The 57,671-nt window shown below is 38.5% G+C and carries 58 protein-coding genes (2 of these 58 cut by a window edge); 11 read left to right on the forward strand and 47 right to left on the reverse strand.

Features of this window, described 5'->3' with window-relative positions; all coding sequences use genetic code 11:
- From BABA_RS13440 to BABA_RS13595, 30 genes are all read right to left on the reverse strand, one after another.
- Window positions 1-692 carry the 5' portion of a hypothetical protein gene (locus tag BABA_RS13440; protein WP_007085740.1) on the reverse strand. It extends 364 nt beyond the left edge of the window, so 692 of the gene's 1,056 nt are visible here — the first part of the coding sequence; it begins with the start codon at window positions 690-692; the stop codon falls past the left edge of the window.
- Complete coding sequence (locus tag BABA_RS28365) at window positions 689-1,276, reverse strand: UGSC family (seleno)protein (protein WP_273701420.1); 588 nt, start codon at window positions 1,274-1,276, stop codon at window positions 689-691. The genes BABA_RS13440 and BABA_RS28365 overlap by 4 nt, the downstream gene beginning before the upstream one ends.
- Before the next feature lie 37 nt (window positions 1,277-1,313).
- On the reverse strand, window positions 1,314-2,228 hold the full coding sequence (gene trxB / locus BABA_RS13455) for a thioredoxin-disulfide reductase (protein ID WP_007085743.1): 915 nt from the start codon (window positions 2,226-2,228) through the stop codon (window positions 1,314-1,316).
- A 19-nt stretch (window positions 2,229-2,247) separates the two neighbouring features.
- A complete protein-coding gene (locus tag BABA_RS13460) occupies window positions 2,248-3,027 on the reverse strand; it encodes an enoyl-CoA hydratase/isomerase family protein (protein WP_007085744.1) in 780 nt (259 codons plus the stop codon).
- Window positions 3,028-3,059: 32 nt separating this feature from the next.
- Window positions 3,060-4,166: a 3-isopropylmalate dehydrogenase gene (gene leuB / locus BABA_RS13465; protein WP_007085745.1), complete on the reverse strand. Its 1,107-nt coding sequence runs from the start codon at window positions 4,164-4,166 to the stop codon at window positions 3,060-3,062.
- 31 nt (window positions 4,167-4,197) lie between these two features.
- A complete protein-coding gene (locus BABA_RS13470; RefSeq protein WP_007085746.1) occupies window positions 4,198-5,595 on the reverse strand; it encodes a hypothetical protein in 1,398 nt (465 codons plus the stop codon).
- Entirely contained in the window at window positions 5,595-6,443 is an 849-nt protein-coding gene (locus BABA_RS13475) for an SDR family oxidoreductase (RefSeq protein ID WP_007085747.1), read from the reverse strand. Before BABA_RS13475 ends, BABA_RS13470 begins: the two co-directional genes overlap by 1 nt.
- Window positions 6,444-6,485: 42 nt before the next feature.
- Window positions 6,486-7,712 carry a CaiB/BaiF CoA transferase family protein gene (locus BABA_RS13480; RefSeq protein ID WP_007085748.1) on the reverse strand — a complete coding sequence of 409 codons (1,227 nt, stop codon included), beginning with the start codon at window positions 7,710-7,712 and terminating at the stop codon, window positions 6,486-6,488.
- A gap of 43 nt (window positions 7,713-7,755) precedes the next feature.
- Window positions 7,756-9,411, reverse strand: coding sequence for a UGSC family (seleno)protein (locus BABA_RS13485; protein ID WP_273701423.1), 1,656 nt, complete (start codon window positions 9,409-9,411; stop codon window positions 7,756-7,758).
- Window positions 9,412-9,454: 43 nt separating this feature from the next.
- Window positions 9,455-10,270: a cyclase family protein gene (locus tag BABA_RS13495; RefSeq protein WP_007085751.1), complete on the reverse strand. Its 816-nt coding sequence runs from the start codon at window positions 10,268-10,270 to the stop codon at window positions 9,455-9,457.
- Between the two features lie 30 nt (window positions 10,271-10,300).
- Window positions 10,301-10,636: an AtuA-related protein gene (locus tag BABA_RS13500; RefSeq protein ID WP_007085752.1), complete on the reverse strand. Its 336-nt coding sequence runs from the start codon at window positions 10,634-10,636 to the stop codon at window positions 10,301-10,303.
- Window positions 10,637-12,013: an acyclic terpene utilization AtuA family protein gene (locus BABA_RS13505; protein ID WP_235749687.1), complete on the reverse strand. Its 1,377-nt coding sequence runs from the start codon at window positions 12,011-12,013 to the stop codon at window positions 10,637-10,639.
- Between the two features lie 111 nt (window positions 12,014-12,124).
- Window positions 12,125-13,366, reverse strand: a complete 1,242-nt coding sequence (locus BABA_RS13510; RefSeq protein ID WP_007085754.1) for an MFS transporter — start codon at window positions 13,364-13,366, stop codon at window positions 12,125-12,127.
- A gap of 57 nt (window positions 13,367-13,423) precedes the next feature.
- Window positions 13,424-14,104: an NUDIX hydrolase gene (locus BABA_RS26065; protein ID WP_007085755.1), complete on the reverse strand. Its 681-nt coding sequence runs from the start codon at window positions 14,102-14,104 to the stop codon at window positions 13,424-13,426.
- A gap of 101 nt (window positions 14,105-14,205) precedes the next feature.
- Window positions 14,206-15,498: a TRAP transporter large permease gene (locus tag BABA_RS13520; RefSeq protein WP_007085756.1), complete on the reverse strand. Its 1,293-nt coding sequence runs from the start codon at window positions 15,496-15,498 to the stop codon at window positions 14,206-14,208.
- A 45-nt stretch (window positions 15,499-15,543) separates the two neighbouring features.
- Complete coding sequence (locus BABA_RS13525) at window positions 15,544-16,068, reverse strand: TRAP transporter small permease (RefSeq protein ID WP_007085757.1); 525 nt, start codon at window positions 16,066-16,068, stop codon at window positions 15,544-15,546.
- Between the two features lie 220 nt (window positions 16,069-16,288).
- Complete coding sequence (locus BABA_RS13530; protein ID WP_007085758.1) at window positions 16,289-17,380, reverse strand: TRAP transporter substrate-binding protein; 1,092 nt, start codon at window positions 17,378-17,380, stop codon at window positions 16,289-16,291.
- Window positions 17,381-17,431: 51 nt separating this feature from the next.
- Window positions 17,432-18,214, reverse strand: a complete 783-nt coding sequence (locus tag BABA_RS13535; protein WP_007085759.1) for an enoyl-CoA hydratase/isomerase family protein — start codon at window positions 18,212-18,214, stop codon at window positions 17,432-17,434.
- Window positions 18,215-18,269: 55 nt separating this feature from the next.
- On the reverse strand, window positions 18,270-19,058 hold the full coding sequence (locus BABA_RS13540) for an enoyl-CoA hydratase/isomerase family protein (protein WP_007085760.1): 789 nt from the start codon (window positions 19,056-19,058) through the stop codon (window positions 18,270-18,272).
- A 38-nt stretch (window positions 19,059-19,096) separates the two neighbouring features.
- Window positions 19,097-19,552 (reverse strand): VOC family protein, encoded by a 456-nt coding sequence (locus BABA_RS13545; RefSeq protein ID WP_007085761.1) that lies wholly within the window; start codon window positions 19,550-19,552, stop codon window positions 19,097-19,099.
- A 3-nt stretch (window positions 19,553-19,555) separates the two neighbouring features.
- Window positions 19,556-20,836, reverse strand: a complete 1,281-nt coding sequence (locus BABA_RS13550) for an acetyl-CoA hydrolase/transferase family protein (RefSeq protein ID WP_007085762.1) — start codon at window positions 20,834-20,836, stop codon at window positions 19,556-19,558.
- 13 nt (window positions 20,837-20,849) lie between these two features.
- Window positions 20,850-22,082 (reverse strand): CaiB/BaiF CoA transferase family protein, encoded by a 1,233-nt coding sequence (locus tag BABA_RS13555; protein ID WP_007085763.1) that lies wholly within the window; start codon window positions 22,080-22,082, stop codon window positions 20,850-20,852.
- 40 nt (window positions 22,083-22,122) lie between these two features.
- The gene (locus tag BABA_RS13560) at window positions 22,123-23,310 is read right to left on the reverse strand and encodes a CaiB/BaiF CoA transferase family protein (protein WP_007085764.1); all 1,188 of its coding nucleotides are present in this window, start codon (window positions 23,308-23,310) and stop codon (window positions 22,123-22,125) included.
- An 11-nt stretch (window positions 23,311-23,321) separates the two neighbouring features.
- A complete protein-coding gene (locus BABA_RS13565; protein ID WP_007085765.1) occupies window positions 23,322-23,720 on the reverse strand; it encodes an acyl-CoA thioesterase in 399 nt (132 codons plus the stop codon).
- Between the two features lie 3 nt (window positions 23,721-23,723).
- On the reverse strand, window positions 23,724-24,395 hold the full coding sequence (locus tag BABA_RS13570) for a nitroreductase (protein ID WP_007085766.1): 672 nt from the start codon (window positions 24,393-24,395) through the stop codon (window positions 23,724-23,726).
- 39 nt (window positions 24,396-24,434) lie between these two features.
- Complete coding sequence (locus tag BABA_RS13575; protein WP_007085767.1) at window positions 24,435-25,235, reverse strand: IclR family transcriptional regulator; 801 nt, start codon at window positions 25,233-25,235, stop codon at window positions 24,435-24,437.
- Window positions 25,236-25,292: 57 nt separating this feature from the next.
- Entirely contained in the window at window positions 25,293-26,732 is a 1,440-nt protein-coding gene (locus tag BABA_RS13580; RefSeq protein ID WP_007085768.1) for an acetate--CoA ligase family protein, read from the reverse strand.
- Entirely contained in the window at window positions 26,719-27,483 is a 765-nt protein-coding gene (locus tag BABA_RS13585; RefSeq protein WP_007085769.1) for an acetate--CoA ligase family protein, read from the reverse strand. The genes BABA_RS13580 and BABA_RS13585 overlap by 14 nt, the downstream gene beginning before the upstream one ends.
- Window positions 27,484-27,488: 5 nt before the next feature.
- The gene (locus BABA_RS13590) at window positions 27,489-28,556 is read right to left on the reverse strand and encodes an acyl-CoA dehydrogenase family protein (protein WP_007085770.1); all 1,068 of its coding nucleotides are present in this window, start codon (window positions 28,554-28,556) and stop codon (window positions 27,489-27,491) included.
- The gene (locus tag BABA_RS13595) at window positions 28,553-29,707 is read right to left on the reverse strand and encodes an acyl-CoA dehydrogenase family protein (RefSeq protein ID WP_007085771.1); all 1,155 of its coding nucleotides are present in this window, start codon (window positions 29,705-29,707) and stop codon (window positions 28,553-28,555) included. The genes BABA_RS13590 and BABA_RS13595 overlap by 4 nt, the downstream gene beginning before the upstream one ends.
- A 317-nt stretch (window positions 29,708-30,024) precedes the next feature.
- Here BABA_RS13595 and BABA_RS13600 point away from each other — a divergent pair, with 317 nt between their 5' ends.
- Window positions 30,025-30,786 (forward strand): enoyl-CoA hydratase/isomerase family protein, encoded by a 762-nt coding sequence (locus tag BABA_RS13600; protein ID WP_007085772.1) that lies wholly within the window; start codon window positions 30,025-30,027, stop codon window positions 30,784-30,786.
- Between the two features lie 77 nt (window positions 30,787-30,863).
- On the forward strand, window positions 30,864-32,132 hold the full coding sequence (locus BABA_RS13605) for an MFS transporter (RefSeq protein ID WP_007085773.1): 1,269 nt from the start codon (window positions 30,864-30,866) through the stop codon (window positions 32,130-32,132).
- Between the two features lie 161 nt (window positions 32,133-32,293).
- On the opposite strand, the gene BABA_RS13610 is transcribed toward BABA_RS13605, so the two are convergent.
- The 4 genes from BABA_RS13610 to BABA_RS13625 form a co-directional block, all read right to left on the reverse strand.
- Window positions 32,294-32,965 (reverse strand): RraA family protein, encoded by a 672-nt coding sequence (locus BABA_RS13610; protein ID WP_007085774.1) that lies wholly within the window; start codon window positions 32,963-32,965, stop codon window positions 32,294-32,296.
- Window positions 32,966-33,132: 167 nt separating this feature from the next.
- A complete protein-coding gene (locus tag BABA_RS28115) occupies window positions 33,133-33,300 on the reverse strand; it encodes a MazG-like family protein (protein WP_268870158.1) in 168 nt (55 codons plus the stop codon).
- 1,040 nt (window positions 33,301-34,340) lie between these two features.
- Window positions 34,341-35,078, reverse strand: a complete 738-nt coding sequence (locus tag BABA_RS13620; RefSeq protein WP_007085776.1) for a PmeII family type II restriction endonuclease — start codon at window positions 35,076-35,078, stop codon at window positions 34,341-34,343.
- A 165-nt stretch (window positions 35,079-35,243) separates the two neighbouring features.
- Entirely contained in the window at window positions 35,244-35,687 is a 444-nt protein-coding gene (locus BABA_RS13625; RefSeq protein WP_040346373.1) for a cell wall hydrolase, read from the reverse strand.
- Between the two features lie 201 nt (window positions 35,688-35,888).
- Here BABA_RS13625 and BABA_RS13630 point away from each other — a divergent pair, with 201 nt between their 5' ends.
- Window positions 35,889-36,572 (forward strand): Dph6-related ATP pyrophosphatase, encoded by a 684-nt coding sequence (locus tag BABA_RS13630; RefSeq protein WP_007085778.1) that lies wholly within the window; start codon window positions 35,889-35,891, stop codon window positions 36,570-36,572.
- A 396-nt stretch (window positions 36,573-36,968) separates the two neighbouring features.
- Here BABA_RS13630 and BABA_RS13635 read toward each other — a convergent pair whose 3' ends face one another.
- Window positions 36,969-37,199, reverse strand: a complete 231-nt coding sequence (locus tag BABA_RS13635) for a hypothetical protein (RefSeq protein ID WP_007085779.1) — start codon at window positions 37,197-37,199, stop codon at window positions 36,969-36,971.
- 839 nt (window positions 37,200-38,038) lie between these two features.
- Here BABA_RS13635 and BABA_RS13640 point away from each other — a divergent pair.
- Window positions 38,039-38,815: an SDR family NAD(P)-dependent oxidoreductase gene (locus BABA_RS13640; RefSeq protein ID WP_007085780.1), complete on the forward strand. Its 777-nt coding sequence runs from the start codon at window positions 38,039-38,041 to the stop codon at window positions 38,813-38,815.
- A gap of 350 nt (window positions 38,816-39,165) precedes the next feature.
- Here the strand turns inward: BABA_RS13640 and BABA_RS13645 are convergent, their stop codons facing one another.
- The 6 genes from BABA_RS13645 to BABA_RS13675 all read right to left on the reverse strand — a co-directional run bounded on the left by BABA_RS13645 (window position 39,166) and on the right by BABA_RS13675 (window position 46,959).
- On the reverse strand, window positions 39,166-40,008 hold the full coding sequence (locus tag BABA_RS13645) for an MFS transporter (protein WP_007085781.1): 843 nt from the start codon (window positions 40,006-40,008) through the stop codon (window positions 39,166-39,168).
- Between the two features lie 203 nt (window positions 40,009-40,211).
- Window positions 40,212-41,993: a beta-N-acetylhexosaminidase gene (nagZ, locus tag BABA_RS13650; RefSeq protein ID WP_007085782.1), complete on the reverse strand. Its 1,782-nt coding sequence runs from the start codon at window positions 41,991-41,993 to the stop codon at window positions 40,212-40,214.
- A gap of 1,582 nt (window positions 41,994-43,575) precedes the next feature.
- Window positions 43,576-44,052, reverse strand: coding sequence for a CarD family transcriptional regulator (locus BABA_RS13660; RefSeq protein ID WP_007085784.1), 477 nt, complete (start codon window positions 44,050-44,052; stop codon window positions 43,576-43,578).
- 301 nt (window positions 44,053-44,353) lie between these two features.
- Window positions 44,354-44,551, reverse strand: coding sequence for a sporulation protein Cse60 (locus BABA_RS13665; RefSeq protein WP_007085785.1), 198 nt, complete (start codon window positions 44,549-44,551; stop codon window positions 44,354-44,356).
- A 332-nt stretch (window positions 44,552-44,883) separates the two neighbouring features.
- Window positions 44,884-46,203, reverse strand: coding sequence for a cation:proton antiporter (locus tag BABA_RS13670; RefSeq protein WP_007085786.1), 1,320 nt, complete (start codon window positions 46,201-46,203; stop codon window positions 44,884-44,886).
- Between the two features lie 306 nt (window positions 46,204-46,509).
- Window positions 46,510-46,959, reverse strand: coding sequence for a hypothetical protein (locus BABA_RS13675; RefSeq protein ID WP_007085787.1), 450 nt, complete (start codon window positions 46,957-46,959; stop codon window positions 46,510-46,512).
- A 642-nt stretch (window positions 46,960-47,601) separates the two neighbouring features.
- On the opposite strand from BABA_RS13675, the gene BABA_RS13680 reads away from it, so the two are divergent.
- Together BABA_RS13680 and BABA_RS13690 are read left to right on the forward strand one after the other, a co-directional pair.
- Window positions 47,602-47,904: a CotD family spore coat protein gene (locus BABA_RS13680; protein ID WP_051186050.1), complete on the forward strand. Its 303-nt coding sequence runs from the start codon at window positions 47,602-47,604 to the stop codon at window positions 47,902-47,904.
- Window positions 47,905-48,714: 810 nt separating this feature from the next.
- Window positions 48,715-49,323, forward strand: coding sequence for a DUF3995 domain-containing protein (locus BABA_RS13690; protein ID WP_007085790.1), 609 nt, complete (start codon window positions 48,715-48,717; stop codon window positions 49,321-49,323).
- A gap of 632 nt (window positions 49,324-49,955) precedes the next feature.
- Here BABA_RS13690 and BABA_RS28510 read toward each other — a convergent pair.
- Window positions 49,956-50,270, reverse strand: a complete 315-nt coding sequence (locus BABA_RS28510) for a VOC family protein (RefSeq protein WP_420805993.1) — start codon at window positions 50,268-50,270, stop codon at window positions 49,956-49,958.
- A 393-nt stretch (window positions 50,271-50,663) separates the two neighbouring features.
- Window positions 50,664-51,266 carry a LysE/ArgO family amino acid transporter gene (locus BABA_RS13700; protein ID WP_007085792.1) on the reverse strand — a complete coding sequence of 201 codons (603 nt, stop codon included), beginning with the start codon at window positions 51,264-51,266 and terminating at the stop codon, window positions 50,664-50,666.
- Window positions 51,267-51,364: 98 nt separating this feature from the next.
- Here BABA_RS13700 and BABA_RS13705 point away from each other — a divergent pair, with 98 nt between their 5' ends.
- A complete protein-coding gene (locus tag BABA_RS13705; protein WP_007085793.1) occupies window positions 51,365-52,786 on the forward strand; it encodes an aminotransferase-like domain-containing protein in 1,422 nt (473 codons plus the stop codon).
- 132 nt (window positions 52,787-52,918) lie between these two features.
- Here BABA_RS13705 and BABA_RS13710 read toward each other — a convergent pair whose 3' ends face one another.
- A complete protein-coding gene (locus tag BABA_RS13710; protein WP_007085794.1) occupies window positions 52,919-53,167 on the reverse strand; it encodes a hypothetical protein in 249 nt (82 codons plus the stop codon).
- 217 nt (window positions 53,168-53,384) lie between these two features.
- On the opposite strand from BABA_RS13710, the gene BABA_RS13715 reads away from it, so the two are divergent.
- Window positions 53,385-53,591 (forward strand): hypothetical protein, encoded by a 207-nt coding sequence (locus BABA_RS13715; protein WP_007085795.1) that lies wholly within the window; start codon window positions 53,385-53,387, stop codon window positions 53,589-53,591.
- Between the two features lie 284 nt (window positions 53,592-53,875).
- On the opposite strand, the gene BABA_RS13720 is transcribed toward BABA_RS13715, so the two are convergent.
- Together BABA_RS13720 and BABA_RS13725 are read right to left on the reverse strand one after the other, a co-directional pair.
- Window positions 53,876-54,427: an NADPH-dependent FMN reductase gene (locus tag BABA_RS13720; protein ID WP_007085796.1), complete on the reverse strand. Its 552-nt coding sequence runs from the start codon at window positions 54,425-54,427 to the stop codon at window positions 53,876-53,878.
- Between the two features lie 176 nt (window positions 54,428-54,603).
- Window positions 54,604-54,933, reverse strand: coding sequence for a putative quinol monooxygenase (locus tag BABA_RS13725; RefSeq protein WP_007085797.1), 330 nt, complete (start codon window positions 54,931-54,933; stop codon window positions 54,604-54,606).
- Window positions 54,934-55,176: 243 nt separating this feature from the next.
- Here BABA_RS13725 and BABA_RS13730 point away from each other — a divergent pair, with 243 nt between their 5' ends.
- Window positions 55,177-55,533 carry a winged helix-turn-helix transcriptional regulator gene (locus BABA_RS13730; RefSeq protein WP_007085798.1) on the forward strand — a complete coding sequence of 119 codons (357 nt, stop codon included), beginning with the start codon at window positions 55,177-55,179 and terminating at the stop codon, window positions 55,531-55,533.
- A gap of 386 nt (window positions 55,534-55,919) precedes the next feature.
- Here the strand turns inward: BABA_RS13730 and BABA_RS13735 are convergent, their stop codons facing one another.
- Window positions 55,920-56,408 carry a hypothetical protein gene (locus tag BABA_RS13735; RefSeq protein ID WP_007085799.1) on the reverse strand — a complete coding sequence of 163 codons (489 nt, stop codon included), beginning with the start codon at window positions 56,406-56,408 and terminating at the stop codon, window positions 55,920-55,922.
- Window positions 56,409-56,954: 546 nt separating this feature from the next.
- Here BABA_RS13735 and BABA_RS13740 point away from each other — a divergent pair.
- Together BABA_RS13740 and BABA_RS13745 are read left to right on the forward strand one after the other, a co-directional pair.
- A complete protein-coding gene (locus BABA_RS13740; protein ID WP_007085800.1) occupies window positions 56,955-57,416 on the forward strand; it encodes an Rrf2 family transcriptional regulator in 462 nt (153 codons plus the stop codon).
- 40 nt (window positions 57,417-57,456) lie between these two features.
- Window positions 57,457-57,671 carry the start of an NAD(P)H-dependent oxidoreductase gene (locus BABA_RS13745; RefSeq protein ID WP_007085801.1) on the forward strand. It continues 454 nt past the right edge of the window, so the window shows 215 of its 669 coding nt (coding positions 1-215); it begins with the start codon at window positions 57,457-57,459; the stop codon falls past the right edge of the window.

The following is a 57,671-nucleotide window of genomic DNA, read 5'->3' on the forward strand; positions in this document are numbered from 1 at the left end:
GTTGCCATGGTATCGGCGATTGTTGCCAAAATCCCTTTTGCATGATGATTAATGTGATCATTTACACTGTGTGGCGCCTCACAGGCAAAGATTGTTGCAGCGCTGGCATCGCGTGCGAGCCCATAATCTTCATGCAAGCTTGCCCACGGATTTGATTCTTCGTCCTCTGCTATACAAAAGGAAAATTTCCCTGGATGGCCAAATGTAGAGTTGTCCAATTCCCCGGGAATCGCCCCTCCCAAGTTCAATAAAATGAGGCGAATTGCCCGGCCAATCGTGGCATTTGCTCTAAATCCCGATCCAAAAACATTACTGCCGAAATTGATTCCAAGCTTTTTTACAATTGATCCGCTGACAACGAGCAAAGGAGCACAATTATGCGTAGTTGCCTGCACGCCATTTAAATTAAAGGTGGGCTTTAACATGGTCTCTAATGCTGTAAAAACAACAGGTGCATATTCTGGCTTGCAGCCAGCCATCACCATATGAATAGCCACTTTTTCAACAGTCGCTACACCCATCATGGGCGGGATAATTCCTACAATTTCTAGAGGGTCGCGGTCAACTTCCTTTAAGACCTCATCCACTCTTTCCCGTGTTGGGGGCACAACAGGAAGTCCATCGTACCACGCCTCTTCGAAAAGCCCATCTTCAATCGTTAAAATTTTTGAAGAAACACCCAAATTGCTCATGCGGTAACCTCCTGTTTAAAACCATTTCTTATAAGGGCCTCTTTTATTTGTGGATAATATTGATGGGCAATTTCCACCACTTCCTCCACTTTTAACCCAGCAATTGGGTGAGGGACGAACACAATTTCCAAATCTTCCCTTTTTAACGCCTTGATTTGCGCTAAAGCTTCTCGCCGGAATGCTTCTGTAATTAATACAACTGATTTAATGCCTAATCCTTCCAAAATAATTCCGTCGCGCACACTGCACGATGTACATGACCCTCAGTCACCAATGCCGGTAATTGCAAAATGGGTTCGTTCCACAATTGGCGATACTAAGTCTCTACTGACGGTTTGTGAAGCATTTAGCTTTTTCTGATGAACAAATTCCAAACCCTTAAAATCTTTCTGAAGGGATTTCTCAATTTCACCCAAAAAAGGGTCAACGTTCCATTTATTATTGCTGATTATTCCTAAAACAAGGCTGCTCTGTTCATCCTCCTTAATCCTTTTCACTATGTTACGATCTCCTGTTTCATTTGCAGCTGTAATAACTAGGCTAGCTCTAATTTCTTCTGGTTTCGGATTCAATACACGAATCATATCCATCCTCCTCTAACATTCATAATATAAGGGATCATCAATTGTTTTCTTCCAAAAACTTTTGAACCTCAATTGCAGCAGTAATTCCATCTCCAACAGCTGATCCAGCCTGCCTGACCGAACCAACACGCAAATCGCCGGCTGCGAACAAGCCCTTTATCGAAGTTTCCATGCGAATATCTGTTTTAACATAGCCTTGCTCATCTAAAATTTCCGGGAGATCTTTTACCATTTGTGAATTTGGTTTCGAGCCGACATAAATAAACACGCCATTTGTCTTCCATTCTTCTTCTTTTCCATTTTTATTTAACAGGACTGACTCTACGTAGTTCGTGCCGCGGATTTCTTTAAGCGTGGCATTCCAAATAAAGTCTATTTTTTCATTTTTTAAAGCCCGGTCCTGTAAAATCTTGCTTGCCCGGAGTTGGTCCCTTCGGTGTGCGATTGTAACCTTTGCATACCGTGTTAAGAAAATCCCTTCATCTAATGCAGCATCTCCTCCCCCTACTACAACCAGCTCCTTGTCCATAAAATAAGCACCGTCACAAGTTGCACAATAGGATACACCCCTTCCTGAGAATTCTTCTTCACCTGGAACGCCCAGCTTATTATGGGTAGACCCGGTTGCTAAAATAACTGTTTTGGATTCTATTACACTTCCATCATCTTTATGTAATTGGAAGATGCCATTTGTTTTGGAAATCCCTTGAACATAACCCAAATCAATCTCAGTTCCAAATTTAGTGGCTTGCTCCAGCATCCGTGCCATTAGTTCCGGTCCGTCAATACCTTCGGGAAAGCCCGGATAGTTCTCAACCAATTCCGTTTCTCCTAATTGTCCCCCTGCCAAATTTGCATCAATTAAAATAGCGGTTAATTGTGCCCGGCCAGTATAAATGGCTGCAGATAATCCTGCCGAGCCTGCACCTATAATTGCGCAATCATAAATCATGAATAATCCTCCTTTCCATCTATTTTCCTAGAAAATTAGGTTCTCTTTTTTCAAAAAACGCATTAACGCCTTCTTTGAAATCTTCTGTTTGACTGCATAAATCCTGTCCTTGGGCTTCCAACTCCAATAAAACTTTTAAATCACGGTTGATATGCTGATTCATGATTTTTTTTGTCATTCCGACTGAAATTGGTGGTTTTTTTGCCAACTTTTCTGCAAATTCGATTGCTTCTGCTAATAGTGTTTCAACTGGCACCACCCGATTAACAATCCCAATTCGGTGGGCTTCTTCTGCGGATATCCGCTCACCCATAAACATGAGTTCTTTTGCTTTGTGCGGGCCGACTAACATCGGAAGAAAATGCATCGCAGCAAAGTCTGGAATTAATCCAATATTCACAAAACTCTGGACAAAAAACGCTTGTTCAGACGCAAAAATAACATCACATAACAATGCAAGGCTAAAACCCGCTCCAGCAGCTGCCCCGTTTACCGCTGCAATTATTGGCTTTTCCATTTCCACCATTTTCATAATCAGCGGGTGTGAGGATTGCAATCTTTTTATGGTTTCAAGAGGTTTTGATTTTCGGATTGTAGAGAGATCTCCGCCCGCTGAAAATGCTTTTCCTTCTCCTGTCAATATAATCGTTTTAATGTCTTCATCTTGTTCTGCTTGTGAAAAAGCCCGAAACAGTTCCTTTCGCATCTCGATTACCAGGGCATTACGTTTATTTGGTTCATTTAGCCGGATAATTTGAATATTACCTATCTTTTCTATTAATAAATAATCAAAATCCATCTGCAAAACCTCCTCGTAAAATGGCACATATATCAAACATTCATAATCGTATTCTGCAATATTTTCTTCGTAATCAAATCTCCCATTTGGGACGTACTTACTAATTTTTTCTTATCAGTAACAATGTCATAAGTTCCCCAGCCTTCTTGAAGAGTCTCTTCTATTGCTCTTTCAATGAAGCTAGCTTCTTTTGTGAGGCCAATGGAATATTCCAGCATAAATGCCACAGCACGAATCGTTGCAATAGGATTAGCCTTGTCCTGTCCGGCTATACGAGGGGCAGAACCATGAATCGGCTCAAATAACCCCTTTTTACTGCTCCCAACACTTGCGGATGCTAACATTCCAATAGATCCGACCGAACCTCCGACGACATCGCTTAATATTCCGCCAAGCATTCCTTCTGTTATAATGACATCGAATAACCAAGGTTTTTTAACTAATGCAAATGCACAATTATCTACATAGAGGTGCTCGACTTCCACATCAGGATATTCTTTCGAGATTTCGGAAACGACTTCACGCCAGAGCCTGGAATTCTCCAATACATTTGCCTGGTCAACAGAGGTAAGCTTTTTTTTTCTCGTTCTGGCTAATTGGAATCCCAGTCGTGCAATTCGTTCTACCTCACTTTGAAAAAAACTCATCGTATCATAGGCAATCGCCTCACCATTTCTCGATTCCCTGCCGCTTGGCTTGCCATAAAAAATGCCTGCAGACATATCGCGAATGAGTACCAGGTCGATGCCCTGGCCAAGATTTTCCCTTTTAAGGCATGATAAATGCGATAAAGAATTGCTTAGGGAAGCTGGACGGACATTTGCAAATGCACCCACTACCTGTGACCTTAAGGTTAACAAACTCTGTTCTGGTCGTTGTTTATTGGGGAGATTATCCCATTTGGGTCCTCCCACCGCGCCTAATAATACAGCGTCTGCCTCTTGACAGCCTTTTAGCGTCTCGGGAGGGACAGGCATTCCACATAAGTCAATCCCTTGGCCGCCAACTGGTAAACTCTGAATCTCAAAATGAAGATGCTTGAATTTAGTTTCCAATGCTTTAATCACTTTAATCCCTTGATTTATAACTTCCGGACCAATCCCATCACCCGGAAGTGCTGCGATGCGATACGACTTCAAATGGATTCCCACTCTCTAATGAAAATAGTTTTTAAGGAAATAGATACTGTAGGATCAATACCCAAATGTTAACCATGCATAACATCATAATGGAAAAACCATAGTTCTTTTTAGAAATATCTGTTTGAATCCTTTGTAAAACAGGTGAGACACTATTGACAGTTACTGAAAAGGGACTAGCTGCCGCTAAAGACAATGCCCCTGCTGCCACTGCAAAAGCAAACCATTCCGGCCGAATGTGCAAAGCATCAAATGGAATAGTTTCAACCATCAGCACCGCTATTAAGGCTGGCGATAGGCCCAATTGAATGCCTGAGGCAGCAATCAGAACAATAAAAATGATAATAAAAGGGCCCAGTTTATGCTGTAGATTCTCGATTATCAATGCCAGTTGATCTAGATGCCCGACATTGATGAATACTTGTGTGAAAAATCCGACAGAAATGAACAGCAATAATTGTGAAGATAGGACAGAAATCCCTTGTGTCATTTTCAGTTTAAGCTGAACAATGAGCCTTCTTGTTTTTTTTAAGATTAATGACCAGATAACCGAAAAAAGAATAATTAATAATATGACGATATCAATAATATTTAATCTCCATAAGTGATGTAATACCAAGGTCGCAGTGACAAAAAGGATAATGACCAATGCAATCGTCATAATCGATATCCAATGTTTTAATGAAATAGGTTCAGGATGAACACTGGGACCGGAGAAGACTGCTAATTGTTCTTTACTCTTCTTCATAAATGTAGAAACCATCATATAATCGATCAAAATGATGAAAACTGCAAAGGTAAGACTTACCCCAATAACCAAACCCGGATTGGAATGGGTACCTGAAATAGCAGCACCCACGGTCACGCCAACCGGGCTCCAAACAAGGGCAAGGGCATTTCCTCTCGCATACGAAGAAAATTCAATTCTTTCTGAAATGGTTTTCGGAAATTTCCTCGTCAAGTTGTGGAAAATAGAATGGGAAACTGCAATCGCAGCCATACTCATCAGTGAACTAAGCAAAAAAGTAAAAAATGATAAGAGGCCATGAACATGATTTGGCCGGTAAACCCTATTTCGAAAGATGACCTCTACTGTTCGATTGTAGGCGCCCAACTTAATAGGTATTGAAAATAAGGGAGCAACGATCAGCAATGTTAAGATATTGGTGGATGTACCAAAATAACGCCAATATTCAGCAAATGAAATATGATTTGATATTAATATCCAAAAACCCAAACTTAAAAAAACTCCGGCTATTATGGAAAAGGTTCTGCCAGATTTAAAAAATGTGATGAGAAGGAGCAAGATTGAGATCGCCGCAAAAACAAGATCGACTCGGTGATGAAGATTGAAAATAAGTTTTAGGACATAACCAATAGCTAAGAGGTTTCCTAGAATGACTAATAATAAATTAGTTATTTTTCTCATCAGTCTCCCATACCAATTTTCCTACTCTCCCCCAGCTGGTATTTTCCTTTATTCAACCATCCTGCTCCATCAACGACATAACATGCACCAGATACATAACTTGCATAATCACTGACAAGGTAGGCAGCTAAGTTCGCAATTTCTTGTAAATGCCCAAATCGTTGAGCAGGAATGTTATTTAAAATCAACGATGCGTCTTCCGGTGTGGGCCATAACTGGGTTACCGCACCGGTATCTGCAATCGGTCCGGGAGCAATCATGTTGGTCCGAATTTGATAGGGTGCCCATTCAACTGCCAAAGTCTTGGTTAAGGCCAATACACCCGCTTTCGCTGCGGCAGAATGCGCAGTTAATGGGCTCCCCGTCCAGGCATGGACGGAACCAATATTTAATATCGCCCCGCCGCTTCCTTGCTTTGCCATTTGCCTGCCTACTGCCTGGCTGCAATAAAACGTACCATTTAATACGATATTGATGACAGCATTCCAGGCGTTCACAGACATGTCCATTGTTTTCACCCGAAAGTTGCCGGCTGCATTATTAACTAGAATATGAACCTCACCAAATTGTTCAACCGTGCTTTGGACCAGGTTATTTACTTGATCGGGAACACGTACGTCAGTTTGAACCGATAAAACCTTTGTTCCGAGCTTTGAGATTTCTTCCTCAGCCTTTGTTAAGTTTTCTTTGTTTCTGCTTGCAATCACGATATTGGCACCCAGTCTTGCAAATTCCAATGCCATTGCTTTACCCAGCCCAGTCGCGCCCCCGGTAATTATGGCAACTTTCCCTTCTAATGAACCTTCCTTAAGCATGGAGTGTTTATATAACGTGCTACCTTCCTGCATGTTTATCCCCTTTACAACGTTTTATAGGAATGAAATACGGCCTTATTTATTATTTTTGACTTTTTGTTCTTCAGGTGATGGCTTGATAATTGCTCCAGCTTCCAACAAGTGTTGAATCTCTTGTTCAGAATAGCCGGCTTCTTCTAATACTTCTACACTGTGCTCGCCTAAACGGGGAGCACATCGATTCAGCTCGATGGGAGTTTTTGAAAACAGAATTGGATTCTTAATATTCCAATAGGAACCTTCAGAAGGATGGCTTACCTTTTCAAAGAAATGAACAGCCTTCAAATGTGGATCCTTAAACATATCTTCTGGCCTGTAGACAGGCATGACTGGAATATCTGCCTTTTCCAGTATATCGAGCCACTCATTGGTCGTTTTTGTCATGATAATTTCTTCAACCATTTGGTATAACTGATCAATATGCTTCGTTCTTTCGCCTATATCCCGGAAGCGGCGATCGTCTTTCAGCTCCGGATGACCGGAAAGCTCGAAGAATTTGAACCATTGCTTATCATTGTAAACAATAACGCTAATGTAACCGTCCTTTGTCCTGTAGGGTTTCCGATATTTCGATGTCACGCGTGGATAGAATGATGATTCCATAGGCGGGTCAAAAGTTAACCCGTAGAAATGCTCTACCAATGTATAGGAAATCATCGTTTCAAACATTGGAACCTCAATTTCTTGCCCCTCGCCCGTCCTTTCACGGGAATAAAGGGCTGCCAAAATGGCATTCATCATTACTAATCCCGTTGTTTTATCAGCCAAGACTGTAGCCATGTATTGTGGTGTCCCAGCCACTTCTCCTTGCAGTGCCGCCAACCCTGATGCCCCCTGAATCATATCATCATAGGCAGGTTTAGTGCCGTATGGCCCTTGCTTGCTAAAACCATAGGCACCACAGTATATAATAGAAGAATTTACCCTTTTAACATCCTCATAGGTTAATCCTAATTTTTCAATGGCTTGGGGGCGGGATGAATGGACAAAAACATCAGCATCCTCCACCAATCTAAAAAACGCCCGCTTACCTTCTTCTTTTTTTAAGTCTAGTACTATACTTCTTTTATTACGTCCAGCATATAAAAAGGTACTGGCCATCCCTTTGTTTCTTGAGGGACCGATGTATCGCGTGCTGTCCCCTTTTTCTGTTTCTATTTTTATAATATCTGCTCCCATATCACCTAATAATTGCGTGCAATATGGACCCATGAGCACCGACGTCAAATCAATCACTCGTATTCCTGTTAACGGACCTTTCATTTTATTCCTCCAATTGCTAGTTGAATCAAATTTTCTATTTTCCTTACACTGTCTCTATTTTTTCAATCACTGAATAGCTAATCCCAAAACTCGGAAGCCAAGATGAATGTTTCCCTTCTCCGCCCGTTACCAGGACGCGGATGTGCTCTGGTGAGGGGGCAATGGGGATACCATCATTATTTTCATAGCTAAATTTGTAATCTACTTTATGAAATCCAGTTTGGTGCACAAATTGATCAAAAGACATCTTTTGGGCAGGAACTCTTGCTTTTTCAAATATCTCCTGCTTAATTCTTTTCTTATTCCATCCATCCTTCGCTAATAAATAAGCATGCTCGGGTCCCAAGGTTAGGAAAATGTCTCCGCTTAAATATAAATTATTTACTCCTGACCGTGTGATTGCACCGATGATGCTAATCATCAAATCATCCCCACTTCGGCTGCCATGGTCATTAATATTGGCTGGCCCTTCAGATGCATAGACTGTTACAGTCGATTCGTTAGACTGAAACCCCCTTTCGGTATGATATGACTGCCAAGGGTTTGCTTCTTCATTCTCTGCAAAGCAAAACGTGAATTTGGCAGGGGTTCCCTGGGTTGCTTTATCCATTGTGCCTGGCAGGACTTCACCGACATTCTGATAAACAAATCGTAGTGCCCTTCCAATGGTCGAGGATGCCAGGCTGCTGGGACCAAATGCATTTCCCTTACATGAGACGCCCAATTCTTTCGCAATTGGCCCGCTTACAATGACAGCCGTTGCACAAGGGTGTGTGGTGGCAAGCACCCCAAGCAGGTTAAATTCCGGTTTTAATGATGCCTTAATTGCTGCAACGAGAACGGGAAAATATTCGGGGCGGCAGCCTGCCATTGTTGCATTAACTGCAGCCTTCAAATAGGTAATAGGATGATTATTCGTTGGCATATAGCCAATGACTTCATCCTTTTGAGATAAATAGTTTCCTAACATTTCATCTACGAGTTTTGGTACAGGTGGAATAATCGGGAGCCCATCGGTCCATCCTTTTTCATAAAAAAACGTATTTAATTTAACCGGATCGTCATCTAATTCCAGGTCATCCAGAATATTTTCCTGTTGATTGTTAAGTGAGTCATTGGCAAGAACACTTGTTTCCGATTGGTCGGAGGGAGTCGGAAGAATCATTTGTTTTAATTGTTCCAAAGCCTCTTTGGCCCTTTCAAGGACCTCATTTTCCCTAATCCCGCCAATAGGATGCTTGACAATCACCATAGGAATCTCTGTTTTCCTGGTTTTCATTAATGCATTGGCCAAGTTGACAAACGGATTGGTGGCTAAAACAATACACTCTAATCCGCCTTTTCTTAACTCAATCGAATCGTGGACACTCCACGATGTGCAAGAGCCTCAGTCAGCTGAACCGGTTATTAAAATATCTGCATAATCTTTGATTTCTTCGAGCATTTCCGATGGAGCGGGTTTTGCTGCATTCTTTTTATCAAAAAAACGAATTTCAAATGGATCTTGGCTAATTTCCTCTGGATAAAGCTCCATTAAGTGTTGATCAATAAATGAAAATATTTCGTGAACATTCGGTTTCCCGTTGCTAAGATAAGCAATTTTAATTTTTTCATGAGGTCTATTTTTTATTCTTGAGGCTGATGAAGATGAATTTCCGGTTATTTGACCATTTTCAATAGGAGAAATTACGCGAATCATAGAACCGCCCCTTTAGTTATTTACATTTTTAACGTGACTTCTATTAAATAACGGCAACCGGACGCACAGGCGAACCCGTTCCTCCCGTAATGCGCAGTGGCAAACAGACGAATAGAAATTCGTAAACTTTGTCTTTTGCAGGGTCCTCCAGATTCATTAATTCAATAATATGGATTCCGTTTTCAACCAGCAGCAGGCAATGCACTGGCAATGTATGGGCCGGCTGGATCTCAAATGCAACGGTGTCGCCCCCAGCTAAGCCCATACCTTGGTCTAGCAGCCATCTTGCCCCCTCCATATTCACACCAGGTACACCTTCCACGACGGAAACGTATTTTCTTGGCTGGTTAAAGAACTTTGCCCACCCGGTTCGGATTAATACTGCATCACCTTCTTGGATTGACACCCCTTGTTTTTTGATCGTTCCCTTCAAATCTTCTGCCCCTATGCCATAGCCGGCTTCCAAATGGGGGACATCCATATAGGTCGCCACATCTAACATCACTCCGCGTCTAAATACGGGTGTTGCGGTGTCAATACTATGCGACTTTAAACCAGACGTTTTTTCCTGGTGTTCATCTGCAAAAATGTCACCATAGATATAGCCGTTGCATGCTATATGCCCAATTGCGTCCATATGGGTGCCGGTATGCGTTCCTGTTGCAATAAAATCATTAGCTGCCGTTGTCCCTTCACCATATGGTAAATCATTATGCATCCTGCCCAAGGAATAAAGAAAGGGAGGATGGTTTGGATGATGGGGGATTCCAGGCGCATGGTGCTGACCAACCTCATACACCTTTCCCTTCTTCACTACTTCCGACATCACTTTGGGTAAATTTGCGATTAAATGACTCAAAGGATTCAACCCTTTCAATTGGTTACTTACTTAGATATTTAACAAATCCTCGGGTATTTCAACCTTCATTCTCAATAAATTGCCGCCAAAGCATTTACCTAAATTATCCAATCTCAATGTTGAAGCCGCATTTCCTCCCAGTGCTTCCTTACAGAGAAATTTTAGCGCCAAGACATTGGGAACTTCATAGCGGTATACTTCACCTTCTACAATTCCGGTAAAATGCTCCTTTACTCTCTCTGCCGTAACCTGTTTCTTGAATACTTCATATAATTCTGCATTGGGAGCAAATAATGTAATATCAGAGGAACTCCCCTTGTCGCCTGACCTTGCCTGGGCCACTTCTCGTAATTGAACTGTTGCCATTTATTCAACCTCCATTACGTTAATGTTTACATTCGATTCAATTTCTGTTCGTGGGATATAAGAAGACCACAACCCTAAAAGCTGCTTAGTTGCCGACAAGCCGCTAATCATACCTACAAACGGTGGTCCGTTGACGGTTAACGGCGGAAATAATGGGGCTAATTTGGCCGCTTCGCTTTTACTCTCCGTTTTAATGGTAATTCTTAAAAATATCTCATTAATCAAATCCTCATTTGGGGGCTCCACTGCTAATGTTCGATGCAGGGCATTGTACCCCAAGTATTCGGTATTTATTTCCGATGCTTCAATTCCCAATTCTTCTATTTGTGCCCGGATAATCTCATTTGCGGCTCTTGCTTTCGTTAATGCCTGCGGCCAGGAATATCCAATCATTCCCTGTCCCATGTACCCATCTTCATAGCCCATGAGTGCTTTTAAGGTTTCCGGTGCCGGACGGCCTTTAGCACCTTGTACTTTTACCCGATTTTCTCCAACTTGCTCAAGTGTAACGGTTGTAAAATCAGCTACAACATCAGGTGTGATATAGTTCGAGGGGTCATGAATTTCATACAGGAATTGTTCTTTCACTGTATCAACACTGACTCTGCCGCCAGCATCCTCAGATTTTGTCAGAATAAAGGATCCATCTTCTGATACTTCTGCAATTGGATACCCAATTTTATGCAGGTCTTTTACATTCCACCAGTCACCACTGAAATTTCCACCTGTCACTTGTCCAGAGCATTCCATTAAATGCCCTAACACAATACCAGATGCCAATTTATCCCATTCTTCTTTTCCCCAGTCAAATTCATAAATGATGGGAGCTAAAAATTGTGCCGTATCTGTCGTTCTGCCCGTTATCACAATATCAGCACCTTCTTGTAAAGCCTGTACAATGCCTTGTGCTCCGAGGTACACATTGGCAAATAGGAGTTTCTCTCTTATTTTTTCTATAAGATCGCCAGTGTCGCTATTATTCAGATAAATTCCCTTATTTATTAATTCATCAAGACGTGGATAGATATCATCACCTGTTACAACCCCTACCTTAATACCCGAAATTCCTAATTCACGTGCAACACGGAGAACTTCATCCCTGGCTCCTTCTGGGTTAATTCCACCCGTATTGGTGATTAATTTAATACCTTTTTCCTTTACGTAAGGCAAAAGCTGTCTCATTGTTCTAGTTACATCTTTTGTATAACCCTTACTTGGATCCTTTTGCTTATCTTTTTGCAAGATAGCTAAAGTTAATTCTGCTAGAGTATCAAAACAGATGTACTGTACATCCGTATCCTTTGCCAATTTCAACATCGGTTGTAATGAATCGCCATAAAAGCCCTGACCTGCACCAATTTTTACTACTTTACTCAAAGTAACATCTCCAATCATTTTCTAGTAATGAATCTCCCAAGCTTTTAAAAATACAACTACAGATGGATCTATGAAATCCTCAAATGCTGACTTGCAAAATTCCAAAAACCATTAAGCACTGGTAGTTCCTTTCTCTTTGTGACCCGTTGGTATGCTTGATTCCTTAGTACGAGTTAGCAAAATGGTGGCCGCAATGGAAAGTCCAGAAAGACCAAACCAAACATTTCGGTAACTTCCCGCTGCGTCTGCTGCCCACCCAGCCAGGGGAGGGCAGATAAGAATGCCAATATACATAAACATATTGCCAACCCCCAGAGCTTTACCAATTTGGGAACTATCAATGGATTCGGCAAGGAAGGTCATATAAATACCTGCATAGCCTAACGCTGTAAAGCCGAAAATGATTACTAAAAAGACAAGAAGAAAAACAGATATATGCGGCGTGACCAAGCCAAAACCTGCAATTGCCAGCGTCGAAAGACCACAAATACTTAAAAAGACTCCTTTTCTTTTCCCGATAAATACGAAATCACTCATTAATCCCCAGCAAATTTTTCCGACTGACCCTGATATCTGTGCGATAAAGACTGCCATTGCTGTTACAGCAAATGACAGCTTATTTTCATTTGTAAGGTATAAAACGAAATGAGCAGCAAATGTATACTGAATTCCTGCTAGAATCATAGAGGCTAAACTGCCAAATAGAACATTGCGATTTTTTAATAAGGTTAGCCAATTTCCTTGATTTTCAATGTTTCCGCTTTGCTCCTCTTCGGTGAGGGCATCTTGATAAAATAGAAAAAAACAACTAACACTTAACAACAAGAGCAAGGCAATCCATAGGTAACTATATTGCCAGTTTCCTGTATGGGAGACGATAAACGAAATTAAGATAGCAGATAATCCGGCACCTAAGGTTACTCCGGTTTGTTTAATTGCAATAGCCGTGCCACGCTTTCTTGTTTCAAACCATTGCACTAGTGCCAGTGTACTTGTAGGATTATAGATTCCATAACTTGCTCCAGCTATAACCATAATAAGGAATGAAAACGTGAATATACCCGTATAGGGGAAGATCAACATCGTAATCCCCAAGACGATAACGGAAAGGATTGTAATCGTTTTAGGTTTGAATGTTTCTGTAATCCAACCTACCACTATAGAACTCAACAAAGCTCCAAGAAATAGGGCTGAGGTTAGCGCACCAATCTGAGCCCTGGTAAAATGCCAATCGTTTTTTAAAAACGGAGTAACGACAGAAATAGTGTACGTCCCCATGGACAATATCGTCTGCACAAGGAAGAAAAGGGATAAGGCCATCCATTGAGAAGACCTGATTAAACGGCGTTCCAAACAACCACCTTCATTATTGAACGAATTTTGTAAGCGGGCTTCATCAAACGTGACCGATTAATAATAGTTCTTTGTGTATTTGACAACCGGCAGCATTGGCAATTCTTCACCATTGTAGGAAAGTAAAGCTGTTAATGATTGAATGGTTGGCATCACCATATTCATTTGGCCTTCTTCATGAAGTGCGATTGCCTTTTCCGGTTTAATCCATAATCCTGATTCTATCTCTGATGTTGTGGGTTGTGGTTCTTGCTGCGGGGGTAAATCTGCTAAGAAAAATCTGGTGTTAAACCTGTATGGTTTTGGGAGAGACGTGATACGATGCCCAAAATAATGCAAACCGCCAATATGAAGTAAGTAGCCCTTCTGCTTTATAAATTCATTAAACGATAATTCTGCTCCCAAAATAGCTTTTAGGGCATCACTCCAAGTAGAATCAGGCTGCAACGGCTGCCCTGTATGATCCCGGCATAATAAAATCCCAGTTTCTTCAAATAGCTCTCGTGCAGCTGCAACATAATAAGCGATATCCACCTTGGGTTTCGATGGGCCAAATAGAATGTTCTCCTTTTCCAGAACAGAATCATTATCTATTAATTTTCCTCCAGGAAATACATATTGCCCTGGGTAAGACTTCATTGACTCCGGTCTTTTTGTCATATACACCTTTATTTCATCCTGAATTCGATTAATTAAGATAACTGTGGCTGAATGCTTTGGTTTTACTGGTGTTGTCATAGAACACAATTACCTCCAGTGGGTTATTTGTAGTTCTTTTCAAGACACTCGAAGAAAAATCATCCATTTTCCGAGTGTTCATATTAACGAATGGATAATTTTTATTTCATCATTAAATCGGGAAGCCATGTTGAAAGGAACGGGAAGAGTATCAAAATAAGTAGCAAAATAAGATCAGCTATGACAAACCAGGTTACTCCTTTAAAAGCTTCTGCCGTTCTGACACCGGCAGCACCTGCGGCAACAAAGACATTCATTCCAACTGGAGGTGTAACCAAACCAATTTCTGCAGTTTTCGTGACAATAATACCGAACCAGATGGGGTTGAACCCTAATGACGTGACTAGTGGGAAGGTAAGCGGCAATGTCAAAATCAAAATGGCCATTTGGTCCATAAATACACCCAAAATCAGATAAAGAATGATAACAAGGACAAGTATTAACCATCTGGAATATCCTGCATCTTGGACAAAGGTAATCATTTTCTGTGTCACTTGAGTAGCAGTCAAAAAGTAGCCGAGGATCATCGCCCCAATAACAATGGTCATAATCATGGCAGTTGACTTTAACGTTCTTTTTAACGCCTCATTAATCTTTTCAAACGTCAATCGTTTCATGGCCAATGCTACAATAAAGGTGGCAAATGCCCCCAATGCACCTGCTTCAGTAGCGGTGACAACACCTGCATATATGCCCCCAATGACAACAAGCATAATGACAAGCATCGGCCATATACCGGCAAGGGATTGGAATTTTTCTCTTATCGTTGGTTTATCTGTAACTCTTGGGGCAACTTTTGGATCAATTTTTGCCCAGATCCAAATCGTGACAACATAGCCTAAAGCCGTGATGATGCCTGGAATAATTCCTGCAATCAGCAAGGAACCGATTCCGGTCTCGGTCATGATTCCATAGAGAATAAGAACGATACTTGGCGGAATCATGATCGCCAGTGTTCCCGAAATACTGGCTACGCCCATAGAAAAAGGTGTTGAATATCCGTATTTTTGCATCTCCGGATAGGCTGAAGCTGACAATGTTGCGGCAGATGCAGTACTAGAACCACTCACTGCCCCCAATCCTGCGCCTGCAAATACTGTTGCAATGCCAAGTCCACCTGGAAGGTTGCCAAGCCATTTATGGGCAGCCTTAAAAATATCTTTTGTGATTCCGCTTGCTGTCATTAACTCAGCCATCAAGATAAACATCGGAATGGTGGTAAAAAGAAAATTAGCTGTACTGTCATAGGGTGTTGTTTGGATAATACCTAGTACTAAGTCCCATCCCCCGATGAAAAATAGACCAATCGATCCAGAGACTCCAAGCGCAAATGCAATTGGCATTCCAAGCGCCAAAAATAAGAGTAATAATACCAAAGGAACTGCTACTACCATACTATTAAACCCCTTTCCTCGCAGTCTGTTTTCTGTCAGAAACTATTAAGAAATATTCCTGTCTCTCTCTTCATATAACTTTTCTTTATTTGGCAATAATGATTGAACAAACTCAAAAACTAATCGAAGTGTAAATAAATAGGCACCAATTGGAACCCAAATCACGGAAGCCCAGGTGGGCCACTTAATAAGCCCGGATGAGACATAATTATTTATTATTGCATCATCGGTCATGACCATTCCCTGATAGCCAAGGGCAAACATAAATGCGGCAGCCAGCAATAAGTAAATCCTGTCTAAAAATTCTACGAATTTCTTAGGCATTTTCTCTATAAATATATCAATCCGAATATGGCCCTTTTCTTTCATAACATAACTCATGCTTAAGAAAATAATGATAACCATTAAATAGCTTTCAGAAAATTCGTATGCACCCACTATCGGTTTATGTACGATATAGCGCATAGCAGCATCCGCAGAAGTAAGCAACATCATGATAAATGCGGCTATTTGAGCGAGGACATAGGCCCCTGACTCTATTTTTTCAAACACATATATGATCTTCTTCATTCTATCAACTCCTTCTCCATTGTTCGTTTGTTGTTAAATCCTCACGAGGATGTGACAACACTTTCAAATCAGGGGAACAAAGCCTTAATAAATGCATTTTATTACTTACTTCCCTGCCATTGATTAATATGGGTTCCTCTTTATGTGGGATGTTTTTACTAGGGATAAACCGGAAAGGGAATCGTAACCCGAAAAATTCCCTTTCCATCACCTAGCAATCTTATTTATTCTGAAATTCTTTATTGTACTGTCTGAATTTTTCTAAAATTTTTGTTCCTGGTTGCCCTTTTGCATCCAAATCTTTCGCCCACTTTTTGTTAAACGGCTCCAATTCTTCATTTAACTTTTCCAGGTCAGCTTCAGGGATATCATAAATCTCGACTCCTGCTTTTCTATATTGCTCTTCTAATATTGCCTCTTCATCAATGATCGCATGACCAAACTTTTCAACAATTTCGTCACTTGCTTGAGTAATAGCTTTTTGTACATCTTCAGGCCAACTATTCCAAGCTTTTTCATTCACGACATACGTAATGCCAAATGCTGATAATTGCGCATTCTTCGAAGAAAATTTTGCAACTTTATCTGTTTGATAGCCAGGCCAGCTAAAGAATGATAGGAGCGTTCCATCAATGGTTCCCCGATCCCAAGCTGAGAAGATTTCAGGACCAGGAATAGACACTGGGGTAGATCCAAGACTTTCCATCATTTCTTCTTGAAGACCGCCAGAAGTACGAATTTTTAACCCTTTAAAATCTGCAGGCTTCGTTACTTTATGGACAGAATTGACAATTTGGTATGGGTTAGTAGTGCCCCCCCATAATGGCCTTACCCCGTTTGGCTTGAACTCTAACTCATATAGATCTTCTTTGATTAATTTGTCAAATGCCTTCGAACCGCTTACTGCGTCTTTCACAAGTCCCGGGTTTCCTGTGACACCGCTTAATGGCATCTTATCATTAACATACAGGGGTCCTACGTAGGTAATATCGGCTACCCTATTTTTCGCGGCATCCAAAAGACTGGCAGCTTTCCCTAATTGCTCTGCTGGGTAGTATTCAATCTTTATTTTTCCTTTACCAAGCTCTTCAATTCTTTTTATCCAAGGAAGTGTACCTGTTTTAGGGATTAGGTGTGAAGCTGGGAAAGAATCGGCAATTTTAATGACAATTTGTTCCCCTTCCTTTTTACTGCTCTTTCCTTTTGAACTACTTTCCCCTTGTGTCTTTGCGGAATTGCCGCAAGCAGCCATTGCCAATGCCAAGAATGCAGTCAAAAAAACCAAAAGCACCTTACTAAAAAATTTCCCCATGCTTATTTTCCCCCTTAAATGATAATTACAAGTATACGTATAAAGATCCTATTAACGGCCTTGCCAATTAGGTTTTCTCTTTTCGGCAAAAGCCTTTGGTCCTTCGATTGCATCCTGGCTGCTGTAGACGATTTCGTATATTCGATTAGCATTCTTAAGCCCCAATGTTTTACCTAAATCCAGAGCATCTTTTAACGATTGCTTCGAAGCCATAACGGATAATGGTGCATTGTCTCGAATGGAACGAGCCATTTTCATGGCTTCCGATAATAATTGGTCGTGCTCCACCAATTTATTCAAGAATCCTAATTGATACAATCGTTCAGCACTAATGGGCTCGGCGGTCATTGTCAATTCCATGCTAATATTGAGTGGCAGCATCCATAAAAGCGGGACAGCCCACGGTGAGCCGCGCCCGACTTTCGCTTCCCGGATGGAAAATCCAGCATTGAAACTTGCAACCCGCAGGTCGGCATTCTGTGCCAATAAAAATCCCCCGGCTGCGGCAATCCCGTTGACCGCGGCAATAATTGGCTTTTTTACCTCCGTCATTTTCTGCATCATTGGATCCTTAACCATTTGCAGCATATCTTTACCTTGGCTGCTAAGTTCAGCTTGTTCCTTTAAATCCATCCCTGCACTGAATGCCTTATCCCCAACAGCCGTTATTATAACGACCCGGACATTTTCATCTTCATCAACTGTATTCCATATATAATCCAACTTCTCATATACTTCGATGGAAATCGCATTCCTGCGTTCAGGACGATTAATGGTAATGACACCGATTTGATCCTTCACTTCATATAATACAGCCGAGTCCTTTGAAAACATTTGTACCCTTCTTTCCCAATTCTTTTACTGGCCAGACCACTGGGAGGTAATTTTATTAATTCCCAGTAAATCGGGGCGGTCTTTTTTCCATCATTGCCGTCAATCCCTCTTTATGGTCTTCTGTATCTCTCACAATGGAGAAATGCGAAGAAATTAAATCCAAGGCTGAACGTAATTCCATTCTGCTGCTTTGATACACAGCACGTTTAATCATGCGGATAGCAATAGTAGGAGAATTTACTAACCGTTCTGCGAATTCCATCGTCTTCGGCATCAAATCTTCAGCTGAATAAACCCTGCTGACAATTCCCGTTTCTTTTGCTTCCTGGGCAGAAAGAAAGTCTCCAGTCCAAAGTAATTCCAAGGCTTTGGCAAATCCAACTATGCGGGGAAGATAATAGGCTCCGCCATCTCCAGGTACCAAACCTACTTTTACATATCCTTCAGTAAAGCGAGCATTTTCGGAGGCGAAACGGATATCACACATGAGCGACATATCCATTCCAGCACCTACAGCCGATCCGTTCACCGCACATAGCATTGGTTTATCGAGTCCTTCCAAAGCCAGTGCAATGCGATGCACATGATTATGCAAAACATTTTTACGATTAATAGATTTAGAGGAGTCCATAGAATCGAAATCGTTTAAATCAATACCTGAACAAAAGGCTCGTTCCCCTGCACCTGTTAATACAACTGCATGAACGGAGTCATCCCTTTGGTATTCCTGTAGAGCATCTGCCCACTGATCAATCATGTCAATCGTAAAGGCATTCATCCGCTTTGGACGATTTAATGTAATAATCGCTATTTTCCCTTCTTTTTGAAAAAGAATATCTGACATTCATTACAACCCCAATCTTTTCGTTAATAATTTCTGATTTACTCATGTTCTCCTAAAATTTCTACTCTTTTTTCAAATGAAGACTTGTAAGGTTCTTCCCATTCCGTCAATTGAACCAATACCCCAAAGCAGCTTTTTGGGTGGATAAATAAGTCTGTTTTAACCCCTTCTTCAACCTCCGGACCGATTAATCTGAGCCCTTTTTCACGAAGCTGATGCTCCACCCCTTGAATGTCTTCTACTGAAAATGCAATGTGATGAAGCCCTTCCCCCTTCCGTTTTATGAATCTATCAATATCGCTATTCTCTCTAGTCGGACTTTCCATTCCCACTACCACTTGTCCAAACGAGAGATAGGATGCCATAGCTCCAAGTGAATCAAGCGATACTTCCTTAAGAAAGCTTCCGCCAAATACATTAGTAAACTTATTCGCCGCAGCTTGATAATCCAAGACTCCCATGGTTATATGATCCAGTTTCCAGTTTTCTATCATTGATTATCCCCGCCATTTCTCCATTTCTTTTTGCCAAGCCTCTTGAAGTTCATCACGAAACTGAGGGGCTGCAACAGAGATGAGTGCTTCAGCACGTTGTTGCAACGATTTATTCTTTAAATCGGCTATCCCATTTTCAGTGATAATATACTGAACATCTGTTCGCGGGGTTGTGATAACCGTTCCTGGTTCTAGTCTTGGTATTATCCGCGAGATTTTGCCGTTACCTGCAGTCGACAAAAAGGCAATAATCGATTTTCCCCCGCGTGATAAAGCCGCACCACGAATAAAGTTGCCTTGCCCGCCGGTACCTCCAAACTGGACTCCTTTCATGGTTTCAGCATTGACTTGGCCATACAAATCAATTTCAATCGCGGAATTAATCGAAATTAAATTATCTATCTCCTTTAGCACTTTCAAGGAATGAGTATAATTGACTGGTCTAAAATCGAGTAATGAATTGTTATCAACAAATTCATATAAGCGTTTTGTCCCAACAGCGATACCCGTTACGATTTTTCCTCTGTCTATACTTTTTTTAGTGCCATTTACTGAACCACTTTCCACTAAATCGATGACTGCATCAGATATCATCCCAGAATGAATCCCTAAATTTTTTTTCTTACGCAGTGCAGATAAAATTGCATCAGGAACCGACCCGATTCCAAATTGTAATGTATCACCGTCCGAAATCAAGGAAGAGGCATAATCACCTATCTTCTCCATATCTAAACTACGCTTTCCGGCTGGCATTTCCGGCAGTGGATAGTCTACATGAACGATATAGTCAATGTTGCTTAAATGTATGGGTACTTCTCCGGAGGTTCTAGGCATTTGTGGATTCACTTCAGCCACAATTTTTTTCGCTTTGTGTAAAATCGCAGGAACAAAGTCAGCAGATACACCCAAGCTGCAGTAACCCCATCGATCCGGCGATGAAACTTGAATGACAGCTAGGTCCACTTCCGCAGCACTTTCTAAGTAGTTATATATTTCATTTAAATGCAGCGGTATAAATTGAACCTTTCCCTTGGAAAAAGATTCTTTAAGATCTTTGGACATAAAAAAGCAAGTTAGCGATGCATTTTCATGCAATCCTGCCCAATCTGTCCGATTCAAGCCTGGAAAAATGGTAGCAATATAGTTAACCCCATTACTTGCATTTGGGTCTTCTTTTAATGCTTGAATAATAGTCTTGGGTTCCGACACATTCCCTTGGATATATACATTCATAGTTGGATGGAACAATAATGGAACATCTATTGGATTTATTACGGCAGGCAATTTCCCAACCCCCTTATGATCCTTTTGCAGCAGGCAACTGCCCTTTTGCCACTGGAGTAATCACTTTATTCTCTTCCAATTTCTTAATTTGCTCATCAGAAAGATTGAGAACTTCCTTTAAGACATCCTTTGTATGCTGGCCATGAAGAGGAGGAGACATAATATCTTCGTCGTCAATTCCGGGAAGTTTCCAAGGAATGCCTGGCAAAAGTATTTCACCAATTTCCGGGTGTTCTACCTTGCGCAGCATATTTCGATGGATTGCCTGCGGATGGGTATATAACCGATCCGTTGGATTGATGGCTCCAACTGGGATGCCCTTTTCACTAAATTTCTTAATCCAATAGTTCGCATCCTGTGTCATAGTAATTTCTTCTATTAGGGGAACTAACACATCGCGATTTTCAACCCGGTCCCCACCTGTTAGGAACCTTGGATCGTCAATCCACTCTGTTTTGCCGATTACCTTGCAAAAATGTTTCCATGCTCGATCATTTAAGACTGCAACATTAATTTCAATATCTTTAGCAGGAAAACTTTGATAGGGCACCATTAATGAATGCGCCGTGCCCATCGGTTTTCCAACATTTCCGCTTATCGCATAATTTGCTAGGTAATACCCCATCAACGTTATTTGTGCATCCATCATCGCGATATCCAAATAAGCGCCTTTTCCAGTTTGCTGCTTTGTCATGATTGCGGACATGATGCTAAAAGAAGCAACCATTGCTCCGAAAACATCCGCTTGTGGAACACCAGGTTTTAACGGACGGCCGCCTCTTTCTCCCGTTACACTCATGGCACCGCCTTCCCCCTGAATAATCAAGTCATAAGCAGCGATATCCCGGTATGGCCCTGTTTGCCCAAAACCGGAAACGGAACAAAAAATAATCTCTGGATTTCTTTTGCGGACTTCTTCATAATCAATGCCCAATTTTTTCATAATCCCGGGCCTGAAATTCTCGATTACGATATCCGACTTTTCAGCCATATCAAAAAATAACCTTTTTCCGGTTTCATTCTTTAAATCCAAAATAATACTTTTTTTATTTCGATTGACTGCAAGAAGATGTGGGCTGTGCCCATTTGTATCTTTCGTGACCCAGCTTCTGACATGGTCTCCTGTAACCGGAGGCTCGATTTTGATCACTTCTGCACCAATATCTGCCAGCATCATAGATGCATATGGCCCCGCCCAAGCCTGGGACAAATCTAGAATTCTAATACCCTTTAATGGTTTATGCATTTTGCACCTCCTAACAAATTTTCAGTTACAAAAATTCCATTTAGAATAAATCCATCGACTTTAATTGGGCAATCTTATTCTCTGGATAGCCAAGAACCGATTTCAAAATTTCTTCGGTATGTTCTCCCAATTCAGGTGGAGCAAACTTAATTTCAGCCGGTGTCTCTGAAAATTTAACAGGAAACGGAACTTGGTAAATTTCTTTATGTAGTGCCGGAACAAATAAGCGTTCAACCATACCTCGAGCCTGCAGCTGCGGGTCGTGAAATGCTTCTTCCGCATTATTCACCTTACTTGCAGGCACTTTATTGGCCAGCAATTCTTCCATCCATACTGCTTGATCTTTTTGTATAAAAACATCCATCAGAAGCTTATGCAATGAATGCTTATTTTCTTTGCGAAGTTCATTCGTTTTATATCTCTTGTCATATAGCAGTTCTTCCCGGCCAATGCTTTTGCATAATCCAATCCAAAATGGATCTTCCAAAACACCGAGGGCAATCCTTTTTCCATCCTTCGTTTCAAACAGGTCGTTTGTGGCTGAAATATGTTCCATTTCTTCCGCCGGAGTCATTTCTTGATCAATCATATAATCCCCAAGCCTTGTGCTTGCCCAGGAAAAGACTCCGTCCGTCATGGAAACATCAATGTACTGCCCCTTTTTTGTTCTGGTTCTTGCCATTAACGCTGCTAATATACTAACTGTGGCAAACATGGCGGAAGATAAATCTGCGACTGGCAAACCACTACGATTCGGGGGCTGCCCAAGCTGGCCCGGGATGCTCATCGTGCCAGCAACAGCAAGATAGTTTAAATCATGTCCAGGTTCCAACCTGTATGGTCCATCTTGACCATAACCAGAAATGGAACAATAAATGATTTCAGGATTTACTTTTTTGATAGTCTCATAATCAACTCCCAGCCGTTCGACAACTCCTGGGCGGAAACCTTCAATGACTACATCGCAAACCTTCGCCAAATCCCAAATAATTTGGCGTCCTTCATGTTTCTTCATATCTAATGAAATACTTTTTTTGTTTCGATTAACTGAATAGTAGATGCCCCTTAGCATTTCACGGGTATAATCACCACGGCCTTTTTCTTCTACCTTAATAATCTCCGCTCCTAAATCTCCAAGCATTAGGGTGGAATAAGGGCCAGGCAATAATCTGGTTAAGTCAAGTACCCGAATCCCAGCTAACGCGCCATTATCAGTATTTCCTTCCACTATTTCACCCCCTAATGATTTAAGTTGCGAGCAATATGACTGATAACCGGTACACTTTTCCTTAAAGTCAAATCGATCATAACGTTTAGCACCGACGCATCTGCTACGACTTCCCCATGCTGATTTATGATAAGCTGATGGAATTCAAAACTTGTATTACCAATCTTTATTGGCGATGTTGTTACCTCTAGACGGTCGCCTAAAACGGCTTCTTTTTTAAACAGGATTTCAAGCTTGATTACCACTGTACCCAGATTCATTTCCATCATATCTTTAAACGACAAGCCGGCAGCTTCTTTGTACCAATGCTCTCGTGCGGTTTCCAAATAATTAAGGTAAACGCTATTATTGACATGACCTAAGTCGTCCAGATCACGATTTACGACATTTATTTTTGTAATAGTTTTCATTTTTCACCCGCCATACCAAGCAATTGCTTCTTCAGCTGGTAATTTTTCTGCATAATATTGATTAATCGGATCATTGGGGTCAGGGTATCCTACGGCTATTCCTGAAATTAATTTGATGTTTTTATCCAAATCCAACGTTTCTCTAATACGGTCCGGGTAATAAACAGAAGATGCCAATGGGCATGTGCCCAGTCCTGACATATTTGCGGCAATCATGATGTTCTGGATGGCTAAACCTAAATCTAAGATAGACCATGGCCTAGCTGCATCTAATCCAAAGATAAAAAGATGTGGGGCATTAAAGAACTTATACATTTTTCTTTGGAACTCCAAACGCTTTTCTTTTTCATGCCTTTGAATTCCAGCATATTTCATTCTTTCGATTGTATGTTTTTTCATTCGAATGTGGAGGTTGTCCGGCCAATCATGTTGGTCTGGCATTTTTAAATCTGGGTTAATTGGAACTCCATTATCGGCATCTTCAATCATTTTTTGGCTGATGGATTCTTTCGTATCGCCTGAAATAACGAAAAGTTTAACAGGCTGTGAGTTTTTCCATGATGGCGCTAACAATGCAGTTTTAGCAGTCCGTTCCAGTAGATTTCGATCAACTTGTGTGGGCAAAAAACCGCGGACACTATGCCTTTTTAACATTTTCTCAATTTCGATACTCATCCCTATCCCCCGTTCAATTAACAGAGAAACTTTAGACATTTAATATTCCAGAATCTCAGACCTTTGAAGTAATTTCTGGGATACTTCTTTTGATCCAGCTTTTAAAATGGATATTAAATTATCAAGGTCATATTCCTCAAACCGTGCAATAGGCATTGTAATACTCATGGAATCTTCCACATGGTTAACCGAAGAAAATATCGGTACACTTACGGAAAATGTCCCCTTTACTCGTTCACCATAGCTGATGGCATACCCGTTGTTGCGAATTTCTTGCAATTCATTCACCAGCCGATCTCTTTCGGTAATGGTACTATCACTGAATTTAACTAATGGGTACGATTCTAGATACCTTCTTATCTCATCGTCGCTCAGATGTGCAAGAATGACTTTGGCAGATGCTCCTGCATGCAAAGGTGAAACGATGCCAATATGAACATCTGTAACCAATTCATGATAACTTTTCAGGAAGGCAATACATTTTTGACTTTTATTTTGAAAGAGAGTATTTAACGATACTGATTCAGTAATTTCTTCTCTGATTCTCTCCATTACCGCCATCGCAGCATTTAAAATATTGGAATTCTTTTGGACTAAGTTCCCAAGAAAGTACAGCTCCATACCTAACTGGTATTTTTTTGTTTTTTCATTCTTTTGTAAAAACCCTTCATACACAAGCGTTGACAATATTCGTTGGAGACTTGGGATGGAGATGTCAGTCATCTCATTTAATTCCTTCATAGATAATGAAGGTTTAGCCAAAGAAAATGATTTTATAATCTTTATTGTTCTGTGTATGGTTTTCATAGAATAATTTTTATCCATACCTTTTTCTACCATGCGAGATCCCCTCTGAATACCAATTATTTATTTCTATAATGTGATTTAGTATTTCTATCAATTGCTACCTTCTATTGACATTGAAACTTCCCTGTCCTTTTTCTTAAGGAAGTAATTTGTAACATAAGATAGGGTTGTAACCGCTTTCTCAGGGCTTGAAAAAACAGGAACCCCATTCTTCCTTAAAATAGTAAAGCCGTTTTTCGCCAGTACTTCAGCTATTAACCACGATACGAGAATGCTTTTCTTGTTCGTTTTCGTCAGTTGAACAATATCTTCTGCAATCATTGTGGCAATGGGTTCACCCACGGAGGTCAGCATAATGATAATAGAATCGATGTTCGGATCATCCATAAGGAGTTCGATAACCTTCTTAAAATTTTCCGGCTGATTCACAATATGGGCTGTCGTATCAAACGGATTCTGTACAACCCCAAATTCAGGAATTAACTTTTTCATTTCCACTACGGTTTCCGGAGAGAAAGCCGGGAGTTGAAAACCACTGTTTATACAAGAATCCGCCAAGATTGTACAGGCTCCCCCAGAGGTAGAAACGATACCAACATTTTTCCCTTTGATATTCTTTAACGTTAAAAATACTCTTGCCACATCAAATATTTGTTCAATCTCATTGACGGAGATAACTCCATATTGCTTAAATACAGCCTCATATACTTGAAAATCACCAGCCAAACTTCCTGTATGAGATTTCACAGTTTTTTGTCCCTGTGATGTCCGACCATTTTTATAAATAATGACTGGCTTTTCTTGATCATTAGCATGTTTCAAAGCTTGGATGAATTTCCTTCCATCCTTTATGGCTTCCAAATAGAGGCAAATCACGTCTGTATTCGGATCATTTGCTAAAAAGTAGATATAGTCGGAGGAATCTAAATCAGCCTCATTTCCCGAACTGATAAAATGACTAGTTGCCATATTTTCAGACCAAACTCTGCTAAGCAAACTGCCGCCAATTGCACCGCTCTGGGCTACGAAAGCAATCCTTCCGACTTTTGGAATGTCCGGTGTTTCCATCGCCATGCTGAAACTTCCGAAGAAATCAAGTGTTGTATTGACAACCCCTATTCCATTTGGCCCACAAATATGAATCCCTAATTCATTTGCCTGCTGAACAAGCTGTTCCTGTAATACTTCCCCTGCTTCTCCCGTCTCTGCAAAACCTGATGAATAGATGACCAAAGTTTTAATCCCTTTCTTGGAACAATCTCCCATGACAGAGAATATAAGTTTACTAGGAACAATCACTAAAGCCAGATCAATATCGTCCGGAAGTTCATCAATAGTTCTATAGCATTTTCTCCCCTGAATCATGGTCTCATTGGGGTTCACAGGATAGATTTCGTATGGATAGCAATGCCTTGTCAAGTAAGACAATAGCCTGCCACCATTCTTATTCGTATTATTGGATGCGCCAATTAAGGCAATAGATTTCGGGTATAACAGTTTTTCAATGGCAATCATTCTATCGGTATTCATTCCATTCACCCCCGTTTGCAGTCAAACTCTCGTCGGCAAGAATGATTCTGGCATCAGCTACTAGAGCACCTTTCCCTTTTTCATAAAGAAAAACAGGATTTAAATCAATCTCGCTTATTTCCGGGTATTGAAAAGCCAGATTTTCCAGCTGCTTGATTAATTCTTTCAGCTTTGTAATATCTCGTTCCGGCTTACCGCGAAACTCCCCTAATAGTGCGCTTCCCTTAATTTCATTAATCATTTCTTCGAGATCATAATCTATTAAGGGCGCAACCCTTAGAGATACATCCTTTAAGATTTCAACCCACACGCCACCAAGGCCAAATAAAATCGCTGGACCAAAGACACGGTCTCTTCTCATCCCAACAATGACCTCGAGTCCGGATTCCACCATTTCCTGAACACAAACCATTACATCCTTGGTGCCGGGGTGATAGAATTGAACATTTTGAAGAATGTCTTGATATCCTTTCCTGACTTCTTCATCCGTTTTTAGATTTAACAGTACACCTTTACTGTCACTCTTATGAGTAATTTTAAAGGAGTGCACTTTTAGAACTACTGGATAGCCGATTTGATTTGCTAACGAAATGGCTTCTTGTTCAGAGCCTGCTAACCCTTGCTTGGGAATAGGCATGACAGCGGAAGATAGGATTTCCTTTGAATAAAACTCCGGGACAATCTTACTTTCTTTATCTCTAGTTATTTGAAAAATTTTTGCAGCTGATTGAGTAGTTTCTATGATTCTCACCTTCTCTATTTAACACCTGTAATAAATGGCCAAAGTTCGTCCTTTTCCAACTTTAGAAGTTCATTTGTAAGTTTAGCTTCCCACACCGTTTCATTTCCATAATCTTCTCGCCAAGACCAAAGTCTCCTTGTACTATGATGCAAAGTATGTTCATAGGTAAATCCAATTGCGGCTAGCACTTGATGGGCAATTGGCGCTCCTTTTCCTGCAGCTTCATTGATCCGGATTTTTGCCAAGGCAATTTCTTTTTGATCAGTGCTGTTCCCGAAAGATTGAACGGCACAATCAGCAGCCATTGAGGCAGCGGCAGATTCACTAGCCAACTGTGCAATTTGATGTTGTACCGCTTGAAACCGGTGAAGCGGTCTGCCAAATTGAGTGCGCTCAGATGTATGCTGTGCCACAATATTTAAGACGTTTTCTAATGCTCCAGCCATCATGACACTTCTTGTTATTGCACCAATATTTTCTATTTTTTCGATTATTTCATCGGGACTGATATTGATAATTTTTAAGTTTTCTAGAAGCACATCTTCAAAGACAACTTCATCCCTTGCTTCCCCCGCCATATTCTGTCCGTGGCTGATGATTGCCCGTTCAAGCGGAAGTACTGAAAGTATTGGCCCTTCGCTTGAATCACCAATTACGAGCATTTTATTGGAGTACCTAGCCCAAGGGACATTTAAACCCTTTCCATTAACTCTCCAGCCTTGACCTTCTTTGGTAAAAATGAATGGCTCGGATTCATCTGGAGATGCAATGGTCAGAATCTCATCTGAAATGGGTTCACCCAGATCAGCTAGGAGCCAATTAGCAATATACGTCTCTGCCAATGGAATAGGTGCTGAATATTTGCCAGCTAAACGCAATATGCTAAATGCATCTGAAAAATCGCCACCATTTCCACCAAGTTCCTCTGGAATAGCTATCGTCAACATGCCATTTTCAACTATCTGATGCCAAAGGTCGTTTGCCCATATTCCCATTTCTGCGTCATTAATCACTTCTTTTGTTGAATATTTTTCCATTATTTTTTCGACAGTTTCGATAATTAATTCTTGCATTTCACTCATTGATTAATGACCCCCTTTGCAATGATTCCACGAAGTATTTCCGTTGTCCCGCCACGTAAGGTAAAACCAGGTGAATGAAGAATGGATTGTGCCATAAACCTTGATAATAATGAGTCGGATTTCATGGTTGGAACAACACGAACAATTAATCTCGCAATTTCAGCAATCTCTTGTTCTAATTTTGTTCCCATATCCTTCACCAATGAGGCTAAAATATTGGAAGGTATCCCTTCTTCAAGCATTTGTGCTATACCCAAAGACATATTGCGCAAGGTCCAAAGCCTTGAAACAATTTTGCTGACTTCATTTAATCCGTTTGAATCCCTTTTTTCTACCAGCACATTTGTAAGTTCGTTAATAAGTGGATATGTACTAAGGAATCGTTCGGGGCCGCTTCTTTCATAGGCCAATTCAGCCATCCCTTGCTTCCAGCCATTCCCCAATTCGCCGATCACCATATCATCTGGAATAAATACATCATCAAAAAAGACCTCGTTAAAATGATGTTCTCCTGTCATTAAGTGAATCGGGCGGATGGTTACTCCAGGCGCTGATAAATCGACTACTAATTGGCTCATGCCAGCATGGCGGTGATTCGGATCCTCGGGGGATGTCCGGCAAAGTGTAATCATGTAATGGGCGAAATGGGCACCACTTGTCCATATTTTACTGCCATTTAGAATCCAGCCATTTTCAACTTTAACTGCTCGGGATTTAATGGCTGCCAGATCTGAACCGGCATTCGGTTCACTTAAGCCAATCGAGAAATAGCATTCCCCTTTTACAATTTTCGGCAAAAAGAATTGTTTTTGTTCTTCAGTTCCGAACTTAAGAAAAAGCGGGCCAGATTGGCGGTCTGCTACCCAATGCCCTGCAACCGGAGCGCCAGCTGCCAATAACTCTTCAATAACAACGTATCTTTCAATTGAAGAACGACCTCCGCCGCCGTATTCAACTGGCCAGGTCATCCCAATCCAACCGCGTTCCCCAAGACTTCTGGAAAACTCAGGTGAACATCCGCTAAGCCAGCTGTCAACTTTTGGTTGGTACGTTCCCTTTTTCAATTCCTCTGCAAGAAATTGTCTTACCTCTCTTCTTAACTCCTCTGTTTCTTTTGGGAGGTTAACAACAGGAATCTGGATTAATTTCATTCTTTTTTCACCTCAATGTTATTAGCATAATCATAATTCGATAACGATTATCTATATTAGATAGTATAAAGCGTTTTCATTTTATAGTCAATTCGTAATTTTCAGAATTATTATTTTTTTAGTATACTAAAATGCTTGAAAAGATACTCGTACTTATCAATAATTCATTAAATGAATACTATCTTACAAACATCACCATAGTTAAAATGGGAAATTCGACCTAGATAGAATATTCATAATTTTCTATATGCAAGCTTGACTTATAAATTTGAAAAACTATATATTATATAAAAACTGTAAAAACTAGGAGTGGTAAAATGGGTGCGAAAAATATATTAACTGAAACAGTTGGAGATGTTGAATGGATTATTTTTAATCGGCCGGAAAAATTAAATTCAATGACAAGGGAAGATTTATTATTTATTAGCAAACATTTAAATTATATTTCTACAAATAAAAATATTAGAGCCGTCATCTTTACCGGAAGTGGGGATAAAGCCTTTTCAGCCGGTATGGATTTCAATGAATTTAATCAATTAACTCCTCAGGATGCCTATCTTTTAATTTCTGATTTAAAAAATGTTTGCCAACTTATTCGTAAGATTCCACAACCCGTTATAATGGGGATCAATGGCTACTGTATTGGTGGTGCCATGGAAATGTGTATGGCTGCTGATATAAAAGTTGCCGCCAAAAATGCAGTCTTTTCGATGCCCGAAATTAACCTGGGTATTCCTTCAGTATTGGATTCTGTTCTTTTACAACAGCATGTTGGTTTAAGCTTAGCAAAAGAAATGCTTTTGACAGGAGAACCGGTCAATGTAGAGAAAATAAATCAATTTGGATTTTTAAACGCAGTGGTTGAGAAGTCAAAATTAAAAGAGAAAGTGAAGGAATATGCTGATACCTTCATCAATAAGCCATATGAAACTATTAAACAGCAAAAAGAACTCTTTGAAACTTGGCAAAATTCGAGTTTAGATTATGCCATTAACGATAGCATGAACCAATTTGCCCTAGCCTTCACGACAGAAATTCCACAGCAAAGATTAGAAGGATTCATTTCTAAAAGAAAATAACTAACTGCCTACATCCCTTTCCCATGAATGTTTAACTTGGCAAGTTTTTCCAATGAAAATTGAAGTTGGTGCAAAACATGAATGAAAAGAAACACCTCTATTTTGGCTGGTATATTGTTATCGCTGCCTCATCAATTGTATTGCTTACAACAGGAATACGGATGGGGATTGGACCATTTGTTAATCCCATTATGAATGATTTAAGATTGTCTCGAACGGAGCTTTCAATTATCATTTCTGTCGGAATGATCCTTTATGGGGTTGGGATGCCACTAGCAGGCATTCTTTTAAAATCGTTTAATACCCGTATTGTGCTATTGTTGGGGATGACAATAGTATGTATTTCAATTGTATGGACCGTTAATTCCAAAGGGATGCTTTCTTTTCTGCTTTCTTTTGGTGGGTTGTTGTCGATTGGGCTTTCCTTTTTAAGCAGCATCACCTTATCTCCCATTATCAGCAAATGGTTTGTCCGCCAAAGAGGGAAGGCACTATTTTATTTGACGACCGGGTCAATGGCTGGTATTGCAATTATAACACCCGTCGAAACCTGGCTGAATAGTCTTGTCGGCTGGCAGAATACGCTCTTATTATTTGGGGGAATACTCATCTGTTTGGTTTTTCCTTCAGCGATTTTTATTATGCGGGAAGATGTGCCGGAAAAGGCTGATAATCCGGGTGATTCAGGCGATAAAATAAAACATTCTCCTCCGTTAGATCTCACTTTGAAGGATGCTTTAAAGACACAAACCTATTGGAAAATTGTTTTTGCCTTATTTGCCTGTGGTTTTGGGATGAATTTATTAGGCTCACACGGGGTCCCGATGTTGATGGATCACCATTTTGCACCAATGACAGCTTCCTTTGGAGTTGGTATGATTGGTATTGTAGCCATCTTCGGCACATTATTTTTAGGACAACTCGCTGACCGATTTCCGCGCAAAAACATTTTATTTTTAGTGTTTTTTGTCCGCGGCCTTGGCTTTTTCGGTCTTGTTTTATCTTCGTCTGCTTGGCAGCTCTTTCTTGTTTCTGCTATCGGGGGATTGGCTTGGGCAGGTTCAGTAGCCATGTCCACAGCAATTTTAAGTGACTTATATGGAATACGGTTACTTGGAATTTTAAATGGATTTGCCTATTTTGTGGGGCATCAAATTGGAGCAGCAGTAGGTTCATTTCTTGGAGGGTGGGGTATCGAAGTGTTTGGAACACATTTATTTTCGTTCAGTGCCGCGGGTATACTTGCACTTCTTGCCAGTTTGGCATCCCTAACAATACCTCAAAGTATATCGTTCTCCAAGCCAGTTAAGATTGGTGAAAACCATAACATAACGACTGGAGAATGAGAGTGTTTCAAAAAGGCTTGGATACACCAAGCCTTTTTAAATGAAGAATAGACTGATATTTAGAGTATAATTTCTGTGTATATTTACACCTTTTTAACCATATTAAATCCTATTTTCGTCGATGCATACTCAGCACTCGTAATTGCTGTAAAATTTCAGTATCAGTCATTGTCCCCCTCCGTATTTACCAATATTTCTTCATAGGATGCGCCCATTACTTCCACCATCTTATAACCTTGTTGAACAAGTTCTGCCATTATTTTTTCCTTTCTTACAATATTTTCGGCTAATTGAATAACCCGATCGGCTATCGATTTAGGAATAAACACGACTCCGCTTGCATCAGCTATCACATAATCACCAGGTTCTACATGAATTCCGCAAACGGTAATCGGCTCATTCCAATATTTTTGCACGATTCTTCCACGTGCTGTAATAGGAATAGCTGCTTTTGCGTAGATAGGTAATTTTAATTCCCTGCTCTCATCCACATCCCGACATGCTCCATCAATGATGACACCTTCAATCCCATTCATTACAGCACCTTGTGATAAAATGCCTCCCCAGCCAGCGATATTCTTCCGATTTTCATGGGCAATGACGATCACATCCCCTGCTCCCGAAGCATCAACAGCTTCCGTACATAAATGCCGTTTAGAAAGTGTACCGTCAGCCAATCCTAATTGAACCGTAACGGCTTTGCCTACTATACGTTTTGAATGTGATACATTCTGTAATCCAATGGCAACGCCTTTAAGATGTAATTGATCAAGTGCATCGGAAACGGCGCAACTATCCAAATCTGCAAGTCTATTAATTAAAGTTTCTGACATTTCTGACTCCCCTTTTAATCTTAAATTTTAAGACCACTTTTTAGCTAGGTAATGACTACCCGAAACAACTTTGTTCATTTTTGCAAGAACGTTTTTCTTGAGAACGTACTCAATTTTATTTTCATATATATGGTTTAAAAAGTTTGAAGAGGTCTCATTATAAATAATCATTTAACTTTTTCCTCACTTCTGGTCACTAGGTATTTAATAGCGTTTTTATCCAGCTTGTTTAAGACTTCCTCTTCAAGATTAATCTCTAGCTTATCAGCAAGTTGGATAAGGTATATTAAAATATCCACCATTTCTTCACTTATATTTTGTTTGGATTCAGCGATCGCTTATTCACTAGTTCTCCATTGGAAATTTTCCAGCTGAGTTACAGCGACCCTCCTTCGAGTGGAAAATGTTACCTCCATATTATCATAAATCATAATATTCGGGTTTTTCGTTTCATTAAACGGCTAAATTTCTTTATAAAAGAAAAAGGGTCTCCACTTGTGGAAATTTTGAACATATTACCTAAAAGTGCAAGGTATTCATTTTTTAAAAAACTAAGTTAATAAAAGCCCGACTTCTCGGGTCTTCATTATAAAAACGTATGTATAAATGCTAAACAATCCTTCACAAACTTATTATCACTTTGATTTGCCGAAATAACCCAAACAAAAAGAAGCGTTCCCTTCACTAAAAGAAACACCATTTTCTTAAAGACTATATCTATATTTAATCGAACGTTCGGCATTGTATTTTGCTTTCTTCTTGCGAAATATGTTTCTTTATTTTTACATTTTTCACTTGTAACCCTGTTAGGTTAGAATCCCTTACAGAAAAAGTAAGTTTATCATACTCCACCGTGATGTCCTGAATAGTTTAAAGCACTGGCAAAAATGAATTGTTTCCTGGGATCCCCATTAATGGGTTCAATTTTGATTTTTGGACACATAAAAAATCCGAATAAGATAGGCCCATATTCCCTCATAATAGTGATTTTCCCACCACTGATAATTCTAAAAAGTCAGCTCCTTCATTACACATTGTATCATCGTAAAAATTGCTTGTTCTCAAAACAACCAAATTGGTAAACTCCTTGCTTTTAATAAACTCTAATTATTAGTTTTGAGAATATCATTTACAATTATTCTTCTTCAACTAAACTCCCAAATTAGTTCATTACAACTACTACAAAAAATGGTGTAAATATTAGTATCCATACATTTTTTCCATTTGAAAAAATGTATAATACAAAAACCAACGTCAATTTATGCTAGAAACAAATATAGTAGTTTGGTCAAAGTGTCGATAAAAAGGGTCAGACCCCCAAGTGCGCTAAAGCGTTAGCCCGTCGGGGGTCTGACCCTTGAGTAGAGCACTTGTATTATGGTTTTAACAGCTGAGGCTTTAACCTTTCTTCAATCTCTTTAGCAAGAGATTTAATAACTCCCTCAATCATCTCAGACCCATCAACCTCTGAAGCTACATCGCCGATAGCATCCGAAAGTTTTTGATAGAAATCAATCTCTCCAGTTAATCGATACCAAAATTCTTGACCAACAATTACAGGATATTCCTTATTAATGGTTTTATAATGATTACTTACATCATCTGGAGTTCCATAAAAAACTCCTATAACCAAATCATCAAGATTCACACTTAATTTGTTCGTCCTGGCAAGATTTTTCACTCCTTGAAAATGTCCCTTAATTGTTTCAATATCATCCTTATTGATTGTATTTGGCCCAGCCTTTATTTGACAGTATTTTTTCCTGCCATCTACTTTATCGATAAATTCAATATCAATACCCGAAGTGGTGGATGCAAACCCTTCCAAAACTTCACTACAAAATTTTTGTAGTTTATCTCCAAAAATGGTATTGATCGATGTTCCTAATACCCTTGGATAGATTAAAGCTCTGGCAATGCTCTCAGGGTCATCATTGCCTGTTAGGAAACTTGCTTTATACTTGTCCAAAAAAGGATTAAGATTAAACTGCTTTAATTTTGTCAGTTTTAATGTATTCGCTTTATGACTTGGGACTATTTCATTTTTAAAGAAGTCTTTTGCTTTTTTTATGATTTGATTTAAAGATTCCTCTTTTAGCTTAGTTTGACTCATTTTAAACCTTCTTTCTAAAAAATTAATCCGTTCAAAAATCGTTGCATGGTTCTATCTTACCATTTCTTCCCTAATGGAGAAAACCTAAAAAAAGGGTCAGACCCCCAGCATGCTAAAGCGTTAGCACATCGGGGGTCTGACACCACCATTACCCAAAGGGTAAGCTTAACTTCCCTTATAAACACTGTCACATGTTCCCGCTTTTGGTTCATAATAACAATGATTTTTATATTGACCAGATTGAGGTTGACCGTACCATGTTGGGGGGCATGGTGCGTATGGATTAAAATACCATAGTGCATATTTCCCTGGGTGTTCCCTCCAGTAATCCAAATTCTTTTTTGCTAATCTTTTTTCAGCCGTTCGCGCTTTTTGATAAAATACATTCCCTTTTTGAACCGCTTCAAAAGAATAATTTCCTCCTTGTATTTGAAAAATGACATCGTGAATTTTTCTTAAACCTTTAAAGTCTATACAATCTGCCTTAAGACGATTAACGATTACATTCCCAACGTATAACATTCCTTGTTTTCCTTCACCTTCGGCTTCTGCTCTCATCATCCTTGCCATTAAATCAACGTCTGAACTTCGGTAATTTACTCTTGGCATTTTCTCACCCCAAAAATATAGTATGAAAAATAGCCTGTATTGATGAATATTTCTTTGCATTTGCCCCATTCATTTCATAAATATCCTTCCATATTTGAAACTTTTATTAGAAAACTTAAAAAGGGTCTGACCCAAGATGTTAATACGATTGGAATTTGTATGATAAACTATCAATATTACATACTGTAAGGGTGATGAATCATGAAGAAACTAGTAGCATTATCATGGAGTGGCGGCAAGGATTGTTGTATGGCATTGGATACTCTTATTCAAAAGGGTTATGAAGTCGCCTGCCTCGTTACAACGGTTCCAAAAGAACTTGGGCGAACATTTGGTCATGGAGAGCGAACAGATATGATTCGATTACAAGGAAAGGCCCTATCCATACCTATTCATTTTATAGAGTGCACCTTTGAAACCTACACGGTGGAATTTGTAAAAGCTGTTCAAATCTTGAAGAATCAATATAAGATTACTGGTATTGCTTTTGGAGATCTTTATTTAGATGAACATCGAAATTGGGGCGAAAACGTAGCGAATGCTGCAGGTGTTGATGCCTTGTACCCTCTTTGGAGCAAAAAAGAAGCTGCTCAATCATTACTCGAAAACTTTGTCCAATCTGGCTTTAAAGCCATTGTTATTCGTGTAAGAGAAGATGTCCTCGACGAAACGTGGCTTGGCAGATTGCTGGATGATTCGTTTTTACAAGATGTACAAATGACAAGTATTTGCCCAATGGGTGAATCAGGTGAATACCATACCTATGTTTTTGATGGTCCCCTATTCTCGAAAAAGATTCAATTGGAACATGCTGAATTTATCCAGCTTGAAACAACTAAGAAACTAGAATTTAAGAGTTATCTTTTACTTGATTCAGAAAAGTAGGAATGAATGTCCAGTTTTTCAGCATTTTTATTAAAAAAAGCGTTGATATTTAAGTTGTACAAATTACCATTTCAGGACACGTTTTTGGACAGAAATAATCGACTTTCATCATGCTCCTCTGTCCTTTAAAAGGCACAGAAAACACATAGTTTTGCAATATTGAGAAATTAGATGGCAACTTGAAAGAGATCTTTTGCGGGCATGATTCCAATCCTGGATACCAGCAGTCACAATGACTGCAGTTACAAAATGCTGTTATTAGTAGTATCTTTTATAAATGGAAGAATGCCAAGAATACGCAAGTAGTGCATAAAAACTTGCATATTTTTGGCTCTTTAATTTTATTCCTTATTGTGTTAAAGCATCCGTTTGTTTAAGTACATTTGAAACCACCAGTTATCCAAAGTGATTATGAAACCACCAAACAATAAGAATCATACTCACTATTCCCCAAGCTGTGGTACTCACTATCCACCAAATTATGGATTTAGCTTTTTTTGAACTTTCCTCGTCTTCCATATTTACTGTTATAAAAGCGAGCTTACTTTCCATTCCTTTTTTCATAGAAGTGAGAACAACAAATCCGATTATTATGAAACCAATAGTTATCCAGAGTAATAAGTCCACCTTTTATACCTCCCTTTTTTGTGATTACTTTTCTTTCAATCTTCTATATTCAATTATCCCACCCAGTTACTTGAATAAGAAAAATACCTTGTCTTCTTGTTGAAGCAAAGTACCTATTTGCTGAACAGGAGTCGAATTTGGAAAAGTAATTATACAAACTTTTTATAATCATCTATATAGAATGAAACATACCCTCAATTAGGACAAACTGCTGCTTTTGGCTTTGCTGAGATATTGTTAAATAATCCTTTCCCTTTTTTGCTTATTTTAATGCCATACATAACGCCTTCAACCTTCACACTACAGTCTAGAACCATTTTCACGTTGGATAGGTAACATTTCATTCACTTTTACACCACCGTTATTAGGTACTTTGATATGTTAGTTTTTTATACGATTTAATAAGGGGTTAGGTTTCACTATAGTTCATACCTCTTACACTAACCTCCCTTTAGTTTAAGTAAATTGATTCACAATATAAAAATGGAACATTGCCTTACAAAAATCTTAAATTCCTCCGTACCTTAGAAGAAAAAATCAGCCAAAGTAAAACAGATAATGAGCAGACGTACGATAGGTGGTGCGAACTGGTATAAAGCTAAAATTAAAGTGGCAAAACGATAGGTTGGTGTTCTTAGTAATCCCCCACTTCAAATTTTCGATAGAAAATAAGTGGTAGGTAGTTCAATGACAGTTTCTCTTAAATAAGATGAAAGCATAAATGATGTTTACGAAACTTAAAGCCGAATTCACAATATGGTTTTAGTTTTTAAGTATAGGGTTCAAACTTTTATCACAAATTATAATTGATTCTATTAAAAAATATAGGGGATGGTTTTATGTTACTTAAAGATAAAGTCGTTTTAATTACAGGTGCTGCCGGTGGTATCGGCACTGCAGCAGCAAAAGCATTTGCAAATGAAGGGGCAAAACTCGCGCTTGTTGATTTAAATGAAGATGCTCTGAAAAAGGTTTCCGGACAAGTGGAATCTAGCGATATCTTATTGGTCCCTGCTGATGTTACAAAAGAAGATCAAGTAAAAAATTATGTTGATAAAACCGTAGAAAAATATGGTCGTATCGATGTTTTTATTAACAATGCAGGTGTAAACGGTGCTAATGCCACCATAACAGAACAACAGGAAAAGAACTTACGTTTTGTTATGGATGTTAACTTCTTTGGCGCCTTTTACGGATTGAAATATGTTCTAGGTGTCATGCAAGAACAAAAGTCTGGATCTGTTGTCAATACAGCATCGAACGGCGGATGGCTCGGTGCTCCAGGAATGAGCGTTTATGCGGCATCGAAACATGCTGTTCTCGGACTGACAAAATCAGCAGCTATCGAGATGGCACCTTATGGCGTCCGTGTCAATGCGGTTGCTCCAGGTGCTACAAACACAGATATGATGCGCCGAATTGAAAGTAACGCAGTTGGCGAAGAGAATGTTGAAGAAGCGAAAAAAGCATTTGAAGCAGCTGTTCCGATGGGGCGTTATGCTACACCAGAAGAAATTGCAGATTTGATGGTATTTTTAGCTTCAGATAAATCTTCGTTCATTGATGGAACGATGGTTCGTATTGATGGCGGTATGTCCGCTAATTCAGCTCAATAATTTGTAAAGAGGCTGTCCCGAAAGTCATCAAAAGTGACTTTCGAGGACAGCCCTTCCATTCTTAATAAAAATTGAAGATGACAGACATGTTCCTAGAAAAAATCTGAGTATCTGCCAAATACAAAAAGACACGTTTTATATATGAGCGCATCAATTTTGATTAGAGTGTTTTCGTCATCGTGGATTCCCCATTTTCATTGCATCATTAATTGCAATGTAAATGAAACCTCACAGCCACAAACAAACGTCCCTGTTGGTACAGCAAGAAAAAGAAAAGTCTCTAGGTCGAATGAAAAAATCATTATTTCTTGCTACAGAGACGCGCTCATTTGTTGATTAAAACCTAGCAATTACTTAAATTCACTTCTAAGCAAATATACAACATCGTAGTTTTTTAGCTCGTTCATATGACTGTCCACATCACTATAAAAATCAGTAGAAAGAGTGCTAGTCCCTTCGTTGCTCCTTGAATAACAAATACCAGCTAAAACCATCTTATCCATAATTGGAATGTTGTCTAATGGATTAATTCCCCAATCAATGCCAATATCATCCTTTGTAACCGTTACTGGACTCCATCCTGTACTTGTACCGCCATTACTACTAATGCTAATAGTAAATAGAGCTTGATTAGTTTCTTCATTCGTTTTCGATGTTGATAAAATAATCGTCCCCTTATTTTTAATCCCAGTAGAAATACGGTCTATCACACCAGTTAAATTGCCTGATTCATATTTTTCAACCCATACGGCTACATCTTTATACTTATCATCTACATTGAAATCAAATTCAAAATATTGATCTGCAGTGCTTGAAAGTATGACTTTCTCTCTTTCCGTCAACTTAGCGTTAGAAACAGTGTTAATTTTCAAGTTCAAGGCAATTACAGCTTCAATAATCAATGCCATACAAACGGCTTTGGACAAGAGGTTATCCCCCATATCTTCCAATGACCCACTGGTAGTAAAGGCAGCTGAAACTATTGCCATAATTACAGCCAGCCCTACGGCAGGGCCAATTTGTTGCCCTGTATTTATAATGGCAGATGCAATCCCTTGTTGTTTCATTTCAACACCTGAACTAGCCGCAATAAACATTGTGGTAAATACAAACGCTTGGCCTAAACCTATAACAATCGTCCCTAATATCATTGCCCAAATGGTACCATATATAGTTAATTGGGTAAGAATCATAAGAAAAAAATGTACCCAAAACGTGGTTTGGGAACATACTGATCATAAGCAGTAAAAAGCAAATCCCCATTCAATTGAATGGGGATTTTTATTCTCTAACTTTCATTTGATAACGTTATTAGACTTAATAAATCTTTGATAAAAAAATATAACCAATTGATCGAAATGGTATACGAAAAATTCCCAGTGGAATATATGAATAATCAATGGAAATAATTATTCAGAAGACTATTGATTGAGTGATTTATTTCATTTATGTTAGGATTTTCTACTTTCGTATCGTGAATGCTATATTTCCTTTTTAGTTGAATAATTCTTTCTGTACTTTCATTTAATCTTTGTTCGGAAATTTCCCCATTTTGAACAGCAGTTTTTAAAGAGGAAGTAATCTTTACAACATTATTATAGTCATGTCCTACTAAAATAATATCGCTTCCTGCCTTTACTGATTCTACCGCTGCTTTACCAATATCAAAATGTTCTGTAATGGCTCCCATTGTCATATCGTCCGTTATGATTACTCCCGTGAAACTAATTTGTTTTCTAAGAAGATCCGTCATGACAGCTTTTGACATGGACGCTGGATTAGTTTTATCTAATTGAGGCAATAAGATATGGGCGACCATCACAACATCTGCTCCTTGATTAATCGCACGTTCAAACGGAATTAACTCTAGTTCTTTAAGTTCCTTAAAGCTTTTATTTACAATTGGGAGTTCCAGATGGGAATCAACCGATGTATCTCCGTGACCAGGAAAATGCTTAATTGTAGGGATGACGTTTTGCGACTGCATCCCTTTCATCGTTTGAATCCCAAGTTTACTTACTATTTCCGCATTGTTCCCAAATGATCGATCCCCGATTACTGGGTTATTTGGATTGCTGTTAATATCAAGAACAGGTGCAAAATTGAGATTTAAACCAAATTCTTTTAATTCATGCCCTAAAAGTGTTCCGACTTTATAAGAAAACTCGGGATTATTTACCTGTCCAATCTGTTTACTTGGAGGAAAGTTAACAAGTTCACCTGGCAATCTTGTCACACGTCCCCCCTCTTGGTCAACGCCTAAAAAAAGCGGTAGACTCGAACTATTTCCAGCTTTAAGTTGATTCACAAGTTGAACGGTTTGTGCAGGGGTTTCGAAATTATTTTTGTAAAAAATAATTCCTCCGACATGGAATTGGCTTATTAATTTTTTTGCGTTTGTATCCATTGTGGTCCCGGAAATCCCAGCAAGGACCATCTGGCCAATTTTATCTTCTAAGGTCATTTTAGAAATTACTTCTGAAATGGTTTGATTTTTTTGTTGATTCTGCTCTTTTTCAATTTGTGCTTGTTGATTTGGTGTCTTTTCAAGCTGTGTATAGAGTGAGATATGGTCAACTTTAGGATTTGGCTCCTGCTCTGTTTTTACTGGTAAAACCCATAATAAATCAGTAGAAGCCGTTGCATGATAGACAAGTATCATTTGGTCATGTGTTGAATCTTTATAGTATCGAATGTCATCGGGTTCTCCACCAGTTTTCTCAATTACATTTAAAGATATATTTTGCAGTTCAGAATCATAAGATCGTATATCATTTACAGTCTGATCGGCATAGCCGATTGTAGCATGATGACTTTCATATTCCTCATACCTGCCTTTAGCAGTTTCCGAAATATGGTCTGATTTTCCCCACTCATTAATAACTTCCTTCCATTCTGTTTTACCAGAAACAATGGAAATGTTCGGAACCCTACCTACCTTAGACAGAGTAAATGTTTCTTCTACTAATTTCTCAAGATTTGAATTCTGATTATTCTTTGAATCCACTTTATTTTTACCGGAAGGTTTTGTATTAATTGTGCTTTCTTTAACTGGCATCTGCTCGCTACCATTTTCTTTGATTGCATAATAAACTCCAATGAATAAGGCAAACATTAAAAGTAGAATCGTAAAAATACGAAGCTTATTTCGAGAAGCTCTTTTTCTTTTTGTTTTCATTTTCCAATTCCCCTTTTTACCTTTTTAGGGTATATTTAGTGTTTATATGTTACCGTTTATTAGTTGTAATAGCTTAAAAAGAATTATTGCAAAAATATCCCTTTTCTCTTTCCAACTCCACAAATATTCATCCACATTGTTCTTTCCAGTAATAATCTTCGTCGAAATGCCCCTTAAATAAAAAAGAGCAACTAACAGGAATATGAATGGGTACATCGATTTTAAATTCACATTTAAATACATGATTTTACACACTATAGGTGGAAAATGGAAAGGAATTATTATCGATGTCCTATCTAATCTTTTCGTCAATCCCCTTTAGGTATTCTGTCATCAAATTTGGCAGAATATGCCTTGTGAGAGAATCCCAAACAATACGATACTTGTTCGTTTTCTCGTGAGCTTAAAGACACAAATGCGCAAATTTATGCCGTGGTAAGGCTGTTATAGAGTTATTCAATAAGTTTAGTAAAATTAAGGTGCTTATTCAAGCCAGACGCACACGTTTGAGTAAAAAAAAGCTGATTTTCCTGATTTGGAAGATTAGCTTTTTCTACTTTGTGAAGAACTGTACTTAAACTAAACTGTCACGTTACTTCAATAACATGCAGTGGTATGCGGTAAATCTTTCTCATTTAGCAAGTTAATAATTCTTCTTTTGAAACAATACGCCATTCATGTGCTACAAATTTTTCTATATAGTTATTGATACTAATGTCTTCTAATTCAATTGCAAGTGGATGTAGAGATACATAGCATTCATTTGTCTCATAATTTAGGGTAACTTTTACATTCTCATATCCATTATGAAATCTTGAATCAAAATCTGGGTCATCAATAATATCTCCTTCAACAGGAACAAGAAAAAGCTACTTTTGGATCTATTAATACGGGATGTTTTTATAGTATCTTCTTGTGGAGAGTGGGTGGTTCCTTTGTTCTTCTAGATGGCAACTTACTCGTTAGAGAAAAGTTGCTAGGGATAGAGTATTGGACAAGTACTCTCATGGGACAAGGGACCTGTCCCCTCGTCCTATATTTAAAACCATACCAGTAATCTTTACTATTGTTATGTAAATAAAATAAAAAATGGTTTCCTCGTTTGGAAACCATTTTCGTAGTTGACCATATGTGTTACCAATTCGTTTTTCTCTTTTACGTAAAGAAGATAAACAATTACTATTCACTGTCTCAGTAGATGTAAAAAATTCTTAAAGATAGAGGTGAGATGATTGTTTTTTCTTCTAGAAATAATGACTTAAATAATATATTTTATACCTAAAACAATGAAAGCCCTACCTCTCTTTCATCCTTACGGCTCCTTGTCCGTGCCAGTGTGAATCAGGATTGTAAAAATCAATTGACTATTTTATCAAGTTATTTGATGAAACTTCAAACGTTCGTAAAAGAAATTTAAATAATAAAAATGGATTAGATTGTAGAAATAACAAAAGAGGTTAATGCTCTAAAGGTGAGTTGGAGAAGTTGAATGTCTTTGAAATGATTTACTTTTAATAATAAACATATTCCCAAAAAATTCAGGATATTTTTGGGAGATGTAATACATTATCTTAAATTAACCTTAACAGAAACTTTTTATTTGATTTTCAGTAATCCCTTTAATTAATCCCAGTTCACTAATCAAAAATTCATGTGCGTTATCTAACATTTTTTTTTCGCTTGTATTAAGTGCTTTTTCTTTCTTCATACGCATTAAATCCCGTACAACTTCAGTACATTCTTGTATTTTACCCGTTTTTATTTTGTCCGTGTTCACTTTATACCTTTGTTTCCACGGCAGTAATCTATCTGATTCTCCATGATGAAAAATGTTTAAGATTTGCTTTAATGCAATTATGTCAGTAACAGGGCGTATACTTGAACTCAATATTTTACCCGTAGGAATCATGACTTGCATATTACCGATTAACATTTTTATGACATAATACTGTTGTTTTTCCCCTGAGATTTCCTTTTCTTCTATGGCTTTAATTATACCTGCTCCGTGCATTGGATAAACAATGTTATCGCCAATTTGAAACAAATAATACACCTCCACATATTGTAACCTTCTTAACCTTAACATATATATTATTTTTTATCAAATTTTTAATAATATCATAGATTTATTTTCAGTGTCAACTACTTTTTCTTTAAAAATCAAAAAAAAACAAAAACAATAGGAATCGTGTCGGTTTACCAATAAAGGGAAGGTTAACTTTCCCGCGTATATTCTGAAACCTCTACTAACCTAAATATTATTATTCTATATAAAACCTTCCTGGGCAAATAAACACAAAAAGCTACTGACTTGTTCAGCAATCGCTGCCCGTTACTCTAAGTGCAATTCATCACAATCTCTATTTCTTTATGATAATCATTGCCGTATATTTTGTATCAGGATTCACTCCATATTCAGTGTGCATGCTTACAGTAAGAGGAACAGCATTGTATTTAACATCTATCAGCTTTCCTTCCTCTAATGCGCCAAGAAAATCATTAACTATCCGAATAAGTTCTGCGAAGTCTGTACTTTGAAAACCTTTTGCCTCATACAAAAATTTATCCCTCCCTTCATCTTATATTTATACACAAAAGACATATTCTCCTATAAGAACTCCTGTTATTTAAATTCCTTTCACCCGTCTTATTTGTTTGTAATATTTATGTACTTTTGTTTTTCAACTATACTGCTTGGTTATTTCAACAAGAAAAAGATCGCCGCAGCGATCTTTAACTATCGCACCCTATAGTTTAAGTGAAATCATGCACAAAGTTGGTCTTAATAAACACGCTATTTAAGGCTATACAATAAGAAAAAGTCCGTCTTAAAGATAAATAATTACCTAAACGGACCTGTTTATTTCAATCTTACTTTTTGAATTGTACCTTAGTTAATTGTTTTGGTTTCCACAATATCCTCTCTTTTTATAGGTGTCATATTTTCATCACCCGGCATTAATCTCAAGCCCTTATTAACGACAATCCTTAACCAAGTCCCTGGTATCCAAGAAGTCACTAAAGCTAACATGACAAGTACGGCAAAAAACTCTTGATTAATAATCCCGCTGGCATAAGCAACCGATGACAGAACAATTCCCGGTCCTCCCCGGTCATTGATAGCGATGCCAAGATTAAAACTAGTTAGTGGATCAAGTTTAATCAGACGAGATGTAACATAAACTGCGATGGTTTGAGTAAGTGTTGCGAATAACAGGAACCCCAAGAAAAATAATGGATTAAAGTGTTTAACTAGGTCTAATTGCAAGCCCACAGTTGCAAAGTAGATTGGAATGAACCATGAAAAAGAAATATTACTTACACCTTGATCTACCCTTTCAGAAACAGCCTTTGGCAACGCCAGCTTTGCCACAACTCCAGCCAATAATGCACCAAATATTGTTTCTACATGTAAATTCCCGGCTAGAGATGCAAGCATAAACATGATAAACAAAAAATACCCCAAATTTGACGACCGAAATAGCAAATTTTGTTTTATGATGGTTAACTTATTAAATAAAAGATATCCTAGCAGGAGTGTCCCCACGATAAATGCTAAACTGATCCCCACGCTTTGAACAGCAGACCCCACTGTTATAACTCCCGTTTGACTTGCAATAGCAGTGGCTAAACCTAATGCAACCCATAGTAAAATGTCATGAATCCCAGCACATGCAATTACAATTTTTGCAAAACGCGTGTGCATTATTCCAAGGTCATTAAAAATTTTCGATATTACGGGAATCGATGTAATTGCAATAGCAATTGCGATGACAATCTTGATTGCGACCGGATTATTGGCTGTTCCTAAATATGGGGTAATATTAAACAATCCTGCTGCAAACCATCCAACCACAAAAGCTGGTATTGTTGCACCAATGACCAGAGCAGAAGTGATTTTAGCATCTTCTTTACTGAAATGAGTCTGAAATTTTAATCCACTACTAAACATCAACAACAACAAACCAAGTTGGTACAAAAGCGCAAATAGTTTGGGTTCTGATTCAAATCCTAAAAATAGCCACTGGAAAGCTCCGGGAAAAAAATGTCCTAGTAATGTTGGACCTAATACTAATCCCGCTGCAACTTCCCCAATTACACGAGGAATAAAGATTTTCTCTGCTAAAAATCCTAACAGATGTGCGCATGCTAATAAGCAGCCCATAGCAAAAAGAAAATGACTAATTTCTTGCCCGGTTAAACTGAACATGTGAATCCTCCTTGTTAAATTGTTTTCTTTCCCTTCAAAATATGAGTAAAAAACTTTCCTGTATAGACAGATGCCCTTACGCTTAAACAAAAAAAGCCCTCCATTATTATGAGTGCTATTTTTGAACTGCCGGGCTTTATATTTTTTAGACAATTCTTTTGACCATGTGGAAAACAAACTCAATCGGTGCTGTATTTGAGTTAAAGAAAGAGATTTTAGGAAAACCCTGTGTTTCTGAGAGCCTCTCAGCGCAATCGAGATCTTGATCGATGGGTATTGAATCCATGTAGATACTAACGGGGCAGTTTAGACGTCTTTGAAGTTCTTCTTCTCCTTTATCGCCGTAAAGCACCTGGACAAGATCCTCTTGGAGAATCGTTCCAACTCCGATTTGCTCTCAATGATTGCTTTGTCAATCGCCTTGATGTTGTTCGTATTAAGGTTAAGTCTCTTTTCCAAGAGTTTCATTTGACATTCAAAATCTCTCTTTTGTTTCATGAAAGAGGACTTGTTTAAATAGCTTGGGTTTGACAATAAGATATCCTTACATATCTTGAGTTTATGTCTGATAGTAACAAACCTCGCTAAGTTCTTCCCGTCCTCGGGTTGGAATAAATCAAACCTCGAATACTTTTCAACTAGGTTATTAAACTCCTCGACAAGACCATCATCCAACCACTCAGGAACGCTCATTGTAAATCCCTCGTTATCTATCATCATTAAATATTGATACCAAAAGTTTTCGTGTTTTGGCATTTTTGATTTCCTTCTTTTCTTCGTAAAGCATTCTACCTTTACAGTATTTCCGTTCCGGTACCGTATATAGTTTTAATAGAGGTCATAATAGTAACGAATAATTTATTTACTCCTCTATAAATGGGTTTATTTTTCTACTTTGGGAAAAGATAATTTTTGTTGAACAAGGTAGTCACCTTGGAGATCTCCACACAGATGCCTTGTGCCAACGCCAATGTGTCTGAGTTACTTCTTAAAAAATGACATAAAATAAACCTGAACAAAATATCCTTTGCTACACCTTTTTGCTTCGGAGCCTTAATGGCTCCTTTTTTACGTTGTCCATTTTTATTGCAGCGTGTCTAAGTGACGCTTCTTTTTTAACTTTGCATTTGGTGTCTTTTGTTAGAATTATCTCGGCCCTTTACTGCATATTTTTGTGTCCAAAAACTTCGTAGAGTGCTTCATTGAATATTTCTAAATTAGGTATACGACTAGTCCGTACAAACAAAAGTTCACATAGACTAATGGTGACACAAGACAAATTCACATGGAGGTTATTTAACGATGAATAGAAATTTTCCACCATCAAATATGATGCCAAATATGATGCCAAATATGATGCCAAATATGATGCCAAATATGATAGCACCTGTACAACCAATGCCAGCCCAATGTTGCCCGCCACCACCTTGTCCGCCAACATACTGTCCGCCACAAGTGTTTCCAACACAGTATGACCCGGGACTAGTTGACCCTGCACAACAATATGTAAAAACAAACTTATTTAATAAAGTAGTCTCTCATGTCCATCCTTCTCATACGACAACAGTCAACAAGCTTCATGTTAATCATCAACATTATTTTCCCCACACAGAATCATGTGTAAATGAATGCTGTGAAACACATACAATGTGTGGATATCCAGTCAACCCTTGTTGTCCATCAGGTCCATTTGGATATTAATTTTCTCTAAGCCCCCTTTTGGGGGTTTTGTATTTCCGTTACCAAAAACTAAACAATTTCATATACTATTAAAGTTCCTGATACATGCTCTCCTTAGGTACCTTATGGGTGCCTTTTTTATTTAAAATACATTGGTTTTTCTTATTACGCAAAATGTGTCAATTGGGAAGTTAATAAACAACTCCATCTTCCACTAACCTGCCACGTTATTTTAAGTGAAAACATTCACAATTCTTACTGCAGAATTGCGCCCGATTGTGGAAGATCATTGCCTAAATATTATTAAATGTACATCCTTGCTTTCATATTTGTTATGCCATAAGGTGGAAAATAAGAAATTGAAACCCATAAGCTCCTAAAGAGCTGATGCTACCCACTAAAACAACAATCGACAATAAGACTTTATGTTCAGATTGTTGTTTCGCATGGAGCAAATTAAGAAGTGCAAACAATAAACTAATTAAGAAGAAGACAATCCATAGTTTTCCTAAAATAGTTCTCCAGACGTAGTTATAAATAGAACTCTGGACCCGTTATGATAAAACACCGCTCATGTATCATCAAAGGTAAGATGATCAAAGGAGTTGGAGTATTTAAAATGGAGACGCAATTAACCACAAGTCAGAGATGGTTAGGATACGGGGCATTTTTCTCGGCATTTGGTCTTGGCGCTATCCACTTTGTCGGCAACCTTTTGGGTGGACTTTTCTATTTTCATTCGAGTCTTAGATCCCGGTCCATGGTCTTTAATTGGAAGTATATTATTTGGTCTCACCGCATGGAAGGCTCAGCTCCCAAGGAGGAAACCTTATGAGTAATAAGAATGCTGGAGGGCCACAATTGATTCGCCTGGAATCTCAGTTGTCACGGTCTCGTGAATTGGTTTGGTCGGGATATGCTGTTTTTATTTGGTCTATCGCTTATATGATCCCCCACCTTTATTGGGCTTTGGGCGGAACAATCGGTATGTCCATCCTAAAGCCATCTGTATTAGAACTCCCTCAATGGGAACTAATTAATTGGCTTGCATCAGCATTCCTGACGGTAGCAGGGTTCCTGGGGATTGCCTTAATTTATTTTGGAAACAGTAAGCCGTTAAAATGGTTATTGCTAACGATAACCTTAGCAGGTTCCTCCGTGGCTGCCTCCCACGGCATTTACGGAATCATCTACCGATTACTTCAAATCGCAGGTGTTGTTAATTTAGAATCAGGACTTTTCAATGTTAATGAACATGCATTTGTGTTGTGGGATCTTTTACTGTTCGAACCTTGGTTTTTAATTGAAGGTATTCTTTTAGCAGTGCTTGGTTGGTGTTCCTTTAACAAATCGAGTGAGAGGAGAATCTGGCTGATCCTTTGTACGTTTGGCATTATCATCGGACTTGTTACAGGTCTGATAGGTGTTCGATTCGCATAGCTCATTTTTAAAACATGCTCAAGCAGGTTCAACATTCTTTAATAATGTCAATCTTTCGCAATCGGGCGCGCGATTATGGAAGAAAATAATTATTTTAAATGGCTGTATTGCTAAGGCATCCTTATTCAAAAATTTAACAACTTTATTTAACCCCCATCCAAAACAGGACGGGGGTATGCATGTTGAAGTATAAAACTTAAATAACTTATTGTAATCTTTACATTTTCTTATTCCGGGTTAAAAACTCGAGGCCAGTTGCGAGGTACCACAACGTAATACGTGCACCAATCAAGAAGCAGTGGGGAAATAAGGTAACCGATTGGCATGCTCGACATTGTCATCAGTTTCTTTCAGTAATAAATTTTTATTTCTTTATTACTCTAGTTTCGCAACATGGAAGCCTTCTGTATTATTGAATTGCGCCCGATTGCTGAGGATCGGTAGAATCCCTTGAACGAGATATCTGTACATGGAGTACCTCCTTAATTTTTAATGAAGTACTCTTTTTCCCCTTTTTTGATATGCAAAAATACCCTAAATCAGAATGCAGTTGTTTTAATCGCATTGCTTCGTTAGCATAGGGAGAACTGCTATGAAGAATACTAACCGTTGCCTGAGATAACCGTGCATCGTCAGAGATTTTGAACAATCTGAATTGGATTACCGTCCGGATCTGCCACCCAAGCAATGAGCAGCCGACCGAGCCATTCGTGGGGTAAGACCAGGGCTTTAGCACCATTCGAAGTGACGGTTTCAAAGGCTGCAGCTGTATCATCCGTCCGCAAAATCACTGCAACACGCTGCCCATGAGACACGGGGTCGAGGCCGTGATCATCGCGCGTAGAGGAAACAGTTGCGATGCCTATTCTGTAGTCATCGAGAACCAAATCAATATGAATCGGTTCTCCATCGTATGGTACTCGAAAGGTCTCGGTATACCCTAGAATCTCGTAGCACGTAGCTGCTCAAACTACATCCGAACTGATCAGAATAACTTGGGGATTACGGAAGATCGACAATTTGTTACACCTCCTATTGTTCAAGTTTGAGCGTGAGCCATTAATTTTTAGTTCAATTGTTTCGTGAAAAATCCTTTTTTTTATTCAATTAATGGCCCGATTATGAAAAAAGGACGCAAAACCTTATTCCGGATATGCACCCGATTGCTGAAGATCAAGATAATGATCATGATTGCTGCCTCTAGCTTGTAGAACTAACGCACCCGTTAGCTTAAGTACAGTCTTTCACAAACATCATACTATCATTACCTAATTATTTATTTTTCTTGATTTTATTGAAGTATCATGTCCAACCGTTAAATATCTTATTATTAGGGGACATTACGTTAATCCAATAAAAAGATAAATGGCAGTTCCCCAGATAAACAGGGCGGAGCATTTGTTGAATATATTCATTAAACCTCCTGTTCCATCTAGCCTCTTCATGATTGCGCCCGCCAGCATTAACCCAAAGAACCAAATCCAAGATACTGTAATACATGCAATTGTAAAAAAAACTTGTTCCGTTCCTTCATATTTTAATGCACTTGTCCCAATAACACCGACTATATCTAAAATGGCATGAGGATTTAATAAAGAAACGGATAAAGCGAAGATGATTTGTTGACAGATCGGTAATGCTTTATTAGTTTTAGTTGTTCTTGGTTCAGAGCGCCAAATAGCATATCCCATGTAAAGTAAAAATAAAATTCCAGTAATCATTAGGCTAATTCGTAGCCATTCAAATTGCAAGACGATAACGGATAGCCCAAAGATGGCTAAAAGTATTAAAAATGTATCGCACAATGCAGCTGTAACAGTCGCAGGAAGTGCTCGAAGTAGCTTGGGCTGTGTGGCTCCCTGTGAAAATACAAATACATTCTGTACTCCTAAAGGTAAAATAAGACCGAATGCTAAGATTATTCCATGAAGAATGGCTTCCATATAGTCAACTCCCTTTCAATTACTATCGTACTATGATACAACTAAAAGAAAACAACCAATTGGATGCTTTTATATCCATCCAATTCGGGAGGGATTAGATGAAATGGAGACCAAATCGTCATTCTCATTTGACCATTCAAGAGCAAATTGTGGATTGGATAAAATCTCGTATTGAACGAGGTGATTGGAGTGTTGGCACAAAGATTCCAACACAGCGCCAACTAGCAATGGAATTTAATGTGAATAGAAGCACCGTGCAACTTGCAATTGATGAATTAAAGGCGGATGGTTTTCTCGAATCAAAAATGGGGTCAGGAGTATTTGTAGCTAATAATTCGTGGAATGTGCTTTTGGACAAAGCTCAACCGAATTGGCAGCAGCACATAGAATCAAGTATTCATAAACCAAACTACCATACGATCCAACTCATCAATGAATATGAGCAAAAGAATCATATCATCCGCCTTGGAACAGGTGAATTATCACCAGAATTACTACCGACAAAGCAAATTGAACAGTCATTAAAGGCGATATCTCTTGATTCAAAGGCAATTGGTTATTCATCACCTCAAGGAAGTGAAAAGCTTCGGGGAATTTTATGTAATTATTTAGAAAAAAGAGGTATTCAAACAGATCCAGAGAACATTTTAATTGTTTCAGGTGCGCTGCAAGCACTTCAATTAATTGCAATTGGATTATTAGAAGAAGGTTCTATCGTCTTTCAAGAACAACCTTCGTATTTAAATTCTATCCATCCCTTTCAATCTTCTGGAATGCGAATAATTTCAGTTTTACGGGATGTACATTTAGCAGATACCTTACGGAGACTTAAAAGAAAAAGACAATCTTTATTTTACTGTGTACCAACATTACACAATCCAACAGGGAATAATTGGTCAGTAGAAGAAAGGGAAAACTTTTACAATGTGTGTAAAGAGCTACAAATTCCAATAATTGAAGATGATGTGTATCACGAACTGTTATTTGAATCATCCTTGCCAGCTATAAAGTCGTTTGATACATCAGGACAAGTGCTTTATATTGGCAGTGTGTCCAAAACGCTAAGTCCTGGATTACGGATTGGGTGGGTTGTTGCACCTTCACCTGTTGTCAGGCGATTAGCTGATATCAAAATGCAAACGGATTATGGTTCAAGTGCTTTTTCTCAAGAAATCGTTGCACACTGGATATCATCTGGTTTATATGAAAGGCATTTAATTAAACTCCGTGAACAACTGAGAAAAAGAGCTACATTTGTAGAAGAAATATTGGAACAACAATTCAAGAAAATTGCCACGTGGAAAAAGTCAGATGGTGGTTTCTATATATGGCTCAGGTTTCATGAACCTATTGTAAATAAGACTTTATTTCTGAATTTGGTTAATCAAAATGTTTTGATTAATCCAGGTTATATTTATGAAACAAGAGATCTACATCATATCCGTATTTCCTATGCCTATGCGTCATTTGAAGAATTAAAAGAAGGATTAAATATTTTATTAGAACTAATCCAGCATTAAGTAGCAGGCAAATACAGATTAACACGTCAAGAAATTAAATATAAAAAGACCAATTAATCAGCATTAAAATTGAGAAATTGGTCTTTCCAGTTGAATAATCCTTTGCTCTTTCCATTGGTCGAAATACTTTTGTTAACCCATTTCCTCAGCAGTCATGGTGTATTGCGTATCTCCCCATTTAAAAGTATGAGGTCCCGACAATGCTTCATAGGTCGGATTTCCTTCTACATCCCCGAAAAGCGTTTCGAATGTATTCACATCCACTGAATGTGTTGTTCCATTCTCGTAGGTTTCAAGAAAAATGAAATCAACCTCTCCCTGTTCTGTATGCCCCTTAAAAATCAAGCCTGCTTCATTTAATGACAAATATAATTGATTCATACTCAACCTCTGCTCTCCCTGAAATATTCATTACCTTATTGCACTAACCTGCGACTTTATTTGAAGAAGAAAAAAGCATTACCGTTGTTCCAGTAATGCACCCGTTAGCTTAAGTACATTTCTTCACAATAGAATCGTAGTGTGCAATTAATTCTTTTCGATGACTTTTCGGAATTGAACCTAACTTTGGATCATATGTTAAAAAGAGGTGAATGAAATGGATAAACATCTTAAACAAACATTTGAAATAAATTTTTTAAAAATAGGCATAATCGCCAATGCTGGAGTTATACAATTGGGTGTTGGGTCTGGTCATAAACCACGTCTCCCTCATGCTGGATATACTCAAATCGGAACATCATTAGTACATCTAATGTCAAGTGCTCCTTCTGTCCCACTAGCATCACCAGTACGTCGAAATTAAAAAATTTGTATCTCCTTACGACGCCCTTTCTGTCAAATACGCATTATTCGTTTTTCTTCTTCAACTAAATTATACTATTCTGCCCCGTTCGTATTATAAGGTCAGCCAGATATTTCTGGGTGACCATTTTTTATATAGTTTTATCATTACGGTAGCCGGGGTAGAACGTACCTGTCCATAGGAGGAGGATCCCGTTAGCCGCCATATCCACCTTACCTGGCAGACACCTCCTCAGGTAAGCGAAAAGACCGGCCATATTGCGGGCCGGTCTTTTTGTTGTTCATTTAATTTTGTGATTTTACAAAGTCAATAAATGCTTCGACTTTACTGTCCAAGAAATTAAGCGTTCCTTCGTCAACTAATTGGCCTGATTGTTCATCAAACTTCTGATGGGCAAAACCGATTAGTACTTCATTTCCGCCCGGAGGAAGGATTCTTGCTTGAATGCCAGGGGCATCCAGAATTTCACGCAAATGCATTTGGGCACGGACGGTTCCGAGCATTCCCATAGTCGCACCGAGAGCCATGACTGGTTTGCCAATGAAAACCTTATCCACCCTCGAAGCCCAGTCCAAGGCGTTTTTCAAAACACCAGGAATCGACCAGTTGTATTCCGGAGTAATAATGACAACTCCGTCAGCATTTGAAACTGCCTCTTTGAATTCTTTTACAGACTGCGGCGGATTGTTTTCTTCATCTTGATCAAAATGAGGCAAGGAACGGATGTCGGCAATTTCCAAGTTCATTTTTTCTTTGTATCTTTCCTGCATTGTTTTAGCCAGCTGCATGTTATAAGACTCTTTCCTTAGACTTCCTACGAGTACAACAATATTCATCCTTTATTTCCTCCTGATGTATTGGTAATAATTTTTGAAATTAAATTATGTAACACTTCGGATTGTTCATCCGTTATTCCATTCAATACGGTTTTATGGGTATCCCTAAGAATAGGGATAACCACACTTTCAAGGCGTTTGCCTTCTTCGGTTAAATGATTAAAGATTCAACGTCATCACGCATTCGTTATATGACTTCCCCATTCGCCCTTCGGTTGCAACCAGCTGACGCTTCTATCCACAATTAAATCGCCCAGTGTTCCTTCGTAATTCTTGCGGTATGGTTTAATAAATTCTTCCGCAAGCCAGCTATCTCTCGTGCCTTGCCATGTTTCATAAATGATCAAGTCATCCGGCTGATCCAGATCGTCCGATACAATGGCGCTAATGAATGCCTTCTCGGATGACATCTCCTCAATAAGGGAAGATAGCTCCTTGCGGAATTCTTCTTTCTTCCCTGGTTTAGCCTTAAAACGAATATTGAGTTGAACTTGTTGATTGGTCATATTGACTCCTCCTATAAATTTTATATTTTGCGGCGATTCCGTTACACCATTCCCCAAGTACTTGAAGAACAACTTACAAGATATAGTATCCTAATTAATTTTATTTTATATCTAATACCTTTAAGTACTTGAAGAACAACTTACAAGATATAGTATCCTTCAGTAAGCACATTAACGGAAGTACCCACTTTTTTGTGATATAGTAACTAAAAAGTAATAAATGTGGAATGGAGAGGTTTAGACTTGAAAAAATTTAGTTGTGGTTTTGAAGTGACAAAGGAAGTTATTGGCGGAAAATGGAAAGGTCTTGTATTATACTTTTTAATGAATGGACCAAAGAGAACGAGTGAATTAAAGCGCATTGTCCCAAATATAACTCAGAAAATGCTGATTCAAACACTTAGAGAGCTTGAAGACAGTGGACTTGTGAGCAGAAAGATGTATAATCAAGTACCACCGAAGGTTGAATATTCATCCACTGAACTTGGAGAATCTCTTAAACCTATCTTGCAGGAGCTCTGTCAATGGGGAAGCCATTATGCGGAGCAAGAGTATGCAGAAGGTGAATTTGAAATCGCACAACCAGAAGAGGCTTCTTAATGAGGAAACCAGCTTATAACACCTTATATGTAAGGTATTTTATTGTTGTACTAAGATTTGGCCATTTTAATTCGAAGTAGATGGCCTCGACTGATTCTTTAAGACCATTAAAGCTTCCTTAATGTAGTTAAAAACGGGGGTAGCGTCCTTGGAATCTACTTACGTTGAAATCCGAATTTTCCTGACGCTAACCCATTTATTATAGGGATTCTGCCCTGTTGTAACATAAGTAGAACTTCTTTACTTTTTACTACAGGATTACTGGCACGACTATTAGAACAGAAAACAGTTACCAATTAGGTAACTGTTTTCTGTTCTCTAATATAAAATACTGAATTAATCTCACTCTGTTTCCAAATGGGTTCTCATTATCTATACAAAAGAAGTTAATTATTACGGTTTTTTTCTCCCCATTCACATAACTGTTCAATAGTTTGATGATACTTTTCGGGGAAATCAGAACTAAATCTTATGGCATCATTTTTGTTTTTTAAGATTATAAAACCATTAGGAGGATGAAGTTTTGTTTTATGCAAACTCATATCTTCATCAAGAGATACCATTACTTCTATATACGGCATAAGAGCTATCCTTGAGCGCTCTTCTTGAAATTTTAAATTTTCTTGATTCTGAATAAAAATCTTTTCATTTTGTTTAATAACCTTCATATTTTGGCTTAATGTTAAGCACACTGCGATTAAGGTTGCTGCCCCTCCAAGATAACTCCCCCAAAACGCCAACCATTCGGCATTACCTAAATCCTTACCTGTATTTAAATCACCATATATATAAAAGATATTTAGACCCACAGGGATTAATACAATCAATAATGAAATAGGAATAATCCACTTATTATCTTTAAAAAATTGTCTCATCTATTCTCCTCTGATTTATTATCGATAGTAGTCAAGGTATATAATACCAAATAATAGTCCTTTTCGCTTTCGAATAAACTACTTTCTATTTATTTCAACTAGTTCAATATTCAAAGTAAAATACTCCTAATCATGACTAACCTTATTCAACTATCCTGCCAGTTACTTTAAGTATAAAACTTCACAATCTCTTCTAAACTCTAACATACATATCCAATTTTCTTGAAAGTGGTATGCAATTAAATGGCTATTTACATGAAGAATAGGCACATTTCTTATTCTTGAAATGCGCCCGATTGTTGAACAAGAAAAAGAATAACAGTGGTAATCTAGGACTTAATCTTTCGTTCCAAGGTTGCTTCAGCTTCTATTTTTGGGTCATAAAAGACAAGTTGAATAACGATATAATTTGTAAAAAAACAATTCTTTTATTATTTCCGCACTTTTTTCTTTACTTTTTTATTATTGTTTTATAAAATCAGATAAAGATGATAACCATTATCCTGTTTATCTGATTTTATTCATTATAGAAATGTGGTGATTATTATGCAAATTAAAAATGGATTCGAACAAAGTGTATATGCCATTTGTTTACTTAGTATGTTACCCGCTAAGTCCGTTTTACCAGGCGAAGCAATAAGTAACCAGATAGGAGCTTCACCGACTTATTTTCAAAAAATTTTAAGGAAGCTTGCAGATTCTGATCTAATTACTTCAGTTCCTGGTAAAAAAGGGGGATTTAAACTAAAAAAGACCCCTAGTGAAATAAGGATATATGATATTTTCCTAGCAATCGAGGGACAACAAGCATTGTACTATTCCAATAATGTTTTAGGAGAAATGGTTCATAAGAAGGACAAAGAAGCATGTGTGCTAAGTGACTTAATGGAAAGAGCGGAAACTTCTTGGATAACAGTCTTAAAAAGTGAGACTATTTCCTCTCTATTTACAGAGTTGCATAAAGAAAAAGAATTGCAAGATTGGGTAAATCAAAATTTAGTTCAATAAACCAACAGCCAAAATTAACCATAGAATGGAGAAAATAATCATGAATACAGATTTTCTAGTAAAAGAACAAGTAATTAATGCTTTACAGTTTAGACATGCAACTAAAAATTTCGATAACAGCAAAAAAATTTCAGAAGAGGATTTTAACTTTATACTTGAAGCGGGAAGGTTATCTCCAAGCTCATTAGGTTTTGAACCTTGGAAATTTTTAATTATACAAAATCCTGAATTAAGGGAACGACTAAAGGAAGTTTC

The organism is Neobacillus bataviensis LMG 21833 (assembly GCF_000307875.1).
Classification (GTDB): Bacteria; Bacillota; Bacilli; order Bacillales; family Cytobacillaceae; genus Neobacillus; species Neobacillus bataviensis.

Coding starts and splice junctions, on each gene's coding strand:
- trxB (WP_007085743.1), bottom strand. CDS start 2,228: ATGATTTATGATTGCGCAATTATAGGTGCAGGCTCGGCAGGATTATCT.
- BABA_RS13460 (WP_007085744.1), bottom strand. CDS start 3,027: ATGGATTTTGATTATTTATTAATAGAAAAGATAGGTAATATTCAAATT.
- BABA_RS13470 (WP_007085746.1), bottom strand. CDS start 5,595: ATGAGAAAAATAACTAATTTATTATTAGTCATTCTAGGAAACCTCTTA.
- BABA_RS13475 (WP_007085747.1), bottom strand. CDS start 6,443: ATGCAGGAAGGTAGCACGTTATATAAACACTCCATGCTTAAGGAAGGT.
- BABA_RS13480 (WP_007085748.1), bottom strand. CDS start 7,712: ATGAAAGGTCCGTTAACAGGAATACGAGTGATTGATTTGACGTCGGTG.
- BABA_RS13500 (WP_007085752.1), bottom strand. CDS start 10,636: ATGGCAACAGTTCAATTACGAGAAGTGGCCCAGGCAAGGTCAGGCGAC.
- BABA_RS26065 (WP_007085755.1), bottom strand. CDS start 14,104: ATGACAACACCAGTAAAACCAAAGCATTCAGCCACAGTTATCTTAATT.
- BABA_RS13520 (WP_007085756.1), bottom strand. CDS start 15,498: ATGGTAGTAGCAGTTCCTTTGGTATTATTACTCTTATTTTTGGCGCTT.
- BABA_RS13525 (WP_007085757.1), bottom strand. CDS start 16,068: ATGAAGAAGATCATATATGTGTTTGAAAAAATAGAGTCAGGGGCCTAT.
- BABA_RS13530 (WP_007085758.1), bottom strand. CDS start 17,380: ATGGGGAAATTTTTTAGTAAGGTGCTTTTGGTTTTTTTGACTGCATTC.
- BABA_RS13535 (WP_007085759.1), bottom strand. CDS start 18,214: ATGTTTTCAAAGGACTCGGCTGTATTATATGAAGTGAAGGATCAAATC.
- BABA_RS13540 (WP_007085760.1), bottom strand. CDS start 19,058: ATGTCAGATATTCTTTTTCAAAAAGAAGGGAAAATAGCGATTATTACA.
- BABA_RS13545 (WP_007085761.1), bottom strand. CDS start 19,552: ATGATAGAAAACTGGAAACTGGATCATATAACCATGGGAGTCTTGGAT.
- BABA_RS13555 (WP_007085763.1), bottom strand. CDS start 22,082: ATGCATAAACCATTAAAGGGTATTAGAATTCTAGATTTGTCCCAGGCT.
- BABA_RS13565 (WP_007085765.1), bottom strand. CDS start 23,720: ATGAAAACTATTACAAAAATAAATGTCGTAAATCGTGATCTGGACGAC.
- BABA_RS13570 (WP_007085766.1), bottom strand. CDS start 24,395: ATGAGTATCGAAATTGAGAAAATGTTAAAAAGGCATAGTGTCCGCGGT.
- BABA_RS13575 (WP_007085767.1), bottom strand. CDS start 25,235: ATGGTAGAAAAAGGTATGGATAAAAATTATTCTATGAAAACCATACAC.
- BABA_RS13580 (WP_007085768.1), bottom strand. CDS start 26,732: ATGAATACCGATAGAATGATTGCCATTGAAAAACTGTTATACCCGAAA.
- BABA_RS13590 (WP_007085770.1), bottom strand. CDS start 28,556: ATGAGTGAAATGCAAGAATTAATTATCGAAACTGTCGAAAAAATAATG.
- BABA_RS13595 (WP_007085771.1), bottom strand. CDS start 29,707: ATGAAATTAATCCAGATTCCTGTTGTTAACCTCCCAAAAGAAACAGAG.
- BABA_RS13600 (WP_007085772.1), top strand. CDS start 30,025: ATGGGTGCGAAAAATATATTAACTGAAACAGTTGGAGATGTTGAATGG.
- BABA_RS13605 (WP_007085773.1), top strand. CDS start 30,864: ATGAATGAAAAGAAACACCTCTATTTTGGCTGGTATATTGTTATCGCT.
- BABA_RS13610 (WP_007085774.1), bottom strand. CDS start 32,965: ATGTCAGAAACTTTAATTAATAGACTTGCAGATTTGGATAGTTGCGCC.
- BABA_RS13620 (WP_007085776.1), bottom strand. CDS start 35,078: ATGAGTCAAACTAAGCTAAAAGAGGAATCTTTAAATCAAATCATAAAA.
- BABA_RS13625 (WP_040346373.1), bottom strand. CDS start 35,687: ATGCCAAGAGTAAATTACCGAAGTTCAGACGTTGATTTAATGGCAAGG.
- BABA_RS13630 (WP_007085778.1), top strand. CDS start 35,889: ATGAAGAAACTAGTAGCATTATCATGGAGTGGCGGCAAGGATTGTTGT.
- BABA_RS13640 (WP_007085780.1), top strand. CDS start 38,039: ATGTTACTTAAAGATAAAGTCGTTTTAATTACAGGTGCTGCCGGTGGT.
- BABA_RS13645 (WP_007085781.1), bottom strand. CDS start 40,008: ATGATTCTTACCCAATTAACTATATATGGTACCATTTGGGCAATGATA.
- nagZ (WP_007085782.1), bottom strand. CDS start 41,993: ATGAAAACAAAAAGAAAAAGAGCTTCTCGAAATAAGCTTCGTATTTTT.
- BABA_RS13670 (WP_007085786.1), bottom strand. CDS start 46,203: ATGTTCAGTTTAACCGGGCAAGAAATTAGTCATTTTCTTTTTGCTATG.
- BABA_RS13675 (WP_007085787.1), bottom strand. CDS start 46,959: ATGCCAAAACACGAAAACTTTTGGTATCAATATTTAATGATGATAGAT.
- BABA_RS13680 (WP_051186050.1), top strand. CDS start 47,602: ATGCCAGCCCAATGTTGCCCGCCACCACCTTGTCCGCCAACATACTGT.
- BABA_RS13690 (WP_007085790.1), top strand. CDS start 48,715: ATGAGTAATAAGAATGCTGGAGGGCCACAATTGATTCGCCTGGAATCT.
- BABA_RS13700 (WP_007085792.1), bottom strand. CDS start 51,266: ATGGAAGCCATTCTTCATGGAATAATCTTAGCATTCGGTCTTATTTTA.
- BABA_RS13705 (WP_007085793.1), top strand. CDS start 51,365: ATGAAATGGAGACCAAATCGTCATTCTCATTTGACCATTCAAGAGCAA.
- BABA_RS13710 (WP_007085794.1), bottom strand. CDS start 53,167: ATGAATCAATTATATTTGTCATTAAATGAAGCAGGCTTGATTTTTAAG.
- BABA_RS13715 (WP_007085795.1), top strand. CDS start 53,385: ATGGATAAACATCTTAAACAAACATTTGAAATAAATTTTTTAAAAATA.
- BABA_RS13720 (WP_007085796.1), bottom strand. CDS start 54,427: ATGAATATTGTTGTACTCGTAGGAAGTCTAAGGAAAGAGTCTTATAAC.
- BABA_RS13725 (WP_007085797.1), bottom strand. CDS start 54,933: ATGACCAATCAACAAGTTCAACTCAATATTCGTTTTAAGGCTAAACCA.
- BABA_RS13735 (WP_007085799.1), bottom strand. CDS start 56,408: ATGAGACAATTTTTTAAAGATAATAAGTGGATTATTCCTATTTCATTA.
- BABA_RS13740 (WP_007085800.1), top strand. CDS start 56,955: ATGCAAATTAAAAATGGATTCGAACAAAGTGTATATGCCATTTGTTTA.